Genomic DNA, 57,671 nt, shown 5'->3' with positions numbered 1-57,671 from the left:
CTGCTTCGAGATCGAGAAGAAGCTCCAGGAGCGCCTCGACATCCCGGTCTTCCACGACGACCAGCACGGCACCGCCGTCGTGACGCTGGCCGCCCTGAAGAACGCGGCCCGGCTCAGCGGGCGGACGCTCGGCGAGCTGCGCGCCGTGATCTCCGGCGCCGGTGCGGCGGGCGTCGCGATCGCGAAGTTCCTCCTTGAGGCGGGCCTCGGCGACGTCGCGGTCACGGACCGCAAGGGCATCGTCAGCCGGGACCGCGAGGACCTGACGCCGGTCAAGCGTGAGCTCGCCGAGATCACCAACAAGGCGGGCCTGTCCGGCTCCCTCGAGGACGCCCTCGCGGGTGCCGACGTCTACATCGGTGTCTCCGGCGGTACGGTCCCCGAGCCCGCGGTCGCCTCCATGGCGCCGGGTTCCTTCGTGTTCGCGATGGCCAACCCGAACCCCGAGGTGCACCCCGACATCGCGCACAAGTACGCGGCTGTCGTGGCGACCGGGCGTTCGGACTTCCCGAACCAGATCAACAACGTGCTCGCGTTCCCCGGCATCTTCGCCGGCGCGCTCCAGGTCCGGGCCTCCCAGATCACCGAGACGATGAAGATCGCGGCGGCCGAGGCGCTGGCCGCGGTGGTCGGTGACGAGCTGTCCGCCGAGTACGTGATCCCGTCGCCGTTCGACGAGCGGGTGGCGCCGGCGGTCACGGCGGCGGTTGCCGCTGCCGCTCGGGCCGAGGGCGTTGCCCGACGCTGACCGCTGTTTCTTGGTGAAGGCCCCGCCTCTGGCGGGGCCTTTTCCGTGCGCGTGGCGTTCGTGGCTACGGGACGTGTGTCACAGGTGGCGGAGGTTCCCCGGCCGGGGGACGGCGCCTATCGTCAAGGTCATGTTCGCCGCCTACGCAGCCCGAATCGACCGTGATCAGCCGCTGAACGGCCTGGAGTTGGGGGAGCGGCCCGCCCCCGAGAACCGGCCCGGCTGGACCACCGTGAACGTCAGGGCCGCCTCCCTCAACCACCACGATCTGTGGTCGCTGCGCGGGGTCGGCCTGGGGGAGGAGTCCCTGCCGATGATCCTCGGCTGCGACGCCGCCGGGATCGACAGCGAGGGCAACGAGGTCGTCCTGCACTCCGTCATCGGCCAGACCGGCTACGGGGTCGGGCCCCGCGAGAAGCGCTCGATCCTCACCGAGAAGTACCAGGGCACCTTCGCCGAGCAGGTCACCGTGCCCGAGTGGAACGTGCTGCGCAAGCCTCGCGAGTTGTCGTTCGAGGAGGCCGCGTGCCTGCCGACCGCGTGGCTCACCGCGTACCGGATGCTCTTCACCAATGCGGGCGTACGTCCCGGTGACTCGGTCCTCGTGCAGGGCGCGGGCGGCGGGGTCGCGACGGCCGCGATCGTGCTCGGCAAGGCGGCGGGGCTGCGGGTCTTCGCGACCAGCCGCGACGAGGCGAAGCGCAAGCGGGCCCTGGAGTTGGGGGCGGTCGAGGCCGTCGAGACGGGTGCGCGGCTGCCGGAGCGCGTCGACGCGGTGATCGAGACCGTGGGCGCCGCGACGTGGTCGCACTCCGTGAAGTCGCTGAAGCCGGGCGGGACGCTGGTGATCTCGGGCGCGACGAGCGGGCCGAACCCGCCGGCCGCGGAGCTGAACCGGATCTTCTTCCTGGAGCTCAAGGTCGTCGGCTCCACCATGGGGTCCAAGGACGAGCTGGAGGACCTGCTGTCCTTCTGCGCCGCGACGGGTGTGCGGCCGGTGATCGACGAGGTGCTGCCGCTGGACCGCGCCCGCGAGGGCTTCCAGAAGATGGCCGGCGGCGAGCTGTTCGGGAAGGTCGTGCTGAGCGTCTGACCTCGCGTCGGCGCTTTGGGCCGTGCCGTGGTCGGCGCCTGTCGTGATGGGTGCGCGGCACCGGGGTGCCGCCTTGCCCACCCTGCCGCCCAAGGCGGCAGATTGCCCAAGGCGGTGGCGGCCGACCGTCGCGGGTGGCTCCCGGGGGGGGGCTACGGCTTCGGTGTGCGGAGGGTTGCCGTGATGTGGGCCGCTGCCTCGGACAAGTGGTGGCGGGCGGCGCGGAGTTGGGGTTCCGTGACGCCGTGGTCGCGGGCCGTGTCGCGGATGTCGTCGCGGAAGCGGTCCAGGAGGCGGTCCAGGTCGCGGGCCGGGTCGCCGCTGGTGGAATCGTCCTCCGCCGCCCAGGACGGGACGTACTCGGCCGGGACCTCGTCGTTCGGCGGGCGGTACTGGGGCTCGGTCGGCGCCTTGGGCCCGGCGTCCTTGCTCCAGGACTTGCCGAACTCGCCGAATTCCTTGGCCAGTTCCGTGAGGCCCTCGCGCACCCCCGTCGGCCAGTCGCCGCGCGTGAAGTGGTCCTGCACCTGCTCCTGGACGCGCTTGGCCATGCGCTGGAAGTCCTCCGCCGCCTGCGCCCGCACCTGCTCCTGCGACTCCTTGGCCTGGCGGCGCGCCCGCTGGGCCTCCTCGCGGGCCCGGCGGCTCTCGTCCTTCGCGCGCCGCGCCTGCTCCTTCCACTCGTGCTTGGCGCGCCGCACCTCCTCCTTGGTGGCCTGCCAGGCCTCCTTGTCGGCGAAGTCGCCCGGTCCTGTGCGGGTCCGGGACGCGGCGGCACGCACCTCGCGGCGCAGATCGCCCGCCGCTCCCCGCACGTCGTCCCTGATCTCCGCCGCCAGCTCGGCCACGGACTCACGGATCTCCAGCTCGAGGTCGGCCAGCTCGCCGCTGCGGTCCGCCAGTTCGGCCCGCCCCGCTTCGGTGATCGCGTAGACCTTCCGGCCGCCCTCCGTGGTGTGCGTGACCAGGCCCTCGGACTCCAGCTTGGCGAGGCGCGGGTAGACCGTGCCGGCCGAGGGCGCGTACAGCCCTTGGAAGCGTTCCTCGAGCAAGCGGATCACTTCGTACCCGTGGCGCGGCGCCTCGTCGAGCAGCTTCAACAGGTAGAGGCGCAGGCGGCCGTGGGCGAAGACGGGGGGCATGTCAGAGCACCTTCTTGTCGGCGGGGGCGGCGGGGGCGGCGGGGTCGACAGGGGCGGAGGGGGCGGCGTCCCCCGGCTCGGGGGCGTCCGAGAGTTCCGGGGAGTGCGGGGCCTCCTCCGAAGGGGGCCTGCGCAGCAGGGCGATCGATCCGGAGACCGTCGTCGCCTTCAGTTTTCCGGTGCCCGCGCCGAGCCGGCCGGTGATCTTGTGCGCGCCCCAGGAACCCGCCACCCGCAGGTCCTCGAAGGCGTTGGAGACCGCTCCGCTCGCCGTGTTCGCCTCGACCTCCGTGTCCGCCGGGTGCGGGATACGGATGGCGATCTCGCCGGAGACGCTCGTCAGACTCACGTCCGTGGGCCCCGCGGGGTCCAGGTCCACGATCATCGACCCGCTCACCGTGTCCGCCTTCACGAAGGATCCCGAGCCGTCGACCACGGTCAGGTCCCCGGAGACCGAGTTGAACCGGAGGTCGCCGGTGACCGCCTGCGCTTCGACGCCACCGGACACGGTGCTGGTGCGCACCGGGCCCGTGACACCGACGAGTGTCGTGTCTCCGGTGACGCCCTTCACCTCCGTCGGCCCCTCCGTGCCCGAGACCACCGCGCCCGCGCCGACCACGCCGACCTCGACCCGGGTGTCCGCCGGTACCGCGAGCGAGACGACCGCGCTGCGGTTCCACCCCTTGCGGTCGAGCCACTTGAGGAAGCCCTTCCAGGGCAGATCGTCGTACGCGACGGTGAGGGTGCCGCCCGACTGCGTCACGCGCAGGGGCGGTCCTTCGATCTCCGAGACCTCCAGGCGGGCCGGGCCCTCGGCCGTCCCCACCACATTCACCGCACCACTCACGATGCGCACGTGCAGGGCCGACACCGGCTCGTCGAAAACGAGCTTCTGCGGCTCCGTGACGGACCACTCGGTCATGGTGCGACCTCCTCGACGGCCGGGAGTGAACGCGCCATATCGCGTCCTCTGTCAAACACGATATATCGCGGATGGGGAAAGTCAAGACTGTCGCGGAGGTCCGTGCCCCGACGCCCGGCGGGCCGTCCAATTGCTGCGGAATTGCACCGACTTGCCCTAGCGTGGGGCCATGTCGTCCCTCGAACCCGCCGGTGCGCTGCTGCTCTGCCGCGCCGAACCGTCCGTCGTCGGGCCCGCCGCCCAGCTGCTGCGCGAGCGGATGCTGCTCACCCGCGCCGGACGTGAGTGGAGCGTCCTCGTGCCCGAGGCGAAGCCGTGGCTGTCCATGGAGGACGGCGGCGGCGAACCCGTCGACCGGGTGCTCGGCGGCTGGGCGGGCGCGCTCGCCGTCGGCGCGCCCTGGCCGGTGCTCGCGCTGTGGTGGGACGCCGACCGCAGCGGGTTCACGCTGGCCTCCGGGTTCCGCCGCCCCGTCGGCTACGAATGGCTGGCGAACGGCACGCCGGTCGGCGAGGCGGAGGCGCTGCGCACCTTCGCGGCGCGCCTGGGGCTGGATCCCGTACTCGACCTACAGGCCCTCGAAGCCCTCGCGAAGCCCGACACCGGTGACGGCGCGGCCGACGCGCGCGCCCGCATGCTGGGCCTGCTCGCGGTGCTCACCGGCACCGGACTCGCCCTGCCCGCCGGGCTGACCCCCGGCGAACCGGCCGACCGGCTGCGCGAGGTCGCGCGGGTCCAGCCGGACGCGCAGCAGATCAGCTGGTCGGGCTGGCGCGACGCCGTGCACGCCGAGCTCGATGTCGTGGAGGCCACGGGCGTAGGCCCCTGGCTGCGCGGACCCAGGGCGCGGTTGATCGCCGCCGCCCAGCTGGCAGCCGGGCTGCCGCTCACCGTGTACGGCCTGCGGCGACGCAGCGGCGGCTGGACCACCGCCGGGGCGCTGCTCCTGCTGCACGGTGCGCTCGGATTCGCGTACGACAGGATGCGCGCGACCCGCGACTGACCGTCCTGCCGGGTCCGACCGTCCTGCCGGGCCGACCGCTCTGTCGGGGCCGACCGTCCAGCCGGGGTCGACCACGCCCCAGCCGGCGCCTACTCCTCGTCGTCGTCCTCGTCGTCGAGCCGCGCCAGCCACGTGGCGAGCCGCTCCACCGGGACCTCGAAGTCCGGGTTGAGGTCGACGAACGTCCGCAGCTGCTCGGCGAGCCACTCGAAGGTGACCTCCTCCTCGCCGCGCCGCTTCTCCAGCTCTTCGATGCCGCGGTCCGTGAAGTACATGGGGCTGTTTCTCCTGCGTGCGTGGCCCGCGGGCGCGCGGGCGTGGTGTGACTGCCCACCAAGCCTATGGGGACCGGCGACCATGAAGCCCGCCCGAGGGGTAGCTCCGGCTCATCCTGGGAAGGACCCTTGTCCCGCATGGCAGGTCGCGGGGAACGGGAAACGGGGGAGCGGTATGGGGCAGGAAGTGACCAGGGTCGCGCGGATCGCGCTGCCGGACGGGACACCGGTGTGGGCCCGGATATCCGGTGCGGCCGATGAACTGGGCGTACGCGAAGGGGAGTTGTCGTTCTCCGACACCGGAATCACCGACCGTGTGGAGGCGAGTGTCGAGAGTCTGCACGCGCTCGTGACGGGGGTCGCGCGCTCCCTCGCGCGGCCGCTGCGCGCCGTGCGCCCCGACGAGGTGAGCGTCGAGTTCGGCGTCGAGCTGACGGCCAAGGCGGGCAAGGTCGTCGGGCTGCTCGCGGACGGTGAGGCGAAGGCGGGCATCAAGGTCACGCTGACCTGGAACGAAGGGCCGCCCGACCTGGAGAACCCGCAGGACCCCGCCGCCCACGCGGCAGCCGGCACTCCACCCGCCCCCCGCGCCCCCACGGGCGCACCGCCCGGCGCCCCGGCGCACGGGGGAGCCGACCCGACCGTCGCCGGGGCCGGAGCATGACACCAGAACGCGACGGGGGCGCATCGGGCAAGCGGGATGCCGCCCTCCTTGCACTGCGTGAACTCGTCATGGCGGCCACCGTGCGCATTCATCGCACAGAGGCCGGGTATGCAGCCGACGAACCCGGAAGCTTCGTCGGGAGCGGCTTCTTCGTCGCCCCGAACTGGGTGTTGACCTGCGCACATGTGGCACGCGGCGGGGAAGGGGGCGAGCTGACGGTGGCCTACGAGAGCGGTCCTGGCCGCGGCACGTCCCACGTACCGGGGGAAGTCGTCGCCACGCTCCCCGAGGGTGTCGAACAGGCGGTGCCCGGCAAGTGGCCCGCCCCCGACCTCGCCCTCGTGCGGCTGCGCGAACCCGTCGACCATGAGTGCGTCTACGTAGCCGAGCGCCCCGCCTCCTACTACAGCGAGGGGGAGGTCTTCTACGCCGGTTGGACCGTGGTGGACGGACAGGTGTGCCGCCTCGACGGGCCGATCGCCGTCAAGGGCACCATCGGCGACTGGTCGTCCGGCGTGCAGCTGCGCCTCGGGGAGAACGACCTGCCGTACGGGATCTCGGGCGGCCCCGTCGTCGACCCGGTGCGCGGCGAGGTCATCGGCGTACTGAAGTCGCGGGCGGACCACGGGCGGGGCGGCACGTCCATCGGGATCGAGCAGCTGCGCACGCTGCCCGCGCCGGTGCCGGGGCAGGCGGTGCGGGCCGAGCACGACGACCTCTACCAGTCGGTCTGCCACGCCCACGACCGCTACCACCGGGACCGCCAGCGGCAGTCGCAGCCCGCCCGGAACACCTGGGCCGATGTGCAGAGCCGGCTCGGCGCGCGGCCGGGGCGGACGCTCACCGCGGGCGAGCGCGTCCAGTTGCTCGGCCGGCTCGCCGACCTGCCGCCCCCGGTCAGCACGCGCGGCCTGCTCGACATCATGGACTCGCTCCCGGAGTTCGAGGGGAGCGCCCCGCTGCCTTCGCCGCGCGGCTGGCGGGACGGGCTCGGGGCCCTGTACGAGGGCGCGCACGACGAGGGCGTACGCGGGCTCGTACTCGACTACGCGATGCGGGTCCTGTCGGCCGAGCGCCCCTTCGTCACACCCGGCACGGCGGGCGCAGAGGCGGCCCTGTGGGAGTGGGTGCGGCAGGCCGGGGAGGGGCGGCTCGACGGCGCGCGCAGACGCCGCATCGAGAAGCAGCGCATCGAGCGCCTGCGGCAGCGCAGACCACCGGGCGCGCCGCCCGAGCCCGCCCCGGACCGGTCGGCCCGGCCCGCCGCGCTGCTCGAACTCGTCGAGCGCGGCTGGGAACGGGACCACTGGGACTGGCAGGTGTACGTGACCCGGCCGGGCGGCGCGCGCGACTGTGTGCGGCAGGAGGAGCGCACCCCGACCGACGCCCTCCCGGAGCGGCTCGCCGCGCCCCTCGCGGAGGCCTTCCGGCAGTGCGACGAGCCGGGCTGGCCCGCGATCCTCCAGGTGGTGCTCCCGCACACCCGCCTCGACCTGCCGGTGGACGGCTGGCGGCTGCGGCCGGACGAGCCGCCGCTGGGCGTGCGCGGGCCCGTCGTGCTGCGCTGCGGCGACCGGGACCGGCTGCCGGGCGAGCCGGGGTTCGAGGACTTCGCCCCGGCCCCGCCCGGGTCGGACGCGGACCGCGCGGACCGCTGGCGCTGGCTGCACGCGCACGGAGCCAGGGCCGAGATCCTCGACTGCGACGACGGGGTGCCCAGGCCGGTGCCGGAGAGCTTCGAGTTGCGCAATCTGTCGCCCGGATCCGTACCGGTGATGTGTCGCTATGGAGAGCATCGGTACGAGGACGACACCGAGGCGCTGGCCCGGGTGCTGCTGGGCGGTTTCGGTGTCGCCCTGTGGCGTCGCGGCCCGGCCCGCTCGGCGGCGGTGTGCGGCGAGTTCCACCGCGGCGCCGCCGTGACGGTGGCCGATGCGCGCGGGGCGCGGCATCTCCCGGAGCGTGTCCACGAGTTGCGCAGAAAGCTCCTGGCCAGCCACACGGAGGCGTACTGGGCCGACGGCATCGCCCTGTACTACGACGATCCGGAACAGCCGCTTCCAGCGGGCGAACTTTTGGAGGCGCCGTGACGCCACCGCGTCGAACCGCCCCAGAGTCGCCCGGTCCGAAGATCGCCGGAAGGCCCAACCACCCTGCCGCGAATGGGCCCTTCAGGCCAGCTCTCCACGGAGCCCTTACCAGCACCACGAACCATCGATACCGTGAGGCACGTCCCTTCGGCTGCCCTGCTGGACGAGTGACGACGAGGACCGGACCATGACCGAATCCAGTGAGTGGCTCATCTACCGTGGCGCCGGCGAACCCCACGAGGGCCTCGACCGCCTGCCCCCGCCGCCGCCCTGGCGCGACTTCTCGGGGCGGTCCACCGGCGAATCGGCCGCGGGCGACAACGAAGAGGACCGCAGGCTCGGCGCGCACCGGCACCTGGCGGAGCTGCACAGGCCCGGTGCCGAAGAGCTCGAGATGATCAACGCGGCGCTGTATCTGCGCCGCCCCCTGCTCGTGACGGGCAGCCCCGGCGCGGGCAAGAGCACGCTCGCGCACTCGGTGGCGTACGAGCTGGGCCTGGGCAACGTACTGCGCTGGTCCATCGTCAGCCGGTCCACGCTCCAGGACGGGCTCTACCACTACGACGCGATCGCCCGCCTCCAGGACGTGCAGATCGCGGCGCAGGGCGGGTTCGGCTCGGCGGCCGGGTCGCCGGGGGCCGTCGAGGGCATCGGGAGCTATATCCGGCTCGGGCCGCTGGGCACCGCGCTGCTGCCGTCGCCCACCCCGCGCGTGCTGCTCATCGACGAGCTCGACAAGAGCGACATCGATCTTCCGAACGACCTGCTGAACGTGCTGGAGGAGGGCGAGTTCGCGATACCCGAACTGGAGCGGGTCGCCGACCGGTTACCGGACGGCGAGGCCGAGGTGCTCACCGCCGACGGCGTCAAGGTCCGCGTCCGCGACGGCCGGGTGCGCTGCAACGCCTTCCCGTTCGTGGTGCTCACCAGCAACGGGGAGCGCGACTTCCCCGCCCCGTTGATGCGCCGCTGCATCCACCTCGAACTCGGCAGGCCCGACCACAACCGGCTCGCCACCTTCGTACGCGCCCACCTCGGCGACGAGGCGGCACGCGCGGGCGACGATCTGATCAACCGCTTCCTGGAGCGCTCCCGCAGCGAACTCCTCGCGACCGACCAGCTGTTGAACGCGATCTACCTGACCGACGCGGCCGCCCCCACCAGCCGCGAATCCTTCGCAGACCTCCTGATCCAGCGACTCGACCGCCCGAGGTGAAGCGGTGACTCCCGACGCGACGGCGCGTCAGGGTCCCGGTTCGCCCTCGGAGCCCGGACACCAGGGCGGCGACCCGGTATCCGAACTCGTCGCCAGGCTGCGGCAGGTGGGGCTCGACCCCGACGCCGAAGGGCTGTGCGACGCGCTGTGGCTGGCCCGGTACGCCCGCCGCCCCGAGCGGCCCGCGGAGCAGACGGAAGCGGCGCCGGGCGGGCGGCCCGCCCGCGAGCTGCCGCGGCCCGCCCCGCTGCCGACCACATCGCCTGCCACGCCCCCGGAGAGCGAGCCCGAGGGCCCGACACCCCAGGCGTACGACGCGAGCGGTGACCGGCGGGTGGCCCTGTACCCCGTGCCGCGCGCCGGTGGTGGCCGGGCGCGCGGCGGCGGGCGCACCGCGCCGCTGCCGGTCGGCGTCCCGGCGGCGCCCGCGTTCCCCGCCCCGCTCGAACTCCAGCGCGCGCTGCGCCCGTTGCAGGGCTATCGCAGCGCCGCACCGCCGCTGCGCTCGGTGCTCGACGAGACGGCGACCGCGGAGCACACCGCGCGCGCGGGCGGCCTCGTGCTGCCGGTGTTCCGCGCGGTGACCCGTGCCGACGCGCGGCTGCACCTCGTGATGGACGCCTCCTCGTCGATGCGCGTGTGGGACCGGATGTTCGGCGAACTGGAGCGGGTCTTCGCCCAGTTGGGCGCCTTCTCGGACATCCAGGTCAGCTATCTGCACGAGGGCCCCGACGCGCAGGCCGCCGTCAGCCGCAGCCCCGAGCTGTACGCGGCGCCCCTGCACTCCACCGACCGGCTCAGCGACCCGTCGGGACGCCAGCTCGCCGTCCTCGTCAGCGACTGCGCAGGCCCGCTGTGGCGCAGCGGCCGGGCCCACCGTCTCCTGCACCAGCTGGCGCGGCAGGCCCCCGTCGCCGTGCTCCAGCCGCTGCCGCAGCGCATGTGGAACCGGACCCGACTGCCCGTCTCCTACGGTGAGTTGAGCCGCGGTGAGGGCATCGGCGGCGCCGCCGCGCTGCGCGTGCGAACGACGACGGGACCCTCGGCGGCGGCCCGCGCGGGTGCGCTCCCGGTGCCCGTCCTGCCGCCCGAACCGGTGGCCCTCGGCGCCTGGGCGCGGCTGCTGTCGGGGGCCGGCGCGGGCCCGGTCTCGGGCGCCGTCGGCTGGGTCAGGGCGGACCAGCCGCGGGCCTCTGCGGGGCGGCAGGCGCAGCGTCCCTCGGTGCTCGAACTGGTCAGCCGGTTCCGCGCCACCGCGTCGCCGGACGCGAGCCGGCTCGCCGGATTCCTGGCGGCGGCCCCGCTGTGCCTGCCGGTGATGCAGCTGGTGCAGCGGACCATGCTGCCCGGCTCGGGCCCGTCCGAACTGGCCGAGGTGCTGCTCAGCGGGCTGCTCACGCGCGCCAAGGGCGAGCAGGACGGCGACGGCGTCCAGTGGTACGAGTTCGCGCGGGGCGTCCAGGAGTCGCTGCTCGGTCCGCTCGGCAGGGACGAGGCCGTGCTGGTCCTCAAGCACTGCTCGGAGTACATCGAGGCCCGCTTCGGCAAGGGCGGCCCCAATTTTCCGGCGCTCGCGCTTGCGCAGCTCGGCGACGGCGGCGGGGCGGGGGCGGCCGATGCCGTCGGCACGGCGCGCCCCACCGGCACCGGCGCCGGCTACCGGCCGCCGGGCGCCGTCGAGGGCGAGAACGGGGACGGCGGGGCGGGCGGCGCGGACCTGGTCCCGCAGCCCTTCGCGGAGGTCGCCGCGCAGGTCCTGGAGCGCTTCATGCCGCTGCCCGAACAGTTCGCGCTGTACGGGAGCCCGGGGGAAACGGGGCCGCAGGAGACGCCGCCGACGCACCCCGCGGTCACCCGGGCCCGCGAGCTCGCCGCGCGCTTCGACCACGAGCGCATGGTCCAGGACCTCATCGACGCCGTGCAGCTGCTGCGCGGTGCAACCGAGCACGAGACGCCCACGGAGCGGGACTTCGAGCTGTGGGCCGAGTACGCGCTCTGTGTGCTGCGCCTGTGGGAGGTGCAGGGCGGCGCGGAGCTGCTGCGCGAGGCCGAGCAGGCCGCCGAGCGCGCCGCCGCCCACCCCCACGCGCTGCGCGAACGTGCCGTCCTCGCGCGCGTGCTCTCCACCGCCGCCACGGACCGCAGGCGCCGCGGCGACCGGCGCGGCGCGCTGGAACTGCTGCGCAGGGCCGACCGGGAGTACGCGGTGGCCTGCTCGGCGCCCGACCTGCGCGAGGGGCAGGCGCTGCGGCTCACCCTGGAGCGCGTCGGCGCCATGGAGGCGCAGTGGCGGCTCGGCGGGGACAGCGCGCTGTTGCAGGGGGCGGTGGGGATGCTGGAGGCGTTTGTCGACACGTGGCAGGGCCACCACCACCCGCCCGAACTCCCGCTCGCCCACGGGCGGGTCCTGCTGCGGCTCTCCGGTGTGACGTCCGACAGGGAACAGGCGCGCCGGTACGCGCGGCAGAGCGCCCAGTCGCTGCGCGAGGGCCTCGACGGCGACGCCGACGCCATCGCGCACCTGCCGCGGTTGCGCATCGTCCTCGACCTGGTGGACGCGCTCCTCGCGGCGGGCGGCGCGCTGGACGAGGCACAGGCGCGCGTCGACGAGGCGCTGCCGCTCGCAGCGGACCAGACTCTGCGGGCCGGACTGCTGCTGCGCGCCGGACGCATCCGTGTGGCGCGCTTCGAGGAATCGGGCGACCCGCGCGAACTCCAGGGCGCGGACGACAGCTTCGGGAGCGCCGCGCAGCGCATGCCGCGGGAGGCTCCCGCCCACGCCGACGTACTCGCCGAATGGGGCGAGGCACTGCTGCGCCGCGCCGCCCTGGAGACGGGATCCCGGGCCCAGCAGTCCGTCTCCCGCTCCATCCGCGTCCTGCGGGACTGCCGCAGCGAGACGGCGACGGGCAGCCCCAAGCTGGCCGGGCGGCTGCTGCTCCTCGGCCGCGCGCTGATGCTCCGCTACCGCGCGCGTGCCGACCGCGTCGACCTGCGCGAGGCCGAGCACCTGCTCGGCCTCGCGGCGGCCGAGGCCGACGACCCGCTCCTCGCGGCGCAGTGCTGGCTGGAGCTGGGGCAGGTGCAGTACGAGGCGTACCGCAGCCTCGGCCGTCCGGCCCGTCTCGGCGAGGCCGTGGAGGCGTTCCGGCTCGCGGCGGACTGCGCGCGGGAGGCCGAGGAGGAGGCGGCGACGGACCAACGGCGGCGGCATGCCGTGGAATTGGGTGCGCAGGCGCAGCACTGGCGGGGTATGTCCTACGAGGCGGCGGCCCGCCCGCGGGCCGCGCGCGAGTCCTACCGGGCGGCACGCGCGGGCTGGTCGAAGCTGCCGGAGGACAGCCTCGGAGCAGGCGCTCCGACGGCTCACGACACGGCGGAGCGGCTGGCCGCGCTGCAATGAGCCGATGGGCAATGAGCCGATGGGCAGTCAGCCGATGTGCGGTGAGCCGATGGCCAAGGAACGCGAGGGGGACGTTGTGAACGGACAGGACGAACCGATGGAGGCCGCGGAGGGGGCGCAGCGGGACGAGCCGCTGCCCGACCTGACGCAGCTCGCCCTGAAGGACCTGGCGGGCATTCAACACCCGGTGCTGCAAGAGGTGTTGGCCGAGCTGCGGGACCGCGCGACGCGTCCGGGCGAGACGCTCTGGGGGTGGAACAACTCCTTCACCTGAGGCACCGTGGGCCCGGGCTGTGTGGTTTCGGTCGCGTGGTCCACCGAATAGGACAGTTCGAAAGCACCGCGTTTGAGGCCGCGACCGCGACGGTATGCGGTTCCCTGCGAGTGCGGTCCTGAAACGGGCGTACGACATGGGGGTGCAGGTGTGTCCGTAGAGACCGCTCCGCGCCCGGCGCCCGAACCGCCTTTCCCTTTCCGGCAGTTCATCGTCAAGGTCCACGGCCGCTGCAACCTCGCCTGCCGGTACTGCTACCTCTACGAAGGACCGGACCACACCTGGCGCACCCGGCCCGCCGCCGCGTCCCGCGCCGTCCTGGACCGCACCGCGTCCCGCATCGCCGAGCACGCCCGCGCCCACGAACTGCCTGCGGTCTCCGTGGTGTTGCACGGCGGGGAGCCGCTGCTGGCCGGCGCCGCGACACTCGGCCGGTTCGCCGATCTGGTCCGCGACCGGGTGCCCACCGGATGCACGGTCCGCGCCACCGTCCAGACCAACGCCACGCTGCTGACCGGGCGCAGCCTCGCGACCCTGGCCCGGCACGACGTCAGCATCGGCATCAGCCTCGACGGGGGCACCGCCGAGCGCAACGCACTCCGCGTCGACCATGTGGGCCGCCCCTCCTGGCCCGCCGCCGCACGCGGGGCAAGGCTGGTCGCCGAGCGCTTCCCGCGGTCCTTCGCCGGGATCCTCGCGGTCGTGGACCCAGCGCAGGACCCCGTCGAGACGTACGAGTCCCTGCTCGCCCTCGGCCCGCCCGCCCTGGACCTGCTGCTGCCGCACGGCAACTGGACGAACCCGCCGCCGCACTGGGACAGCACGGGCACGGTCCACGGGGACTGGCTGTGCGCCGTCTTCGACCGCTGGTGGGAGGCCGGTCGCCGGGAGACCCGGATCCGCCTCTTCGAGGAGTGCATCGCGCTGCTCCTCGGCCTTCCGGCGGCCACGGAGTCGCTGGGACTCGCGCCCTTCGACGCCGTGGTCGTCGAGACGGACGGATCGATCGAGCAGGTGGACTCCCTGAAGTCCGCCTACGAGGGCGCTGCCGCGACAGGCCTCGGCGTCTTCGACAACGACTTCGACGAAGCCCTCGCGCATCCCGGGGTGGCCGCCCGGCAGGCGGCCGCGACGGAGCTGGCGGGGCAGTGCCGGGCCTGCCCCCTGCTGACCGTCTGCGGAGGCGGCAACTACGCGCATCGCTACCGGGCGGGCAGCGGATTCCGCAACCCCTCCGTGTACTGCGCCGACCTGCAGCGGTTCATCCGCCACGTGGCCGCACGGGTCGCGGAGCCGCCCGCCGCGGCCGTCCCGGTCTCTCCCGAAAGGAGCACCCCGTGATGCTCTCGGAGGTCCCGGACCCGGCCCTCGACGAACTCGGCCGCACCGAAGGCGGCCCGGACACGCTCGCGCTCCTCGTGCACGACCAGGACACCCGGCGCCTGCTGCTGCTCCGCGCCCTCCTCGACGCGGCGGACGCGGCGGACCCGAGGGTGTGCTCCACGGAGCAGAAGGCGCGGCTGAAGGACGACTGGGCGCTGCTCACCGAGGCGGAGGACGCGCCGCGGCCGGCCGGGCCACGGGACGCGCCCTCGGCCCGGGACCGGATCCGCTACCCGCTCACCGGGCCGTGGGCCCTGCGCTGCCTGCGCGGCCTGGACCGGGCCGCGGGCACCGCCGGGCCGGCCGAGGCGCGTCAACTGGCCCTCGACCTGGCCCACTTCAGCGCGCTGGCCGCCGTATCCGCCGCCCGCGCCGGCATCCCCTTCACGACGCGCCTGACCGCCCACGACGGCACCCTGAACCTCCCGTCCCTCGGCAGCCTGCACACCACCCCGGCCGACGACGTGCACGTCGAAGTCGTCGCCCGGCACGGCTGGATGAGGCTGAGCCGGCACGGCTGCGCCGACGTCGTCGTCTTCCTGGAGAACGGGTTCGGCGCGTGGTCGGGGTCGCGCGCGTGGACGCCCGCCCACGCGCTGCCCGGGCTGACCCCCGAGGTCGCACCCATGCCCCTGGACGACCTCGACCCGTACCGCACGGGACCCGAGCCCCGCCATCGCACCCAGAGCGGCCCGACGACGCTGGACGACGCGGAACGCAAGCGCTGGCTCATGGCCTGGTCGGGCACCGCCGCGGTGCTGCGCACGGGCGGCGAACACCGGCTGGCGGAGGCCCTGGCGCTGCTGCGCTGCCTGGTGCCCCTGGAGATGCCGCCGGGCGCGGAGGCGCGGGGCGGTTGCAGCGCCACCCGGCGCGAGGCGTTCGGCGCCCTGCTCACCAGCACCCCGCCCACGCCGGCCGCCTTCGCGGCGACGGTCGTCCACGAACTCCAGCACGCGAAGCTCTCCGCCCTGAGTGACGCCGTGGTGCTCCACCAGGGCGACGGCCGTTCCCGGTACTTCGCACCCTGGCGCCCCGACCCGCGACCGTACGACGGGCTCCTCCAGGGCGCCTACGCGCATCTGGCACTGGCCGACTTCTTCCAGCGCCGTGCGCTCGCCGTGGCCTCCCGCGCCGAGTCCGCCTGGACCCAGTACAGCCGCTACCGGGCCCAGGTGGGAGCCGTGCTCCCGGTGCTCGTCGGCTCGCCCGACCTGACCGCGCGCGGGCGCCGCTTCGTCGACCAGATGGTCGTCGCGTACGAACGCATGGACGCGCACCCCGCGCCACGTGGCCATACGGCGCGCGCGGAGGCGTACGTGAGTGCCGTCCGCACCCTGTGGACGCAGCGACAGTCCTCGACCACCCGTCCGAATGAGTGAAGATGTCGGCGGACCGGTGTTCCGCTGCGCGAAGATCCTGGAACCAAGGCGTAGTTGGCGGTGTGACACTTACCAGCGTCGCGCCGAGGTTCTACGATTTTTTTGCGACTAAGCGCAGGAGGCCGCTGCATGTCTGGAACTCGTAAGCCGGTCGGGACGACCGCGGGGGATGCCCGGAAACGGACGGTCACGATCAGCTTCGCCGGGTTCAACAGGGCCTGGGCGGCCTGGATCGGGGACCGCCTCGAGCGGCGCGGCCTGCGGGTGGTGTACCAGCGCTGGGAGTCCCCGGCCGAGACCCCGCTCGTCGATCTGCTGCGGGACCTGAGCCTGGCGGAGGGCCGGATCCTCATCATCGTCAGTGAGTGGTACTTCCAGCTCGGCCCTCGCACGCACGAGGAGTGGAACGCGGCGCTGCGCGAGGTCGTCGCACCCGACCCCTCCCGGTTCGCGGCCGTGTCCCTGACCACGTCACCGCTGCCGTCGGCCACCCCCGTGCTGGGGGCGGTCGGGCTGACCAACCTGGGCGCGGAGGAGGCCGAGCGGCGGCTCCTCGAGCGGCTCGACCTGCCGACCGACCCGCTGCCCGAGCCCGCCGCCGGCGCGCGGCGCGGCCCCCGTTTCCCGGCGACGATGCCCGAGGTGTGGGGCGGGGTGCCCCGCCGCAACACCCGCTTCACCGGCCGCGAGGCGCTCCTCAACGAGGCGTACCACAAGCTGACTTCGGCCGAATCGGGCGCGGGCGTGCTCACCTTCCACGGCATGTCCGGCGTCGGCAAGACACAGCTCGCGGCCGAGTACGTCTACCGCTTCGGCTCCGAGTACGACGTCGTCTGGTGGGTCAACGCCGAGAAGCGCGTCACCTACCGGCGCGGCCTCGCCGAACTCGCGCCCAAGCTCGGCCTGCAGACCGGCCAGGAGTACGGCGAGCGGCTGCGCGCGGTCCGCGACTCGCTGCGCAGGGGCGACCCGTACGCGCGCTGGCTGCTGATCCTCGACGGAGCGGACGAGCCCGACCAGATCTGGGACCTCGTGCCCACGGGACCGGGACAGGTGATCATCACCTCCCGCAACCCGGAGTGGAGCGAGCACAACAGCATGCTGCTTGACGTGCCGGTCTACCAGCGCGACGAGTCGGTGGCGTTCGTGCGGCGGCGGGCCCCGCGGCTGTCGGAGGCGGAGGCGGACCAGCTGGCGGAGGCACTGGAGGACCTGCCGCTGCTGCTCGACCAGACAGCGGGCTGGCTGAACGACTCGGACCTGTCGGTCGAGGAGTACATCGGCCTCCTCGACGGCGGCGTCGACCAGGACGTGGTCAAGGTGTCGGCGGACTTCCCCGTCGCGTTCCAGACCGCCTGGTCGATACTGCTGAACAAGCTCCGCGACACCGTCCCGGAGTCCGTCGACCTGCTGCGCCTGTGCACGTTCTTCGCGCCCGGTTTCATCCCCGTACGCCTGCTGCGGGAGATGCTCAGCGACGAGCTGCCCGAACAGGTCGCGGGCCTGCTGAACGACCCGCTGCTGTGGAACAAGGCGATCAACCAGCTGCGCCAGTACTCGGTGGTCCGCCTGGAGTCCCACGAGGCGGGGGCGGACGAGGCGACCTCCTCCGGGGAGTCCCTGTACCTGCACCGCATGGTCCACCAGATCGTGCATGCCGACATGCCCGAGGCGGACCGCCGCGAGTTCGTCGACGTCGTGCGGCGGGCGCTGGCCGCCGCCGACCCGCGCAGGCCCACCGACACCCGCCTGTGGCCCGGCTACGCGGAGATCGCGCCGCACCTGAAGTACGCCGACGTGCTGCAGAGCAAGGACTCGGGTGTCCAGACCCTGGTGCTCAACTGCCTTCGCTACATGTACTTCTCCGGCGAGTACACGGCCGGCATCAAGCTGGGCGAGCGCGCCATGAAGGCCTGGCGGGAGCTGCTCGGCGAGAACCATCCGCGTATCTGGGAGCTGTCCTTCCACTACGTCAACGTGCTGCGTGCCGCCGGTGAGTACGAGCGCACGGAGGTGCTCAACCGCGCCGCGGTCGAGCACCTGCGGGAGACGCGGGGACCGGACGACCTGGAGCACCTGCGGGCCGCCAGCGGCCTCGCCGCCGACCTGCGCGGCCTCGGACGCTACGACGAGGCGCTCGAACTGTGCCGCTGGATCCTGACCGCCTATCAGGGGCTCCTCGGCGAACAGGACTCGCGCACGCTGAACGCGCAGAACAACGTGGCCGTCACCCTGCGGCTGCTCGGCTCCTACGCCGAGGCCCTCGACATCGACCGACAGGTCATGGAGTCACGGCGGACCCTGCTGAAGGGTCGGCACCCCTGGACGCTCGACTCCCAGATCTCCTACTCCATCGACCTGCGGCTGAACGGCCGGTACGACGAGGCCGAGTCGAACCAGCTGCAGAGCCTGCGCGAGAACCGGCTCGTGATGGGGGAGAGCAACCCGCAGACCCTCAAGGCCGAGTACAACCTCGCGCTCTGCCACTACCGCAGGGGCGAGCGCGCGAAGGCGGGCCACGTCCTCGCGCGCGTACTGGAGCGCGGTGAGCGCGTGATGGGCGAGACCCACCCGTGGACCCTCGTCTTCGCCACCGCCCAGAGCTGCTTCGCCCGCGAGGACGGCGACATCGACGAGGCGCGCGAGCTCAGCGAGGCCATCGTCGCCCGCTACGAACTCACGCTCGCCGAGAGCCACCCCTTCGTCGCGGGGGCCCGCGCGAACCAGGCGCTCATCCTGCGCAACGTGGGGGAGCGGGAGCACGCGTACGACCTCATCGAGCGGTCCCTGGCCGACATGACCGCCGCGGTGGGCGAGAACCACCCCTGGACGCTGGGCTGCGCCGTCAACGCCTCGGCCCTGCGCAACCTCGTCGGTGACCCCGAGTCCGCCGCCCGGCTCAGCAACGACACGGTGACACGCGCCATCGAGACGCTGGGCCGCACCCACCCCCTCACCCTGTCCGCGCGCATCGCGCACGCGGCGGACCTCCGCGGACTGCGGGAGCGCAGGCAGGCGGAGAAGATCGAGCAGGAGGCCCTCTCGGACCTGGAGGCGACGCTCGGCAAGCAGCACGTGCACACCATCTCCGCCCGCGCCCGCAACCGTCCCCACTGGGACTTCGAACCGCAGACGACCTGAGCGCATACAAGCCGCACACAGGCCGAAGGCCCGGCCCCCGAAAGGGGACCGGGCCTTCGGCCTTGCTCGCTGTGCTTCGGGGCCCTACGCCTCGAACACCTCACGCACCAGCTGCTCCTGCTCGGCCTGGTGACGCTTGGCCGAGCCGACCGCCGGGGACGAGCCGTGCGGCCGCGAGATGCGGCGCAGACGCTCGGCACCCGGGATGTCGGCGCCGACGGCCAGGTCCAGGTGGTCGATCAGGTTGAGCGCGATGAACGGCCACGCACCCTGGTTCGCCGGCTCCTCCTGCGCCCAGAGGTACTTCTCGGCGTTCGGGAACTTGGCGATCTCCGCCTGCAGCTCGGCACCCGGCAGCGGGTACAGGCGCTCGACGCGGATGATCGCGGTCTCCGTGTCGCCGCGCTTCTGCCGCTCGGCCTCCAGGTCGTAGTACAGCTTGCCCGCCACGAAGACGACCTTCTTGACCGCGTTCGGGTCCACCGACTCGTCGCCGATGACCGGGCGGAAGCCGCCCGTCGTGAACTCCTCCACCTTCGACGCGGCGGCCTTGAGGCGCAGCATCGACTTCGGCGTGAAGACCACCAGCGGCTTGTGGTGCGGGTTGTGCACCTGCCACCGCAGGAGGTGGAAGTAGTTCGACGGCAGCGTGGGCATCGCGACCGTCATGTTGTTCTGCGCGCAGAGCTGGAGGAAGCGCTCCACACGCGCGGACGAGTGGTCCGGGCCCTGGCCCTCGTAGCCGTGGGGGAGGAGGAGCGTGACACCGCTCGTCTGGCCCCACTTCTGCTCGGCGGCCGAGATGTACTCGTCGACGACGGTCTGCGCGCCGTTGACGAAGTCACCGAACTGGGCCTCCCACATCACGAGGGACTCGGGGCGCGCCAGCGAGTAGCCGTACTCGAAGCCCATGACCGCGTACTCGGAGAGCAGCGAGTCGTAGACGTTGTAGCGGGCCTGGTCGGGCGACAGGTAGAGGAGCGGGGTGAAGTCCTCGCCCGTCTTGTTGTCGATGAGGACCGCGTGGCGCTGGCCGAAGGTGCCGCGGCGCGAGTCCTGGCCGGACAGGCGCACCGGGGTGCCTTCGAGGAGCAGCGAGCCGAGGGCGAGGGTCTCGCCCATGCCCCAGTCGATCGTCCCGTCCTCGATCATCGACGCGCGGCGCTGCAGCTGCGGCAGCAGCCGCGGGTGCACCGTGACGTGGTCCGGGATGTTGACCTGGGACTCGGCGATGCGCTTGACGACCTCCTGGGAGATCGCCGTCTGCACGGCCACGGGGAACTCGGCCTGCGGGTCCGGGACCTCGGCGGCGGCCGGGTGCGAGACGGCCTCGCGGACCTCCGTGAAGACCTTCTCCAGCTGGCCCTGGAAGTCCTGGAGCGCCTGCTCGGCCTCTTCCAGGGTGATGTCGCCGCGACCGATGAGGGACTCGGTGTAGAGCTTGCGCACCGAGCGCTTCTTGTCGATCAGGTCGTACATCAGCGGCTGCGTGAACGCCGGGTTGTCCGACTCGTTGTGACCGCGGCGGCGGTAGCAGATGAGGTCGATGACGACGTCCTTGTTGAACGCCTGGCGGAACTCGAAGGCCAGCCGGGCGACGCGGACGACGGCCTCGGGGTCGTCACCGTTCACGTGGAAGATCGGCGCCTCGATCATGCGGGCCACGTCCGTGGCGTACATGGAGGAGCGCGACGACTCGGGAGCCGCCGTGAAGCCGACCTGGTTGTTGATGACGATGTGGACCGTGCCGCCCGTGCGGTAGCCGCGCAGCTGCGACATGTTGAGCGTCTCGGCGACCACACCCTGGCCCGCGAAGGCCGCGTCACCGTGCAGGGCGACCGGCAGGACCGTGAAGTCCGTGCCGCCCTTGTTGATGATGTCCTGCTTGGCGCGGGTGATGCCCTCGATGACCGGGTCGACCGTCTCCAGGTGGGACGGGTTGGCGGCCAGCGAGACGTTGATCTGCTCGCCGTCCAGGCCGGTGAAGGTGCCCTGGGCGCCCAGGTGGTACTTCACGTCGCCGGAGCCGTGCATCGACTTCGGGTCGAGGTTGCCCTCGAACTCCCGGAAGATCTGCGCGTACGACTTGCCGACGATGTTCGCCAGCACGTTCAGCCGGCCGCGGTGGGCCATGCCGATGACGACCTCGTCGAGACGGTTCTCGGCGGCGGAGTCGATGACCGCGTCGAGCAGCGGGATGACGGACTCGCCGCCCTCCAGGGAGAACCGCTTCTGACCGACGTACTTGGTCTGGAGGAAGGTCTCGAAGGCCTCCGCCGAGTTCAGCCGGCGCAGGATGCGCAGCTGCTCCTCGCGCTCCGGCTTGGCGTGCGGCCGCTCGATGCGGTCCTGGAGCCAGCGGCGCTGCTTCGGGTCCTGGATGTGCATGAACTCGACGCCGGTGGTGCGGCAGTACGAGTCGCGCAGCACGCCGAGGACGTCGCGCAGCTTCATCATCGACTTGCCGGCGAAGCCGCCGACGGCGAACTCGCGCTCCAGGTCCCAGAGCGTCAGGCCGTGCTCGGTGATGTCCAGGTCGGGGTGCTTGCGCTGCTGGTACTCCAGCGGGTCGGTGTCGGCCATGACGTGGCCGCGGACCCGGTAGGAGTGGATCAGCTCGAAGACGCGGGCGGCCTTGGTGACGTCGTCGTCGTGCGAGGCGTCGATGTCCTTGAGCCAGCGGACCGGCTCGTAGGGGATCCGCAGGGCCTTGAAGATCTCGTCGTAGAACTCGTTCTCACCGAGGAGGAGGTTCGCGACGATGCGCAGGAACTCGCCGGAGGCGGCGCCCTGGATGACCCGGTGGTCGTAGGTCGACGTGAGCGTCATGACCTTCGAGATGCCGAGCTTGTTCAGCGTGTCCTGGGACGTGCCCTGGAACTCCGCCGGGTAGTCCATGGAGCCGACGCCCATGATGACCGACTGTCCGGGCATCAGGCGCGGGACCGAGTGGACGGTGCCGAGGCCGCCCGGGTTGGTCAGGGAGACCGTGACACCGGTGAAGTCGTCCATGCCGAGCTTGCCGTCGCGAGCACGGCGGACGATGTCCTCGTAGGCCTGCCAGAACTCGAAGAAGTTCAGCGTCTCGGCCTTCTTGATGCCCGCGACGACCAGCTGACGGTCGCCGTTCGGCTTCACCAGGTCGATGGCCAGACCGAAGTTCACGTGGTCGGGCTTGACCAGGGTGGGCTTGCCGTCCTTCTCCGCGAAGGAGTAGTTCATCGACGGCATGGCCTTGATGGCCTGCACCATCGCGTACCCGATGAGGTGCGTGAAGGAGATCTTCCCGCCGCGGGCGCGCTTGAGGTGGTTGTTGATGACGATGCGGTTGTCGAACAGCAGCTTCACCGGGACCGCGCGCACGGACGTCGCCGTGGGGACCTCGATGGACTTGTTCATGTTCTTCGCGACGGCGGCGGCGGGGCCGCGCAGCGTCACGAGCTCGGGGCCGGCAGGGGCCTCGGTCGTCACTTCTTCAGCCTTCTTCGGTACGGGGGTGGCGGCAGCGGCCGGCTTCGGCGCGGTGGGCGCGGCCGGAGCGGCGGGCTTCGCGGGAGCGGGCGCGGCGGCAGCCTGTGCGGGAGCTGCGGCTGCGGGCTTCGCGGGCGCGGCGGGAGCCTGCGCTGCGGGTGCGGCCGGGGCCGCGGGCTTCTCGGCCGGCTTCGGGGTCGTCGCGGCCCCCGCGGCCGCGGCACCTGGCTTGTAGTCGGCGAAGAAGTCCCACCAGGCTCGGTCAACCGAATTCGGGTCCTGGAGGTACTGCTGATAGATCTCGTCGACGAGCCACTCGTTGGGTCCGAACGCGGCCGCAGGGTTCTTACCCTGCCCGGCTTGGTCGGTCTCGGTGGAGATGCTCGAGTTACTGGGGGACTGTGGCGACACGGCGGTAACCGCCCTCTTCCGCTTCTCACAAGGTGATGGACAGCGGGAATAAAGGCTACGCCTCCATTGACGGGACGTGCAGACCGGGCCGGTCATCCGTCACGTAAGTCACATCGGAAGTTGCGTTTCGGGCCGGGAAATGGCGGGAAACAAGCGGGGTTTCGGTACGTTCGCATGCGCGCCCGGCGTGTTCTTGTCTGCCCGGCGCGCTCTTGACCCCTGCGTGACCGAAACCCTACGTCAACTTTGCGTTCCGGTCTCTCCCGGAAGGGTGACCTTGATCCGGCAGCCCCGCTCGGATTCGGCCACCCGGATCTGTCCGCCGTGCAGTTCCACGGCCCAGCGGGCGATGGCGAGGCCGAGGCCCGTGCCGCCGTCGCCCTTGTCGCCCGTGGCGGAGCCCTGGTTGAAGCGCTCGAAGACCTTGTGCCACTCGGACTGGGGGATGCCGGGGCCCTCGTCGAGGACTTCGAGGACGAGCGACTCGGGGTAGGGACCGCCCCGGGCGAGCACGGTGACGCGGCCGTGCTGCGGGGAGTGCTTCACCGCGTTGTCGATGAGGTTCGCGACGACCTGGTGGATGCGCTCCGGGTCGGCGTTCGCCGTCAGCTCGGGCGGCGAGACGTCGAGGTGCAGATGGACGTCCGTACGCGTATGGGTGCCGGAGCCGGAGGCGAGACCGGCGCGCTGGGAGACCGCCATGTTGGCCTCCTTCAGGACGCCCGACAGATACGGCCAGACCTCGAAGCGGCGCGCCTTCAGCTCCACGACGCCGTTGTCCAGGCGCGACAGGTCGAGCAGCGTGTCGACGAGGCGGCCGAGCCGCTCCGTCTGTTTGAGCGCCGTGCGCATCGTCTCGGGGTCGGCGGCCATCACGCCGTCCACGACGTTCTCCAGGACCGCGCGCAGGCCCGCGATGGGCGTGCGCAGCTCGTGCGACACATTGGCCACGAGCTCCTTGCGCTGCTGGTCCTGGGCCGCCAGCTCGTCGGCCATGCGGTTGATCGTGACCGCGAGGTCACCGATCTCGTCGCGCCGGCCCGCGCCGCGCACCCGGCGCGAGTAGTCGCCGTTGGAGATGAACCGGGCGACCGTGTTCATCTCGTCGAGCGGCGCCGTCAGCGAGTGCGCCACGAACTGCGTGATCAGCAGCGTGGCGATGATCGAGAACACCGTGATGAAGCGCAGCTCCGTCGCCGTGTACATCGCCACCATGAGCAGGCCCGTGGTGATGAAGACGGAGACGACGACGAGCGTGCCGAGCTTCGCCTTGACGGAGAAGGGGCGCAGACCGCCGGACGCCCACTGAGGGTTGAACGGCGGACGGTGCGGCCGCCCGCCCACTGCCCGGTTCCGGTCCCCGCCGCTCACGGGTTCGGCGTCTCCAGCGCGTAGCCCACGCCGTGCACGGTGCGGATGCGCTCCGCGCCGATCTTCCGGCGCAGCGCCTTGATGTGGCTGTCGACGGTGCGGGTGCCCGAGGCGTCCGCCCAGTCCCACACCTCGGCGAGCAGCTGCTCACGGGAGAGGACCGCGCGCGGCGTGTTCGCCAGGCACACGAGGAGGTCGAACTCGGTGGGAGTGAGGTGCACGTCCTCGCTCCTGACCCGCACGCGGCGCTGCGCGTGGTCGATCTCCAGCTCGCCGAGCCGCAGTATGCCGCTGCGGGGCGTCGTGGCGGCCAGCGCGGCCCGCTCGACGCGGCGCAGCAGCACGTGCACGCGCGCCGCGAGCTCCCGCATGGAGAACGGCTTGGTCATGTAGTCGTCGGCACCGACACCGAGGCCGACCAGCATGTCCGTCTCGTCGTCGCGCGCGGTCAGCATCATGACCGGCACCGGCCGCTGGGCCTGCACGCGCCGGCAGACCTCGAGGCCGTCGAATCCGGGCAGCATGATGTCGAGGATCAGCAGGTCGGGCTGCCAGGCCTCGGCCGTGTCGACCGCCGCCGGACCGTCCTGCGCGGTTTGCACGAGGAATCCCTCGGCGCGCAGCCGGGCGGCGATGGCGTCGACGATCGTCGGATCATCCTCGACGACCAGGACCCGTCGTTGGGCTCCCTGGGTCGTCGTGGTGGTGTTGTGGGAGGTGTGTGTCTGCTCCATCGCCCCGCCCCTGAATGCGCGCCGTCGTGACGCGCTTGACGCTTGAATGATCGGGTTTCGGACGTCAGCGTACGGGGAGTTACCGCCGGTCGGCTACGTGGGCCTCAGTGCGAGGTGCACCACGTCAGGGACGCCCCGGACAACCGGGATCTCTTCGGTGCGCACCGCCTGGAAACCGGCATTCCGCAAGGTTTCTTCGAAATTTGCTGACGGCTGTGCGGACCATACGGCGAGAACACCGCCCGGGTCGAGTCGGTCCTTGCAGGCGGCGAGGCCGGAGGGTCCGTAAAGGGTGTCGTTGTCCTCTGTGACGGTCCAGTCCGGACCGTTGTCGATGTCGAGGCAGAGCGCGTCGTAGGTCTCCGTGGCCGTGTGCAGATGCCGTACGAGGTCGGCCTCGACGATGGCCGTACGCGGGTCGGCGAGGGCCCCGGCGGACAGCTCGCGCAGCGGTCCTCGCCGGTGCCAGTCGATGATCGCGGGCTCCCGCTCGACGACCGTGATGCCGCCCCAGCGCGGGTCGGCGGCCGCGTGGGCGAGGGAGAAGCCGACGCCGAGCCCGCCGATGAGAACACGCGGCTTCTTCCGATCGCCGAGGGCGTCGCGCGCCGCATCCATGAGGAGCCGCTCGGAGCGGCCGTCGGAGGTGTCCATCAGGAACGTGCCGTTGGCGATGATCTGGAGCAGGTCGCCGTGACGGCGCAGGACCACCTCGCCGAAGGGCCCTTCGCGGCGATCGAGGACGACGGGTGGATCGGGGTGGTGCAGAGTCGTCATGGCCGCCATTGTGGCCGACGAGGTACGCGCCCCGCGGGCATTTCCTGTGTCCCACGTCTCACATGGCACTCGTCACAGAGGGTGACCCGAACCAGGTCACGCGGTGCCACAACTGCCGGACGCGCCCGCGTACTTCGCGTTCGTCAAGGGGGCCTCGATCCGCCAGCCCACCGACTCGTAGAGGTGTCGGCCCTCCGGGGTGCAGGCGAGGACCGCGTGGGTTGAGCCCTGGGTGTGGGCCGCCGACTGGAGTGTGCCCATGACCACGCGGCCGAGGCCCCTGCGGCGGTGGTGTTCCGAGGTCTCGATCTGGTCGACGACCGCGCTCGCGCCGGTCGGGGCGATCTGGCCGCGCGCGGCGAACGCGCCCGTGGTGTCGGTGAGCAGGACCCGGGTGACGCCGGCGCGGGTCCAGATGTGCCGGATGTAGCCGCTGGGGGCCGGGGGTGCGGCGGCCGGGGTGAGTTCCGTCGACATCAGGAAGTCGTCCGCCCCGTACGGCTCCCACTCCGGGCCGAGCCACGGCAGCACCCGCTCCGGGTCCGCGAAGACCTTCAGGTGGGTGCCGCGGCCGCGCGTGGACTCGGCGACCTTGCGCACGACCTCCTCGCGCACGGCGTCGTTCGTGGCGCCGACGACGTGCCGGCTCACGTGCTCCGGCAGACCCACGTGAATCGTGTAACCCCAGGGCTCGACGAGCGGGGGAGCGGTGCCGCGCGACACGATCCAGCCGTCGATCCAGTTCCGTACGAGTTCCTCGCCCGTCATGCCCGTACCCCTCTGACGTAAGACCCTCATTCGCTTAGGGGTCATTACATATGCAGTGCCACGGAGGCCGGAAGTCGTGATCGCTGACAGCGAACGGCCGGGACGGAACATCTGGGAGCTGCCGAGCATTGAGTCCTTGTAACTCAACTTGACTGCCAAAGGGGAGATCATGGCTTCGACGTCCACACCGCTCACCCTGCCCGTGCTGCCCCTCGACGACGAGGTCGTGCTGCCCGGAATGGTGGTGCCCCTGGACCTCAGCGACACCGACGTACGGGCCGCGGTGGAGGCCGCGCAGGCCGCCGCGCGTACTGGACCCAGCAAGCCGAAGGTGCTGCTTGTTCCACGGATCGATGGCACGTACGCGAACACCGGCGTGCTCGGCACCGTCGAGCAGGTCGGCCGCCTCGCCGACGGCGACCCCGGCGCGCTGATCCGCGGCGTCGGCCGCGTCCGCATCGGCGCCGGCACGACCGGGCCCGGCGCCGCCCTGTGGGTGGAGGGCCTGACCGTCGAGGAGGAGGTGCCGGACCCGCTGCCCGGCGCCGTCACCGAACTCGTCAAGGAGTACAAGGCGCTCGCCACGAACTGGCTGAAGAAGCGCGGCGCCTGGCAGGTCGTGGACCGCGTCCAGGCCATCGACGACGTGTCCGCGCTCGCCGACAACTCCGGCTACTCGCCGTTCCTCACCACCGCCCAGAAGGTCGAGCTGCTCGAGGCCGCCGACCCGGTCGAGCGGCTGAAGCTCGCCACAGGACACCTGCGCGACCACCTCGCCGAGCAGGACGTCGCCGAGTCCATCGCCAAGGACGTACAGGAAGGCGTCGACAAGCAGCAGCGCGAGTTCCTGCTGCGGCGCCAGCTCGACGCCGTGCGCAAGGAGCTGCGCGAGCTGAACGGCGAGAAGGACGAGGGTGAGGAGTCGGACGACTACCGCACCCGCGTCGAGGCCGCCGACCTGCCTGAGAAGGTCCGTGAGGCCGCCCTCAAGGAGGTCGAGAAGCTGGAGCGGGCGAGCGATCAGTCGCCCGAGGGGTCGTGGATCCGGACCTGGCTCGACACCGTCCTCGAACTGCCGTGGAACGAGCGGACCGAGGACGAGTACGACATCCAGGGCGCCCGCGCCGTCCTCGACGCCGAGCACGCGGGCCTGGACGACGTGAAGGAGCGGATCACCGAGTACCTGGCCGTGCGCAAGCGGCGCGCGGACCGCGGCCTCGGCGTGGTCGGCGGCCGGCGCGGGGGCGCCGTGCTCGCGCTCGTCGGCCCGCCCGGCGTAGGCAAGACCTCGCTCGGGGAGTCCGTCGCGCACTCGATGGGCCGTAAGTTCGTCCGCGTCGCGCTCGGCGGCGTACGGGACGAGGCGGAGATCCGCGGTCACCGGCGTACGTACGTGGGTGCCCTGCCGGGCCGCATCGTGCGCGCCATCAAGGAGGCCGGGTCGATGAACCCGGTGGTCCTCCTCGACGAGGTCGACAAGGTCGGCTCCGACTTCCGCGGCGACCCGGCCGCGGCCCTCCTCGAAGTCCTCGACCCGGCCCAGAACCACACCTTCCGCGACCACTACCTGGAGGTCGAACTCGACCTGAGTGACGTGGTGTTCCTGGCGACCGCGAACGTTCTCGAAGCGATTCCCGAGGCACTGCTCGACCGTATGGAGCTCGTGCGCCTCGACGGGTACACCGAGGACGAGAAGATCGTCATCGCCCGTGACCACCTGGTCCCGCGCCAGCTGGACCGCGCGGGTCTCGCGGCCGACGAGGTCACCATCGGCGACGACGCGCTGCGCAAGCTCGCCGGCGAGTACACGCGTGAGGCCGGCGTACGCAACCTGGAGCGGTCCGTGACGCGGGTGCTGCGCAAGGTCGCCGCGCAGCACGAACTGGGCGAGCGGGAGCTGCCGTTCACCGTCGGCGAGGGCGATCTGCGCTCGCTGATCGGGCGGCCGCACCACGTGCCCGAGTCGGCGCAGGACCCGGCCGAGCGGCGCACGTCCGTGCCGGGCGTGGCGACCGGGCTCGCGGTCACCGGGGCCGGTGGTGACGTGCTCTTCGTGGAGGCGTCGCTCGCCGACCCGGAGACGGGTGCGGCGGGTCTGACGCTCACCGGTCAGCTGGGTGACGTGATGAAGGAGTCGGCGCAGATCGCCCTGTCCTTCCTGCGCTCGCACGGCGCCGAACTGGAGCTGCCCGTCGCCGACCTGAAGGAGCGCGGCGCGCACATCCACTTCCCGGCGGGCGCCGTCCCGAAGGACGGGCCGAGCGCGGGCGTCACGATGACGACGGCGCTGGCGTCGCTGCTGAGCGGGCGGCTTGTCCGTACGGATGTGGCGATGACCGGCGAGGTCTCCCTGACCGGGCGCGTCCTGCCCATCGGCGGCGTCAAGCAGAAGCTGCTGGCCGCGCACCGGGCCGGGATCACGACCGTCATCATCCCGAAGCGGAACGAGGCGGACCTGGACGACGTCCCGGCGGAGGTGCTGGAGAAGCTGGAGGTGCACCCGGTGAACGATGTGCGGCAGGCCCTTGAACTAGCCCTGGCACCCGCCGAGGTGGAGGTGCCCGTCGCCGCGTGACCTGCGACGGGGGCGGGGTCTCGGGGCTCTGCCCCGGACCCCGCGCCTCAATCGCCGGCGGGGCTTGATTGCGTCAGCCAGCCCCTCAGTGTCGCCCGCACACCCGCCTGAAAGCGCGTCTGCGCGTTGAGCATCGTCATCAGGCGGGTGATGCGGCGGCGCACCGTGTGCACGTGGACGTCCAGGCGGCGGGCGATCGCCTCGTCCTTGAGGCCCGAGGCGAGGAGCGTCAGCAGCTCGCGGTCCTCGTCCGTGATCTCGTCGGGGGAGTCCGCGCCGATCGGCACCGCCCGCTCCCACACCGCGTCGAAGAGGGGGACGAGGGCGTGGCTCAGCAGGGAGTCGCTGACGACGAGTGCCGAGGCCGTCGGGTCCGCCGCGTCCGTCGGTGGCAGCAGGGTCACCCTGCGGTCCACCGTGAAGAGCTTCGTCGGCAGGTCCTTGCCCACCCGGATCTGAACGCCCTGCGTGGCAAGGTCGTTGAGGCCCCGGACGCGCCCGGGGAAGGTGAGGCCCTCCCGGTCCACCACCACCCGCACCCGCGCCCCGCGCCGCACGGGGGCCGCCACGTCGAGCGGTGCCGGCATGCCGTCCGGCCGGCTGGAGGCGTACGGCGGCCGGTCGAGCAGCGCCACTTCCGTGGTGGCGGAGGCCAGCATCGCCGCGACGCGCTCCGCGATGGCCCGGCCGCCGCGCACCGTCTCGATCCCCATCGCCCGCACGTCCGCCGGCGTGGCGGTCAGCAACCCGGCCGCCAGCCGGTCCACCGCCCCCGTAAGGTCCTCCAACTCGGCCGATCGGCGCAGCAGTTCCGCCTGGTGCCGGTGGATCAGGTTGCGCAGCGCCGTGGCGGGCGGCACCGCGAGCGGGAGGGCGGCGCCGCGCGGCGACGGCAGCGTGCAGCCGCGCTCCGCGAGGCGGTCGAGGGCGTCCGCGGCGCGGCGCGCGGGCAGCCCGGTCGCGCGGGCGAGTGCCGCCCGCGAGGCGAAGTCACCGCCTCCGAGCAGCGCTTCGTAGACCCTCAGTTCGCTCTCGCCGAGGCCGAGGGCCTGCCACTGCGCTTCGTCGTGCCCAGCCGATGTCACCAGGGGATTTTCGGTTGATCCGTGCAGGCCACACAAGTGGGCACGTACACAAGTCGGCACCTGGAACGGATTGTTCGCACCCCCGCTCCGGTACTTGCATGGCCGCATCCGATATCTGTTCACGCGTCAGTGACACCGGAGGGGCACCGTGCGGAGTGCAGCACGCAGGAGATCAGGCAGAACCGGCAGCGGATCAGGCAGACCCGGCAACGGAACGGGGCAGGGGAGCGGCGGTATATCCGTCGGCCAGGGCGTCGCGGCGCTGCTCGCCGTCGCCGGACTGCTGGTGACCGGGGTGCCGGCCGCCCAGGCGGCCACCGGTGCCGCGGCCGACGACACGTCCGTGGTGGCGGGGACCGACACGGACACCCCGGCCCTCGTGACCGACCTGAACGAGCAGGCCACGGCCACCGGCAGCGCCGCCGATGCCGCGCGCGGTCACCTCAAGGCGAAGAAGTCGCGCTACCACATCGCTGACACGTCGCCGAAGGATCTGACGGCCGTCAGCACGCAGAGCGCGGGCGGTCGGGAGACCGTTCGGCTCCAGCAGAAGTACCGGGGCGTCACGGTGCTCGGCGGTGAGTACGTCGTCCGGATGGAGAAGAAGGGCGGCGAGCGGACCGTCACCGGTACCTCCGGCAAGTACTTCACCGAGCTGAAGCTCGCCACGGTCGAACCGAAGGTCTCCGAGAAGACCGCCGTCCAGCGCGCGGTCGCCGCCGTCACCACGCAGCTCGGGGGCGGCCTGCTGACCGCCCCCGCAAAGGGGGACAAGGCGCTCACCGGCAAGGCCACCGGTGTCACGATTCTGCCGCAGGGCTCCGGCGTGCTCACCCGGCACATCACCGTCACCGGCGTCAGCCCGGCCGACGGCTCGCCGGTCAAGCAGGAGGTCTACGTCGACGCCCGCTCCGGCTTCCCGCTGCTCCAGTACAGCGGCATCAGGACGTTCGGCGCCACGGGCACGGCGACCGGCGCCATCGACGAGGCGCCCACGGACGGGGACGCGGCCACCACCGTCGCCGACCAGCTCGTCGTCAAGGGCACCGGCACCCGCTACAACGGCGAGAAGACCGAGGTGAACCTGTACAAGGACACCAAGGGCGTCTACCAGATGATCGACTACGGCAGGCGGGCCGCGGACTCCCCGTACGAGGGCCCCATGCTGTCGACCTACGACGCCCGCGGCCGCGAGGTCGCCTCCGCGTCCGGCACCTGGCCCACCGGCATCAAGACGTTCCAGTCGGCCACCCCCGAGCTCGGCGCGGACTACACGAACTCCGGTGCCATCGACGCCCACTGGGCGGCCGGCAAAGTCTACGACTACTACAAGAACCACTTCGGCCGGGCCGGTCTCGACGGCAAGGACGGGTACATCAACTCCCTGGTCGGCGTGGTGCAGAACGGCAAGCCGTACAACAACGCCTTCTGGGACGGCACCAAGATGGTGTACGGCCAGGGCGGCGGCGACTACCGCACCTTCTCCGCCGACACCGACGTCGTCGGCCACGAGATGACGCACGGCGTCGTCGAGCACACCGCGAACCTCGTCTACGCGGGCCAGTCCGGCGCCATGAACGAGGGCCTCGCCGACTACTTCGGCAACGCCATCGACCTGGAGGCCAACGGCCGGTCCATGGACGACCCGGACGCGGGCCTGCTCGGCGAGGACCTGTGCACCACGCTCAGCCCCCGCGAGTGCGCGCTGCGCGACCTCAACGACGGCAAGACCACGTCGAAGGACTTCATCGGCGTCACCTACCGCGGTGACAACGGCGGCGTGCACCTCAACTCGACGATCTTCTCCGGCGCCCTGTGGGACATCCGCCAGGACCTCGGCGGCGACCTCGCCGACAAGATCGTCTACCGCGCCCTGTCCGCGTACATGACGCCGCTCGACGGCTTCACCGAGGGCCGCGCCGCAGTCGTCGCCGCCGCGCAGGAACTGGGCGTCACCAAGGCCCAACTCGCCGTCGTGAACCGGTCGTTCGACGCCCACGGCATCGTCCCCGGCTGGGAGAAGGCGCTCGGCGTCGACACCGACACCATCCTGTCCAAGGTCAACATCTACAACACCGGCGTCGGCGCGGGCGGCGGCAAGTACGCCGTCTCGAACTCCAACGAGGACGGCAGCGAGCCGTACTCGGTGTGGCTGGGCAACACCTCCGGCAAGGGCACGCCCCAGCTGATGAGCGCCAACAACGGCGACTACAACGTCTACGCGGACACCGACGGCAAGACGGTGGTGTGGGCCGACTACAGCAGCAGCGGCATCAAGATCATGGCGCGCCCGGTCAAGGGCGGCCTCGCGAAGGTGGTCGACAGCATCGGCAGCGACGTCTCCGGGCTCGTCGTGGACGGCGACTACGTCGCATACACCGCGTTCAATCCGCAGTTCGGCGTCACGAATGTCCGGTACACCAACATGAAGACCGGGGAGACCGCTCTGGTCGACGGTGGCCGTCCGTACAACGTCTCGGGCCTGGCCTCCATCAAGGACGGCAAGATCGCCTACGCCAAGGTCGCCCCGGACGCGAACGGCAACTCCACGCTCGGCGTCGAGGTCCTCGACGCGGCGACCGGCGCCAAGACGCAGATGCCCCTCGCCGACAGCGCCAAGACGGTGGGCGTCGGCCAGACCGCGATCACCGACGACGGTGTCTTCTGGATCGAGGACAACGACGCCACCGACACGGGGCAGGCCGCGGTGCGCCGCGCGGACCTCGACGGCAAGAACCCGCTCACCCTCACCCCGGAGTCCGGCGACGGCTCGCTGTACGCCTACTCGCTGACGGCCTCGGACGACGCGGTCAGCGTCACCACGCTGCCGCCGGCCACGGACTGGGCCAACGACACGCTGCCGAAGCTGGTCCAGGTGGCCCCCGACGGCAAGGGCGGCACGCAGCGCGTCTCCTGCAACCGCGGCGACCAGGCCTACGCGGCCGCCGACGAGGGGCAGCGCGTCCTGTGGCTCGACGGCACCACCGGCTACACGAACCTCGTGAAGCGCGACAGGCCCGCCGGCAGGTGCTGACCGGGCCCATCTGAACGCGGCGGCGGCCGGACTCACCGGAGGGGGGAGCCCGGCCGCCGTCTGCTCGTCTGTTCTTGAGGACTCAGCTCTTGAGGGCTCAGCCGTTGGCGAGTGCCACGACGCGGTCGAGCGCGCCGTTGAACTTGTTGTGGTCGCCGACCGTCGGACCGGTCGACGTGTACTGCCACATGGTCTGGTAGCTCCAGCCGGCCGGCAGTGTGCCGGGGGCGGAGGCGTAGCGGGCGATCCACAGCGGGTTGTTGGCCGCGAAGCCGCTGTAGTTGCCCGTGCACTGGGTCCACCAGCTGGTCGCCGTGTAGATGACGGCGTCACGGCCCGTGCGGGCCTTGTACTGGTTCAGGAAGTCCCGGATCCAGGTCACCATGCCGCTCTGCGTCTTGCCGAAGCAGGCGGCGCCGTACGGGTTCCACTCGATGTCGAGCGCGCCCGGCAGCGTCTTGCCGTCCTTGGACCAGCCGCCTCCGTGGTCCACGAAGTAGTTGGCCTGGGTGGCACCGCTCGTGGTGTCAGGGGTCGCGAAGTGGTACGCGCCGCGGACCATGCCCACGTTGTACGAGCCGTTGTACTGCTGCGCGAAGTACGGGTTCGTGTAGTACGTGCCTTCGGTGGCCTTGGTGTAGGCCCAGCGCACGCCGCTGTTCCAGAGCGTCGACCAGGCCACGTTGCCCTGGTGGCTGGAGACGTCGACGCCCTCGGTCTGCGCGGCGGCGACGCCGTTGGTGGGCGGCGGGGAACCGACGCCGTCGTGCTCGGCGACCCCCATGCCCATATGGGCCTCGCCGCGGGCTGGGACGTCGGCGGCGTGCGCCGCGCCAGGCAGGGCAAGGAGAAGGGAGAGCGCCGCGAGCAGGGTGCCGGTGATTCCGAGGCGGGTGCTGCTGCGTCTGCGGCGGGTGGTGACAGGTCTGTGCACGGGCATGAGCGGCCTCCGAGTACGACATGGGTGACGTGCGGTGGCGCCGGTGCGCTTGATGGTGTGTGCATGCCACGGCTGGCAGCGGTGGAAACGCTACGCACGTAGACCCGTGGCGGGAAGAGGGGCCGGTGTGTGCCGTTGGTCTACTCCTGCGAAATACTGGTGGAACTGCGGTGATGACCGTGATGGGCGAAAACTTTCAGAGGTGCTGACGTGCGCGAAGACGGAAAAGGCGGGCGGCGGAGCGCGGAATCCGAACCGCGAACCGCCGCCGCGCCGACGGCTGTGGACGGCGAGTTCCTTGCCCTGGAACGCGAGTTGACCGTCTTCCTGCGCCGGGCCCGGGCCAACTCGGGCGAGATGGCCCGCGAGGTCCACCCCGACCTGGAACCGGCCGCGTACGGACTCCTTGTGCGCCTGGAGGAGTGCGGGGCGCAGCGGGCCACCGAGCTCGCCGGGTACATCGGCGTCGGCAAGGCGACGATGAGCCGCCAGCTGCGGGCCCTGGAGGAGCTCGGCTTCGTCGGCCGCGAGCCGGATCCCGCGGACGGGCGGGCGTGGCTGGTCTCGCTCACCGAGTCCGGGCGGGAGCACTTCGGGCGTGTGCGGGATGCTCGGCGCATGCGGTATGTGCGGCAGCTGGACGGGTGGGACCGACGGGAAGTCGCGGAGCTGGCGAGGTTGTTGCACCAGTTGAATGCCGGGGCCGAGTAGTTCGTCGCACCTCGACGGCGTTGCGGTTGCGGGGCTCTGCCCCGGACCCCGCGCCTCAATCTCCCCCGGCTAACGCTGGGAGGTGCCCCCTGCGGGGCTTGAAGGTAGCTCCACGTACGCCAACGTCGCATCGTCATGGGTCTTGCTGCGCCGCAGGTACCGGCGGGTCTCCGCGTCCGAGGTCTCCAGGGCCCGGACCCGCGACACCACCGCCTCCGTGCCCTCCTTGCGTACGAGGGTGAACAGGTCCGTCCAGTCGCCCTCGTGGAACTTCTCCACCCAGCGCGTCACGCCGTCCGTCATCGCCGCGAGCGCCCGCACCCCGGACCGGGGCAGCGTGCCGGTGACCGCGCGCCGCGCCACCGACGGGTCCGCGGCGGCCGTGAAGAAGCCGCCCTCCTTGTTGCGCACCGTGGCGTCGGCCACCTCGTTCGATACGAGGTTGGCGCGGGGGACCCGGTCGAGGCGCTCGTCGAGCAGCGGCGTGACCGCGCCGTCGGGGGCCTCGACGAGCAACGCCGAGTCGGAGAGCACCAGATGCTCCACCTGCTCCGCGTCCCAGCGGGCGAGTACGACGGTCGCCTGCGGAGTGCGCGGGTGAGAAAGGTCACAGGTGTCCCGATGGGCGTCGGCGGTCCGGGCGATCGCCGCGCCGAGCACGTCCGTCAGGCTCAGATCGCGCCGCGAAACGGACAGTTCGGCCAGTGCTCCGCCGAGGTGGGCGGCGAACCACGGGACGGAGTGCCGGCAGCCGACATCGGTCGCCGGGGGAGTGACCCCGTCGAGGACGACGAGCGCTCCACCGTGCCCGGCGGCCGGTGCGGCCATCGATACGAAGTCCTCGTTCGGCCGCTCGGCGGCGCCCGGCTCGGTGGTCAGTTCGATGCGCATGCGGTCAGTCTGCATGAGGCACCCTCACGGAGCGCTGGCACGCCGCGAGTTGGGGTCAGCCGTTCGTAGGGATTCTGTGCAGATCGCGCAGCGACCCGAAGGAGCCCCTGAGCGCCGGGTTTGCACGGAATGATCACTTCCGTCGGGGGTGTGGCGGGGCATCCTGCCAAAGGCCGCCGAAGACGTCCAACCCGCGCGCGGTTGACGGAGGGTGACCGCCACACGGGAACTTGCTCCCCAACTCCCGCTCGATGTTCACTCCTTCGGGTGGCGGGCGAGGTGATGGGCGCCCCCTGCTCACCGGCACTGGAAGGGTCAGGGGCCAGGCCAGGAGGGTCACGAGTGTTGACGCAGCGTCACCCGGACCCATGGGGTAGGACGAGTCAGGAATGCGAGCATCAGTGGGGAACACCTCCGGCGGTAATGGGGCCAGTGGGCTGGGTGTGTCGGGTGATGTCGCACCGGACCAGGCACCCGAGGTGAGCCGCACGGGTTCCGGTCGGGGCAAGCGTGCCCGGGTCCGCAGCCGCTTGATCGTGGCGGTGGCCGTGGTCGCCGCGGCCGTCGTCGGCGCCGGGGCGCCGGTGATCGTCGGCGCCTCCGACCGCGTGGGCGAATCGCAGACCCTCGTCGACGACGCCCAGCAGACACAGCGCTCGCTGGCCCTCTCGCACGCGCTCGCGGACGAGCGGGACGAGGTCACCCGCTTCATCGCCGGAGGCCGGTCCAAGGGACAGGGCCTGAGCGAGGAGCGCGGGGCCCGCGTCGACCGGCAGGTCGACGAGCTGCGCGTGGACGCGCCGGCCGCGCTGCGCCGCACCCTCGACGACGTCGCCGCCGTGCGCCGCTCCGCCCTCACCGGCAAGGGCTCCGCCCTGGAGGCGCACACCGCGTACTCGCGCTCCATCGGTGAACTGCACGCGCGCGCCGAGGATCTGGCCGAGCGCATACCCGTGCGCGCGGGTTCCGGGGCCTACGCCCTGGCGGACCTGGACCGCGCCGTCGAGCAGGCGTCCGCCGCGCGCGGCCTGCTGCTCGCCGCGCTCGCCGTGCCGCGCACCACGACCACGGAGATCGACCCGGCGACCGGCCTGCGCAAGGCGGTCACCGGCGGGTCCTCCGCCGACCGCGGCCAGCGCGACGCCCTGAGCGCCGCGGGCCAGCGGGCCAGGGTCCGCGAGCAGGCCGCGCTCGACGACTTCCACGACTCGGGGACGACCGCGGCGGTCAACGCGTACGACTCCACGGTCACGGGCCCGGACGCCACGCGCGCCGAGGCGTATCTGAAGAACCTCGCCGACGCCCCGACGCTGAGCGCGAGCGAGCTCCGCTACAACTCCAAGAACGTCGAGGCCGCCCTCACCGCCCGGATCGACCTCATGCGGGGCGCGGAGGCCGCGCTCGGGGACCAGCGGGTCAAGCGCCTGGAGCAGCTGCGCGACGACGACGTGACGGCGCTGGAGATCCGGATCGCGCTCGTCGGCGTCTGTCTGCTCGCCGCCGTCGGCGTGGCCATGGCGACGGCCCGCTCGTTGACCCGGCCGCTCGCCGCGCTGCGGATCGGCTCCGCGCGCGTCGCCGGCGACCCCGCCGCCGAGGACCCGGTCAAGTTCACCGGCCGCAACGACGAGTTCGCCCAGGTCGTCGACTCGATCAACGCCCTGCACGCGCACGCCGTCGGGCTGCACGGACGCATCGGCACCCTGGAGTCCGACCGCAAGCACCTCGTCGGCGAGCGTCAGCGGATGGCCGACGACCGGGACCGGCTGCGCGGCGAACTCGCCGACACCGCCCGGAAGCTGGACCGGGTCAAGCACTCGATCCACGGGACGTTCGTCAACCTGGCGCTGCGCACCCTCGGGCTCGTCGAGCGGCAACTGGGCATCATCGAGGGCCTGGAGGAGCGCGAGCAGGACCCGGACCGGCTCGCCACGCTCTACAAGCTCGACCACTCCGCCACCGTCATGCGGCGGCACAGCGAGAACCTCCTGGTCCTCGCGGGCACCGAGCGCGGACCGCAGCACGGCGGCTCCGTGGCGCTCGTCGACATGGTGCGCGCCGCCGTCTCCGAGATCGAGCGCTACGAGCGGGTGCGCATCGCCGCGCTGCCGCCGCACGCCCACCTCGCCGGATTCGCCGCCGACGACCTCAGCCACCTCATCGCCGAACTCCTGGAGAACGCCACGTCGTTCTCGCCGCCCGACGCCTCCGTCGAGGTCTCCGGCTGGCTCCTGGAGAGCGGCTCGGTCATGCTCTCCGTCCAGGACGAGGGCATAGGGATGACCGACGAGCGGATGCGCGAGCTGAACACGCGGCTCTCCTCCTTCACCGCGGAGGAGGCGCACGACCCCGAGGACGTCGACGGGTTCGGGCTCGGCCTGTACGTCGTCGCCCGGCTCGCCGTGCGGCACGGGGTGCGCGTACGGCTGCGCGAGCAGAAGCAGGGCGGGGTGGCGGCGGTCGCCGTGCTGCCCGCCTCGCTCTTCGCCGCCGCGCCCGCCGCCTCGGTGCCGCCCGCCGTCCTGGTGCCCGGCGCCGCGCCCGCGGTCCGCCTCGCGGGTTCCGAGGCGGAGGCCAACTCCAATGAGCTGTACGGGCGTACGGAGCCGGAGCACGCGCTTCCGGCGTACGGTGACCCGCTGATCGAGGCGGCCGAGCAGGCGGTGCGCGAGTCCACCGATTCGCTCGGCCCGGTCGATTCGTTCGACTCGGTCGAGCCGCCCGTGGAGATCCCCGCGGAGACCCCCGCGGAAACGACCATGGAGCTGAGCACGCCGGTTCCGCCGGAGCCGGCCCCCGAGCCCGAACCGGCTCCGGCCCCGGAGCCCGAGCCCGCCCCCGAACCCGTCGCCGAGGTGCCGCACCCGCGCGCGCCGCGCGACGAGCACGACCGGCCCGCCGGACACCCCGAACTGCTCGACCAGCAGCTCGCACCGGAGGCCGAACCGGAACCCGCTCCCGAGCCCGAACCGGCCGAGCGCGTCACCGCCAAGGGCCTGCCCAAGCGCACCCCGAAGGTGGCCGCTCCCGCCTCCGCCCCGAAGCCGCGCACCGGCTCCGTGGACGCGGAGGCGCTGCGCCGCAAGCTCGGCGGATTCCACCGCGGCGCCACCGCAGGACGTCGTGACGTGACGGCGGAGTTCGCCGAGAACCCTGGACGTAGAAGTGAAAATGAGGGGGACACAGCCGAGGAGGCAAGCAGTTGACTGCGCCCACCCCTGCACTCAACGGACTAAAGGGAATGAACGGTCTCAGTAGCGAGGCACGCAATCTCCACTGGCTGCTCACCGACCTGGTCGGGGAGGTGCCAGGGCTGCAGTCCGTCGCGGTCGTCTCGTCCGACGGACTGCTCCTGCTCTCCTCCGACCCGGGTCGGCACGACGCGGCCCCTGCGACGGACCCGAGCAAAGGCCCCAAAGGGTCGAGCGCCGACCTGGCGGCCATCGTGGCCGGGCTCGGTTCGCTGACCATCGGCGCCGCCAAGCTGATGGACGGCGGCGGCATCAAGCAGACGATGGTCGCGATGGACGAGGGAAGCCTCTTCGTCATGTCGATCAGCGACGGCTCCCTGCTCGGCGTGCACGCCTCCGCGGACTGCGACATGGGTGTCATCGCGTACCACATGGCGCTCTTCGTCGGCCGTGCCGGGCACGTCCTGACGCCCGAACTCCGCAGCGAACTGCGCCAGTCGATGGAGGACACCCGATGACCCCGGGCACTTCAGGCAGTGCACACAGTACGAACGGCACGAGCAGGACGTACGGCGCGAGCAGGCTTCCCGTGCGCGGTTCGGACCGCAGGCCCGCCCGCGTGCGCCCCTACTCGCTGACCGGCGGCCGCACCCGCTTCGGCCATGTGCTGCTCGTGGAGACGTTCATCTCCAGCACGGCGGCGATCGAGGGTCCCGAGGACCGCCCCGAGCTGGGCAAGGGCGGGCTCTCCGGCATCATGCCGGAGATGCGCGCCATCGTCGCGCTGTGCCGCCGCATGCGGACGGTCGCGGAGATCGCCGCGCTGCTCAAGATGCCGCTCGGCGTGGTGCGCGTGCTGCTCAGCGACCTCGCCGACCAGGGAAAGATCCGTGTATACGGAACAGGCCACGGCCCCGGACAGCCGGACCGGGCGCTCCTCGAAAGGGTGTTGAGTGGACTCCGCCGCCTCTGAACTGCTCGGCGAACTGCCCATAGAAGAAGAGCAGTTGCAGGCCTGGCAGACCGACAGGACCCGCGCCCCCGTCGCCACGAAGATCATCGTGGCGGGCGGCTTCGGCGTGGGCAAGACGACCCTGGTGTCGGCCGTGTCCGAGATCCAGCCCCTCGAGACCGAGGCGCTGATGACCCAGGCGAGCGAGGAGACCGACGACCTCACCGCGACGCCGGAGAAGACCACGACCACGGTCGCCATGGACTTCGGCCGCATCACGCTCGACGACGACCTGGTCCTGTACCTGTTCGGCACGCCGGGGCAGCAGCGGTTCTGGTTCATGTGGGACGACCTGGTGCGCGGCGCGATCGGCGCGGTCGTGCTCGCCGACACCCGCCGCCTGAAGGACTGCTTCCCGGCGCTCGACTACTTCGAGAGCTGCGGGCTCCCCTACGTCGTGGCGGTCAACCACTTCGACGGTACGGCGGAGTTCGCGCCCGACGACGTACGGGAGGCGCTCACCGTGCCGCCGCACGTACCGGTGCTGATCATGGACGCGCGGCGCCGGATCGCGGCGATCGAGACGCTCCTGGCGCTGGTCGGCCACGCCCTGGACGCGACCCCCGAGTAGTCGCGCGCCCGCCGTGCCCGCATAGTGGTCAAGCCCCGCCCCCCACACATTAGTTACGGCAGTTAAGGCAGTCTCATATGTCGCGGAAGATACTCGTCGTGGGAGCCGGCCAGTCCGGCCTCCAGCTCGCCCTCGGCCTGCAGACCCAGGGGTACGAGGTCACCCTGATGTCCAACCGCACCGCCGACGAGATCCGTTCCGGACGGGTCATGTCGACGCAGTGCATGTTCCACACGGCGCTCCAGCACGAGCGTGACCTCCAGCTCAACTTCTGGGAGTCGCAGGCCCCGCGGATCGAGGGCCTCGGCGTCTCGGTGGCCGCGCCCGGCTCGCACGACCCGGGTCCGACGCAGCGCGCCATCGACTGGGTGGGCCGGCTCGACGGCTTCGCGCAGTCCGTCGACCAGCGCGTGAAGATGGCCGGCTGGATGGAGACGTTCGCGCAGCGCGGCGGTCAGCTCGTCATCCACGGCGCGGCGGTCTCCGACCTCGACTACTTCTCGCGCACGTACGACCTGGTGCTGGTCTCGGCGGGCAAGGGCGAGCTGGTCTCGATGTTCGGCCGGGACGCGTCGCGGTCCCCGTACACCGAGCCGCAGCGGGCCCTCGCCGTCGCCTACGTGCACGGGATGGGCGTGCGCCCCGAGCACCCGGACTTCGACGCGGTGCGCTGCAACCTGGTGCCCGGCGTCGGCGAACTCTTCGTGATGCCCACGCTCACCACCTCCGGCCGTGCGGACATCCTCTTCTGGGAGGGCATCCCCGGCGGCCCGCTCGACGCCTTCAAGGGCATCAAGGACCCCTCCGAGCACCTGGCGCTCACGCTGGAGCTGATGGAGAAGTTCACGCCGTGGGAGTACGCGCGCGCCACGAAGGTCGAACTAACGGACGCGAACGGTACGTTGGCGGGCCGCTACGCCCCGACCGTCCGCAACCCCATCGGCCGCCTGCCCTCCGGCGGCGCGGTCCTCGGCGTCGCCGACGTGGTCGTGGCCAACGACCCGATCACCGGCCAGGGCTCCAACTCGGCCTCCAAGTGCGCCGCGTCGTACCTCGCCTCCATCGTCGAGCACGGTGACAAGCCGTTCGACGAGGACTGGATGCAGTCGGCGTTCGACCGGTACTGGGAGACGGCGCAGCACGTCACGAAGTGGACGAACACGATGCTGCAGGCTCCGCCGGAGCACGTGCTCAACCTGATCGGTGCGGCCGGTCAGCTCCAGCCGGCCGCCGACCGCTTCGCGAACGGCTTCAACGACCCGTCCGACTTCGAGAACTTCTTCTACGAGCCGGAGAAGACGGCGGCGTACCTGGGTTCGCTGACCGGCGCGTAACCGCTCCGCGGGGTGGGGGATCGGGGCGGCGCGGTTCGCCTGGGCGGCGGGCTTCTGCGGGACGTCGACGTGCCCGGGGCCAGGGGCCCGGCGGGACGTTGACGTGTCCGGCGGTGGGGGTGGCTGCCTTGCTGGGCGATGGGTGCCGCGACCCACGGTTTCGAACGCCTGGAACGCCCGGTTCCCTCGCCCATCTCCCACCCACCCGCCCCCTCCGGGGGCTCAGGCCCGAAGCGCCCCCGGGCCGGGGCATCCTGCCGTCCGCTCCGGCGTCGGTCCCTGGGACGAGGCTTCAGCCCCTGCTGGGCCCCTGAGGGCGAGCGGGTCATGAACGCCGAGTGACGCTCCGCGGGCTCGCCCGGTACGGCTGTCGATCGGCACGCCGTACCCCCACTCGGTCACGTGTGCCCGCCTCGCTTCGACCAACCACGGCGCCCTCCTTGCGGCAGCCGGCTCACCCGCACGAGGCGGACGTCTGCCGAGCCGACCGGCCACGCGAAACGGCTGACGCCGCGTACCTCTTGGCCCAGGGACGGCGTCAGGGCCGAGCCGGCTGACGTTGCTCGCTGGCGTAGCGCGCCGATTGCGCTGGGCGTTGAGCCCGGTGCGGTGCCGGGCACGTATCACCTGGCGCGGCGACCCCGGCAGGGTGCCGGTATCCGGTTCCGCGCAGCGTGGCCCCGGTGCAGCCGGCGGACCCCGGTGTCGCGTGGCGTGGCCCCGGTGCGGTCCACGGGCCCCGGTGTCGCGCGGCGTGGTGTGGTTGCGGCCTCGCCTCGGCGCAGCCCACTGGCCCCGGTGCCGCCCACCGACCCGAGGAGCCGCGAGACGCCTACCCGGCCCCCGGCGCCCCCGCCGCCCCGTATCCCGTGTCGGCTCCGGACTTCGCGCCCTCGGGCAGGGGCGGGGGCCGGTAACCGGGCATCGGCGGCGACCCCGGGTCCGGGCGGACCGCGCCGAGGAGGGGGTTCGCCGCGATGGGGGAGACCTTGACGCGGGCGCCGGGGCGCGGGGCCTGGACCACCATGCCGTCGCCCAGGTACATCGCCACGTGCGTGGCCTTGGGGAAGTAGATGACCAGGTCGCCGGGGCGCAGCTCCGACATGGGGACGCGCGGCAGCGAAGCCCACTGTTCCTGCGACGTCCGCGGGATCACCCGCCCCGCATGGGCCCACGCCTGCGACGTGAGGCCCGAGCAGTCGAAGGAGTCGGGCCCCTCCGCCCCCCAGACGTACGGTTTGCCGATCTGGCGGACGGCGTAGGAGAGCGCCTCGTCGCCCGCCCTCGACGGCGCCCGCCCCGTCGAACTCAGCGCCCCGGACGCCATGAACGCCTCTTGCGCCCGCGTCGTCCCCTGCGCCTCCAGGCGTGCCACATCCGCGAGTTGATCGGCGGTGAGGGAGGCGAGCAGCTGCTCGACCTCCTTCAACCGGTCCTGTACCGCGTCCCGCTCCTTCTTCTGCCGCTGCGCGAGACGCAGTTGCGCGTCCAACGCGCCCCTGGCCTTCGTCGCCAGCGCGTCGGCCTTCTTCTCCCGGCCCGTGAGCCGCTCGACGGTGGCCTGCCGCTCCCGCGCGGCCCGCCGCATCACATGGCCCTCGTCGAGCGCCCGCTGGGGATCGCGGGCGAGGAGGAGTCGCAGGTAGGGGGAGAACTCGCTGCGTCCCTGGTACTGCTCGCGCGCGAGCCGCCCGGCGTCGGTCCGGCTGCTGTGCAGCGACGACCGCGCGGCGGCCAGCTTCTTCGCGAGCTCGTCCGCCGATTTGCGACGCTCCTTGAGCGCCTCCTCCGTCGCGTTGTACGTCTCCGTGGCCGCCTCGGTGTCCTGGTACAGGCGCTGGAGATCCGAGAGGAGGTCGGCGACGGAGCGCGTCCCGCCGGGACCGGGGCGTGGCTCGGGGCCCGGCGCCGCGCTCGCGGGCAGCGGCGTGAGCAGCGCTCCCGTGACGGCCACCGTGCACACCCACCGCACCAGCCTGCCTGACACCTGATCACCTCCGGTGCGGGGCAACCCCTGTGCCCCACACCGTGAACATGAACAGAAGGGCGGGCCGCCCACCCGTCGGGCTGCTCGCTTCGGCGCAACACCGCCACCCGTCCGGTGCCCGCCCGGCGAGCCGCCTTTACGCCCGCGGTGACCGGTTCCTCGACCACGGCCACCTGACCGCCCGCTCGACCTTCCCGTCCGGCACGAACACGTAACGCCACTTCGCCACGAGCCGCACCCGCTTCCCGTCGGCCACGGCCTCCCGCACGTACACGAGGACGGTGTCCGGGCCCCCGCCGGCGTCCGGCACCGGCACCTTGTACACCTTGGGCGGATTCCCGGTGGCGGTCACGAACACGGGCAGCGCCCGCCCGTCGAGGGGCCCGCCGACAAAGGGAATCTCTTCGCTCTTCACACCACCAGTGTCACGCAGAGCAGCGCACACCCGTCCCGCAGCCAGACCCGCAGTACCGCTCACAGCAGCCGCCCCGCATCGCTCACCACCGGCAGTATCCGCCGCGCCAGTTCCCCCACGGGGCCCTCCGGCGACTCCAGTGCGAGCGCGTACCGCACCACGTCCGCGGTCTGCGGGTCCCGGCCCGCCGTCGCCGTCAGGACCGCCATGAACTGGTCGACGAGCCCGTCGCGCAGCTCGTCGAGCGGCGGCTGCTTGTCCTCGTCGAGCCAGATCAGGGAGGCCGCCTCCACCGCCGTGATCCACATGCGGACGGTCATCCGCAGCCGCCGGCCCGGTTCGGCCTGGCCGAGGTGGCTGAGGACGTGCTCGGCCGCGGCCCGCCGCACCCCGTCCACGATCGCCGTCGTACGGGAGGTCTCCACCACGCTGCCGCCCTGGAGCAGCGCGGCGAACCCCATGTCGTGCTGGTCGACGAAGCCCAGGTAGCGGTCGAGCGCGCGGGTCAGGCGCGCGGTGAGCGGGCCCTCCGGGGGCTCCGCGAAGCACTGCTCCAGATCCTCGGCCGCGGAGCGCAGCGCGGCCTCGTACAACTGCTGCTTGCCGCCCGGGAAGTAGCGGTAGACGAGCGGCCGGGACACCCCCGCGGCCTCCGCCACGTCGTCGAGCGAGACCTCCTCCGGGGCCCGGTGCGCGAACAGCGACAGCGCCGATTCCAGCAACTGCGCCCGCCGCACCTCGACGCTGAGCCGCTTATAGGCGGGCGTGCCGGTTGCCGAGGTCATGTTCTGAGCGTAACCGGCACGTCGAGCCCACGGATCAGGCCAGAAGTCCCGAAGAGCGCCACATCTGGCGGCCGACGCCGCGCAGCACGCCGATGTCGTCGAGGAAGTCGGTCAGGCGCTTGGCCCCGGACTGCATGACCTCGCGGCGGTGGCCGCTGGCCTTGACCTGGGCCATGGCCTCCTTCTTGTCCAGGCCCACGTTCTCGTACACCTGGGGGTTGATGAACGCCACGGAGAAGACGCGGGCGAACTCACCCGAGGTGAGGCGCGTGAACTCCTGCGACCAGCGCGGCGCCGTCACCATCTGGCGCCGCAACTCCTCGCGTGCGTACCGGACATGGCGCGCCTCCTCCACGACGTGGATGCGCGTCACGCCGCGGATCAGCGTCTGCACGCGCTCGTCGGGGAACGTCAGCCGCTGCATCCAGTCGAGGACCTCCTCGCCGAGCAGCGTCGCCGTGAACGAACCGGGTGTGGTGGAGATGGTCTTGAAGAGCCGGCCCAGGTTGTGGTGGACGGGCGCCACCGGGTACCAGGGCGTCTCGCCGCGCTGGATCAGCCGCGCGAACATCTTCGAGTGCCGGCACTCGTCCTCGATCTCGGTCAGCGCGTAGCGCACGTGCGCGCTCGTCGCCGCCTTGTCGTACACGTGCCGCACGAGCAGCTGCATCAGGATCAGCTCGAACCAGATGCCGAGCGAGGCCAGCGCCGCCGCCTCGTGCTGGGAGAGGGCGATCCGCTGCTCCTCGCCCATCCGCTTCCACAGCGGGGTGCCGTACAGGGAGACCAGCTCGGGCGGCCAGAACCACTTGCCCGCCTCGAAGGGAGCGTTCCAGTCCAGTTCCTTGTCCGGGTCGAAGGAGTGCTTGGCGGAAGAGTCGAGCAGCCGCTCGGCCACCTGCTCCCGGTCCTTGAGCAGACCGAGCGCGTCGCGCAGTCCCGCCAGCGCGTCGGCTTCCGTCATGGTTGTCATGGCTGTCCCACCTCGTCGTACGGGAGTTGATCGAGCGATCGCGGGTTACTGGCGGTCACGCCTGCCTCGGTTCTTATGAGACTGCGCGTCAGCAAGCCCGTCAATCCCTTGCGCAGGACTCCGCACGACTTGTTGACCCCGCGTCTACCACCGTGTGAGCCTGCCAACATGGCGACGCATGAGCTGTACACCAAGGCCCCGAACGGGTCCAACTGGCAAGTACCGTCCGCCAGTTCGGCTCGCCTCAGCTGGGAATACGACGACGGGCGCGACCGTCTCCTCTCGCTCTACCAAAAGGGCAAGGACAAGCAGTGGGACGGCGCCAAGCGCATCGACTGGGACCTGGAGGTCGACCCGTACGACCCGCTCGGCACCCCCGACGACGCGCTGGCCCTCTACAACACGCCCTACTGGGCGAAGATGAGCGACAAGGACAAGGCCGAGCTGCGCAAGCACTCCGCCTCCTGGCAGTTCAGCCAGTTCCTGCACGGCGAGCAGGGCGCGATGGTGTGCGCCGCGCGGATCGTCGAGTCCGTGCCCGACCTCGACGCCAAGTTCTACTCCGCGACGCAGACCATGGACGAGGCGCGGCACGCGGAGATCTACGGCCGCTTCCTGCACGAGAAGCTCGGCATGCTCTACCCGATCAACGACAACCTCCAGTCGCTGCTCGGCGACACCCTGCGCGACTCCCGCTGGGACATGCCGTACCTGGGCATGCAGGTCCTGATCGAGGGCCTGGCGCTCGCCGCGTTCGGCCTGCTCCGCGACACCACGGACAAGCCGCTGCCCAAGCAGATCCTCGCGTACGTGATGCAGGACGAGGCCCGGCACGTCGCCTTCGGGCGGATGGCGCTGCGCGACTACTACAAGCAGCTCACGGATGCCGAACTGCGTGAGCGCGAGGAGTTCGTCATCGAGGGTTGCTACCTGATGCGCGACCGGCTGCGCGGCATCGAGGTCCTGGAGAACTTCGGCATCCCCAAGGTCGACGCGGAGAAGTACACGGAGCAGTCCGAATTCCTGGCCATGTTCCGCCAGTTGCTGTTCTCGCGGATCGTCCCGTGCGTCAAGGACATCGGCCTGTGGGGCAAGCGCCTGCAACAGGCCTACGTCGACATGGGTGTCTTCGACATGGGCAACTCCAACCTCGACCAGCTCATGGCCCAGGACGAGGAGATCGCCGAACAACTCGACGCGCAACGCTTCGCCGCGGAGGAGCAGGAGCGGGTGGCGGAGGTGGAGGAGGCGGTCGAGGCAGGCAAGTCAGTCTGACCCCAGCACGGCCTCCATCACCGACTTGGCGATGGGTGCCGCGCTGCCACCGCCACTGATGTCGTCGCGGTTCGCGGAGGCGTCCTCGACGACCACCGCGACCGCCACCTTCGGCGTGGCCGCGTCCTTCTCCTTGGCGTAGGAGATGAACCACGCATACGGCGTGCCCTCGTTGTTCTCGCCGTGCTGCGCCGTCCCCGTCTTGCCCCCGACCGTCGCACCGGAGATCCGCGCCCCCGTACCCGTCCCCTCGGAGACGACGTCCTCCATCATCTGCTGCAACTGCGTCGCCGTGTACGGAGACATGACCTGCTTGTAGGTGTCGCTACCGGTCTCCGAGACCGTGTCGCCGTCGTCCGTCGTGGTCTTGTCGACGAGGTGCGGCCGCATCAGCGCGCCCCCGTTGGCGACGGCCGAGGACACCATCGCCATCTGCAACGGAGTGGCAGCGGTGTCGTACTGGCCGATCGAGGAGAGCGCCAGCTGCGAGTCGTTCATGTCGGTGTCGAAGTTCGACTTGGCGGCGGCCATCGGGACCTTGATCCCGCTGTCGTTGAAGCCGAAGTTCTCGGACATCTTCACCATGTCCGAGAGCCCGGTCTTGACCCCCAGGTTGGCGAACACGGTGTTGCAGGAGACCCGCAGCGCGTACTCGAGCGTCGCGTCCGTGCAGGCGTCCGAGGAGGACTCGTTCGTCAGCTGCGTCGTCGTGCCCGGCAGGGTGTACGGGGACGGGGTGTCGGTCGACGCGTTGATGCCGCTCACCACGTTGTTCTCCAGGATCGCGGCCGCCGTGACCACCTTGAACGTGGAGCCCGGCGGATACGTCTGGCGCAGCGCCCGGTTGAGCATCGGCTGCTCATCGGACTTGTTCAGCTCGGCCCACGCCTCGGTCGAGGAGGAGTCGGTGCCGGCGATCCGCCCGGGGTCGTACGACGGGGTGGAGACCAGCGCAAGGATCTTCCCGGTCGACGGGTCGATCGCCGCCACCGCGCCCTTCTTGCCGCCCAGCCCGGAGTAAGCGGCCTCCTGCGCACGGGCGTTGATGGTCGTCTTCACGTTGCCGCCGGGCTCCTGGGCGCGCGAGATCTCGTTCCAGAACGGGAAGGGGGACAGCATCGGGTCGGTGCCGGAGAGGATGTCGTCCTCGGCGCTCTCCACGAACGTCGTCCCGTACGTCTGCGAGGCGTATCCGGTGACGGGCGCGTACAGCGGCCCGTTCTTGTACGTGCGCTCGTAGCGCAGCGACTCCCCGGTGTCCTTGGAGCCGGTGACCGACTTTCCCTGGACGAGGATGTCGCCGCGCGGCTGCCCGTAACGCTCGATCGTGGAGCGGCGGTTGGCCGAGTTGTCGTCGAGCTTGTCGGCCTGGAAGAACTGGATGCGGGCCGCGTTGATGAGCAGCGCGATCAGCAGGATCAGGCAGAAGACCGAGGCCCGGCGGATGTACTTGGTCACTTGACGCCCTCCACGGGTTCCGGGGCGGTCCCGGGGGACTCGGGCAGCAGCTGGCTCCGGGCCCGGTCGCTGACCCGGATGATGATCGCGACGATGATCCAGTTGGTGACGAGGGACGAACCGCCCTGCGCGAGGAACGGCATCGCCATGCCGGTGAGCGGGATGAGTCCCATCACGCCGCCCGCGATGACGAAGACCTGCAGCGCGACGATCGACGCGAGTCCGATGGAGAGCAGCCGGCCGAACGGATCGCGCAGCGCGAGCCCCGCCCGGTAGCCGCGCTCCACGAGCAGCGCGTACAGCAGGAAGATCGCGGTGAGCCCGGCGAGCCCCAGCTCCTCGCCGGCCGTCGCCAGGATGAAGTCCGACTTGGCGGCGAAGCCGATCAGGTTCGAGTGCCCGAGGCCGAGCCCGGTGCCGAGCATCCCGCCCGCCGCGAACGCGAACAGCGACTGCGCGAGCTGGCTGGCGCCCTGACCGGCGTCGATGGAGGCGAAGGGGTGCAGCCAGTCCTCGACGCGGCTGTGCACATGCGGCTCGAAGGAGGCGACGATGACCGCGCCCACGGCCGCGAGCACGAGCCCGATGACGATCCAGCCGCCGCGCCCCGACGCCACGTACAGCATGATCACGAACAGTCCGAAGAACAGCAGCGAGGTCCCGAGGTCCGTCTCCAGGACAAGGACCCCGACGGTCATCAGCCAGATCACCAGGATCGGCGCGAACACCCGCATCGTCGGCAGCTGGAACCGCCAGATCCGTTTGCCGGTGTACGCGAGGGCGTGCCGGTTGGCCGCGAGATAGCTGGCGAAGAAGATCGCGAGCAGGATCTTGGCGAACTCGCCCGGCTGGATGGAGAAGCTGCCGATCTGGATCCAGATCCGGGCGCCGTTGATCGGCGGGAAGAAGATCGGCAGGATCATCAGCACCAGGGCCGTGACCACGCTGATGTACGCGTATCTCTGGAGCACCCGGTGGTCGCGCAGGAACAGCACGGTGAGGATGAACAGGGCCACGCCCAGCGTCGACCAGATCAGCTGGGTGGGCGCCGCCTGGTCGCCCGGGGTCTCCAGGTCGAGCCGCCAGATCAGCACCAGGCCGAGCCCGTTGAGCAGCACGGCGATCGGCAGCACCAGCGGATCGGCGTACGGGGCGCGGAAGCGGACCACGAGGTGCGCGACGAGGGCGAGCGCCCCGAGCCCGGCGCCGTAGCCGAGCGCACCGCCCGGCACCCTGCTGTCCTTGGCGAGCCCGACGTCGATGTATCCGTAGACGCTGAGCAGCACGGCGACGACCAGCAGGGCCAGTTCGGTGCCCCGGCGCCGGGGGACGCGCACAGCGGGTACTGCGGAAGAGGCATTGGTTCCCGACGTACCCGATGTACCCGATGTTCCCGATGCGCCCGATGATCCGGTCATACCGGGAACGTAGCAAGCAAGTACCTGATATCAGGTCATGTCAGCACCAGCGCGGCACGGCGCCGATGTTCTGGATGTACTTCGCGGAACCCCACGCCCAGGTGCCGTCGGTGAGCAGGTACCAGTACGAGTTCCCGCCGACGCTGTCGCCCGAGGTCTTGCAGAAGATCGGGACGATCGCGCGGTACGGCTCGGAGCGGACGACCTTGGCGCCGCGGGCCGGGGCGTCGCGCAGCAGCAGCCCGGACTTGGCGATGACGCGGCCCTTGTAGACCGGCGGCGAGTCGCCGGCGCCGGAGCCGGCGGTCTGGGCGACGGCGGGGACGGCCGCGGTCGTGACGAGGGTGGCGACGGCGGCGATGCCCATACCGAGGCGGGTGGTGAGGGACATGCGAGTCCTCCTGAGGCGGGGGTGAGGATCGAGAGAGGGCGCCTTGAATACCCGGTTTCACCCTAAAAGCGGCACGCAGGGCGCGCAAAAGGTCACTCTCCGCCATCGCCCCTATGGCGCCCCGGACTCGGCCCCCTCGTACGGCAGCGTCAGCGTCGCCACCGCGCCACCGTCCGGCGCGTTCCCGAACTCCAGGCGCGCGCCCAGGACTTCGGCCTGACCGAGCGCGATGGTCAGGCCGAGCCCGTGTCCGCGGGCGCCGCCCTCGGTGCGGAAGCGCTGCGGCCCGTGCTCCACGAGGTAGCCGGGGTAGCCCGCGCCGTGGTCGCGCACCGTGATCACCGGTCCGTCCACGGTCAGGGTGACCGGTGCGGCGCCGTGCCGGTGCGCGTTCGCCACGAGATTGCCGAGGACCCGCTCCAGGCGCCGACGGTCCGTCAGCACGCAGACGTCCCGCACGAGTTCGACCTCGGTGGGCGTGCCGGACGCCCGCACCACCCGCTCCGCCACCGGGCCGAGCCGGTTCTCGTCCAGGTCGAGGCGCTCGCTGCGCGCGTCGAGCCGCGAGATCTCCAGCAGGTCCTCGGTGAGCGTGCGCAGCGCGGCGACCCGGTCCCGCACCAGCTCCGTGGGCCGCCCCGGCGGCAGCAGCTCTGCGGCGGCGTGCAGCCCGGTCAGCGGCGTGCGCAGCTCGTGCGCGACATCGGCCGTGAACCGCTGCTCGGTCAGGATCCTGGCCTGCAACGAACCGGCCATGCTGTCGAGCGCGCCCGCGACATCGGCCACCTCGTCGTGGCGCCGCCCCGGATCCTTCGTCCTGCGGTCGTCGACGCGCGCGTCCATGTCGCCCGCGCTGATCCTGCGCGCCACCCGCGCCGTCGCGTGCAGGCGCCGCGTCACGCGGGTCACCGCGAACGCGCCGACCAGCAGCGTCGCCCCGATCGCCAGCACGGACGAGGTGAGGATCGCCCCGTCGAGCCCGTCGATGGTGCGCCGGCCCTGCGCGAAGCCGAGCCGCACCGCGAGCGCCCGCCCGTCGCCCCGGCCGGTGGCCGCGGGGCCGGCCGCCCACATCGTCGGCCGCTCCGGGTGCTCCGCGATCATCGTGCCGCGCTCCCCGCGCGCGGCGAGGGCGCGCAACTCGGCGGGCAGGCCCGGCGGATCGATGCCCGCGCCCGGCGCGAGCCTGCCCCCGGCCTCGTACCGCTTGGTGGTGGACTCCAGGAGGGTGAGCGCGCGTTCGCGGGCCTGCCCCGTCGTCTGATCGGTGACCGAGACGTGCACGAGGACTCCGAGCAGCGCGGCGAGCGCACAGCACATCACGGTGATGAACGCGGTCGCCTTCCACGTCAGGGACGCGGTCCAGGCGGGCAGCCGGGGCATGCGCGGACTCACGAGCGGCTCGGCGACGGCACGTCAGGAGTGCGCTTGGCCCCGGTGCGCAGGATCTCGTCGCGGGTCGGCAGCATCGCCTTCTGGTGGGTGTCGTACGACCAGGACGTGCGGTACTCGTACCCGGACAGGTCGGCGGCGGCGCGCACCACGATGTTCCGGCCCGCCAGGTGCACGTTGATGACGGCGTCCTTGTCGTCCATGATCTGGGTCAGCTTGCCGTCGCGGTACGTGTACGCCTGCAGATACGCCTGGCGGTGCGGGGCGCGGACGGCGACGAGCAGATCGTCCGGGCCGTCGCCGGTCAGATCCCGGTAGTACCCGCCGAGCACGGGACAGTCCTTGGACGGGCAGTCCGCGACGTCGTCGGCGATGTCCTTGTAGTCGTCGGGCGCGGCGGCGACGCGGGCCCGCACGATCGTCACCGGGTCGACCGCGCGCAGCTTCCCGCCGGGCACCTTCACGCCCTTGACCACGGCCGTCTCCCCGGCGCCGTAGTCGTCGGCGGCGCGGGTCGCGGGCGGCAGCGTGGGCCACAGCCGCTCGGGCCCGACGGCCGTCGGGGTCGGCCCCGCGCTCTCCAGGCCACCCTGATCCCCGCATCCGGCACACACGCCCAGCAGTACGGCGGCGGACACGGCGAGGACGGGTCGGCCGAGGCGCCCAGGGCCTGTCGTCACTGCACTCCTGCCTGCCGGGTCGAACGGGTCGCGTTGGACATCATGCCGGGCCTGCGGGCTTCTTGCCCTGCGGCGGGCTTGCTGCTCCCATGGTCGTGGGGTGATGGGGCATGAGCGGACTGCGCGTCATACCGACCTGGCGGAACGGCCAGGAGTGGCTCTACGTGTGCGGGGACGACGGCACGAACGTCGCCTGGTACGACCGGGACGCGGGCCGGGTGACCCTGCTCAGCGAGACCCGGAGGGCGGATGTGCTCGACGTGCTCCGCCCGTTCATCGCCGGCCAGGTCGCCGTAGGACCGCCCCCGGTGCCGACCCCCGCCGAACTGGCCGGGCTCACCCTCCACCCCGACGACGACCTCGCGCCGAACCGGCCGGGCGAGGCCCTCGTCATCTCCCTGGACCGCGCCCCGGCCCCGCAGCGCCGGCTGCGCGCCGACCCGCGGCGCAGGGCGCTCGCCGCGCAGGCACGGGTGGGCGAGGTACTCGACGGCCTCGAGGCGGCCGGTTGGCGTGTGCTGCACTCGGTGCCGCTGCCCGGCGGCTCCCACATCCACCACCTGCTGATCGGCCCCGGCGGCCTGTTCGCGCTGCACGTGCTGCCCGTGCGCAGGCAACGGGTGCGGATCGGCGACCCCTGGGTGACGGCGGGCCGCGCGGAACGCCAGCCACTGCTGCGCCGGGTCCGGGCCGACGCCTCCCGGGCCTCCTTCGCCCTCACCGCGGAGGTCCGCGCGGGCCTGGTCCTGGTGGAACCGGCGACCGTCGAGGTGACGACACCGCCCCGCGACGTCCGCCTCTTCACGGACACCGACCTCACCCCCCTCACCCACACAGCCGCCCTCCTCAAACCGGCGGACGTGGAGGCGCTGCACATGATGGCGCGGGACAGGGCGACGTGGACGCGGGTGTGACCCACTTCAGGCATTTTCAGCCCCGCTCTTGGACGTGAGCCCGCGGGGTCCGGGGCGGAGCCCCGCGACCGCGACGCCATCCGCGTCACGGAAGCTCCCCGGCCCGGCCGACCTCGAACAACCCCGCGAGCAGATCCCCGTCCCGCCCCAGCCGCGCGGCAACGTCCGCCGCAACAAAAACCAGGTCCCCCGCAGAGCCGCACCCCTCGACCTCCCCCCACGTCACCGGCGCCGAAACCGTCGGAGACACCCGCGCCCGCACCGTATAAGGCGCAGCCGTCGTCTTCGCCGCCGAATTCTGACTGTGGTCGACGAACACCTTCCCGCGCCGCAGCCCCCGCGCCATCCGATGCACCACGAGCCGCGGCATCGCCGCCTCCGCCTCCTGGGCGAGCCCCTTCGCGTACGCACTGACCCGCTCCGACGCCGTGGGCACCAGCGGCACCAGCAGGTGCAGCCCCTTGGACCCGGACGTCTTCGCGTACGCCTCGAGCCCGTCCCGCGCCAACCGCTCCCGCAGCCACACACCCACCTCGCAGCACTGCACGATGTCGGCCGGCGCCCCGGGGTCCAGGTCGAACACGAGCCGGTCCGCCCGCCCCGGCGCCTCCGCCCGCCACTGCGGCACGTGGAACTCGGTGACCAGGTTCGCCGCCCACATCAACGTAGGCAGGTCCTGTACGAGGATCTGCCGCGAGCCCCCGTCCGAGCGCGGCACCTCGGCCGTCTTCACCCAGGAGGGTGTCCCCGGCGGCACGTTCTTGGCGAAGAACCGCTGGCCGTCCGGCCCGTCGGGGAAGCGCAGGAAGGAGACCGGGCGGTCCCGCAGATGCGGGAGCAGGGCCTCCGCGGCCGTCGCGTAGTAGTGCAGCAGCTCGCCCTTGGTGAACCCGGATCCCGGATACAGCACCTTGTCCAGGTTGCTGAGCGTGAGCCGCCGCCCCTCCACTTCTGTGATGGGCGCCATACGGTAATACTCTGGCAACCCAGCCCGTTATGTCGTCTCTGTCGCTCATGACGTGTATCGCGGCGCGAACCGGGAGGTCCACCGTGCGCTCCATATGGAACGGCGCCATCTCCTTCGGCCTGGTCAGCATCCCGATCAAGCTGGTCAACGCCACCGAGAACCACTCGATCTCCTTCCGCCAGATCCACCTGGAGGACGGCGGCCGCATCCGCTATCACAAGGTGTGCGAGCTGGAGGACAAGGAGATCCCGAACGACGAGATCGGCAAGGGCTACGAGGACGCGGACGGCTCGATCATCCCGATCACCGAGGACGACCTCGCCCAGCTCCCGATCCCCACGGCCAAGACCATCGAGATCGTCTCCTTCGTGCCGGCCGAGCGGATCGACCCGCTCCAGATGGGCACGGCGTACTACCTCCAGGCCAACGGCGTCCCGGCCGCCAAGCCGTACACGCTCCTGCGCGAGGCGCTCAAGCGCAGCAACAAGGTGGCCATCGCCAAGTTCGCGCTGCGCGGCAGGGAGCGGCTCGGGATGCTGCGGGTCGTCGACGACGTCATCGCGATGCACGGACTGCTCTGGCCGGACGAGATCCGCGCCCCCGAGGACGTCGCCCCCGAATCCCACGTCACGGTCCGCGACGCCGAACTCGATCTGGCGGACGCCCTGATGGACACGCTCGGCGAGGTCGACATGGACTCCCTCCACGACGACTACCGGGACGCCGTGGAGGAGATGATCGAGTCGAAGGCCTCCGGCACCGAACCGGCCGAGACCCCCAAGAAGTCGGACGGTGGCGGCGGCAAGGTCATCGACCTCATGTCGGCGCTGGAGAGTAGCGTCCGGGCGGCCAAGAAGGCGCGGGACGAGGGCGAGGAGGGCGAGGACGTGGCCGAGGTGACGGAGCTGTCCTCCCGGTCCCGTACGAAGAAGTCCACCGCCAAGAAGAGCGCGGCCACGAAGAAGACGGCGGCCAAGAAGTCCACCGCGAAGAAGTCCGCCCCGGCGAAGAAGACGGCCGTCGCCAAGAAGACCACCGCCAAGAAGTCGACCTCGTCGAAGAAGACGACCTCGGCAAAGAAGAAGCCGACGCCTCGCAAGAAGACGTCGGCTTGAGCGTGTAAGCCCCGCTCTTGGACGAGAGGCCGCGGGGCCCGGGGCAGAGCCCCGAGACCGCAATCCCGTCGCCGGGCACCAAGGCGGCTAGCGCCCCCTGGCAAGCTTCGCGGCGTCCCGCTTGAACGCCCACTCCATCTTCGGTTCCATCACGAACCGGAACATCCGCTGCACCGGTGGCGTGCACAGCACGGTGATCAGGCTGCCCGCGAGCAGCGTCACCACGACCTCGCCCCACGGGGTGTGCATCCAGGCGTTGTCGTACCAGTCCCAGAAGCGGGAGCCCTTGGCGACGAAGCCGTGCAGCAGGTAGCCGTACAGCGTGCCCGCGCCGAGCGCCGTGAACCAGAGCTTGCGGCCCGGCACCCACGCGAAGAAGCACGCGGTGAGGATCACCGAGCAGCCGAACATGGCCAGGGTCATGACGATTCCGGTCCAGCCGGGCGCGCCCAACTCCTGGGCGCTGTCCCGGTGGTACGTCCACGCCGCGGTCATCCGCGGCGCCGCCCAGTACGCGAACAGCAGCGCGGCCGCGAAGACCGGCACCGCGATGATCCGCGCCTCCTTGCGGCGCACCAGCTGGAAGTGCTCAGGCTTCAAGCACAGGCCGAGGACGAAGAACGGCAGGAACTGCAGCAGGCGCTGCATGTCCAGGTCGTCGCCGATGCTGGGGGAGACGGAGGCGAGCGCCGCGATGGCGAGCGCCACCGGCAGCGGCCAGCGGATCGTCTTCCAGATCGGCGTGCTCAGGCGCCACACGAACAGCGAGACCAGGAACCAGGTGAGGTACCAGGGGTCGAGGAGGCTGAAGTCGTATCCGGGATCGTCACCGGCGTACCGCTTGAAGAGCGTGTAGACGACCTCGAACACCACGTACGGCACCGCCACCCCCGTGATCAGCCGCTTGAGCCGAGCGGGGCTCGCGTCGAACGACCGCGAGAAGTAGCCGGAGATCACGATGAACGCCGGCATGTGGAACGTGTACACGATGATGTAGAGGGCGGAGGCCGCCCGGCTCCCGTCGCGCAGCGGCTCCCAGGAGTGGCCCATCGCGACCAGGACGATCGCCAGGTACTTGGCGTTGTCGTAGAACGCGTCACGGGCCTTGCCGGACTTCGGTGTCGCGGTGGTGGCCGGTGTGGCCGCCTGTCTCCTGGACGGAGTGCTCGCGGGTGCGACGGTGTCCTGCTGATCGGGCAGCGGGGCCCGATGAGCCGCGAGCTGTACCGGTTCGCTCACGATCCCTCCCGTTGGGAACCCCGGCTACCGGATACGCATCTTCCTGGATTCGTGAGGTTCAAGTGGCTGCGAGACATCGACCGAACCGTAGTCATGCGGTGGGGCACGAGTAAACCTGGATCGAGTCCGCGTGGCGGCTCTCACAGTCCTGATCAGGAATGACCATCACTCAAACGGGTTCGCTACCGGTCTCCGTAGCGAGAAGTCGACAACGGCCGAAAGTGCTCGTCAGCCGAGCCCGGCTTCCGCGACCCGCCGCAACAGCCCGTGCAGCGTCTCGCATTCGTCCTCGTCCAGCGGTGCGAGCAGCTCGCTCGTCACCCGCAGTCCCGCCTCGTCCGTGCCGCGCAGAAAGTCCCGCCCGTCGTCCGTGAGCACGACGATCCGCGTGCGCCGGTCGCCGGGGGACGGCCGCCGCTCGACGAACGAGGCCTTCTCCAGGTCGTCGACCAGACCCACGATCGCGCTCGGGTCGTAGCCGAGCTGCGCGCTCAACTCCCTTTGGGGCGCGCCCTCGCCGGTGGCCAGGAAGCGCAGCACCGCGTAGTGGCGCAGGCGGAGCCCCGACTCCTGGAGCGAGGCGTTGAACAGCTGCCCCGAGCGCAGGCCGAGCCGGTACAGCAGATAGCCCGTGTCGGCGTGCAGCCCGCGCATCCATGGCTCGTGCGCGTCGATCGGGGCGGGGGTCATGGGGTCTCCCTGGGGTGGGCCGGGCCTGCGGTGTGCCGCGACAGTCTCTCGTACATACGGGTCGGCGACAACTATTGACGTCACCAATTATTGCTCTTAGCTTCCTTCTTGCCCCACGTATCGCCGTACCGCTGGCAGGAAGGGATCCACACGTGTCCATCGATCTCACCGGGAAGGCGGCCGTCGTCACCGGCGGCGGCCGTGGCCTCGGCCTCTCCTACGCCCATGCCCTCGCCGCCCACGGCGCCTCGGTCGTCGTCAACGACGTCGACGAGGCCGTCGCCGAAGCGGCCGTGAAGTCCATCAGGGAGGCGGGCGGAACGGCCGTCGCCGAGGTGGTCCCGGTCGGCACGGCGGAGG

46 protein-coding genes (2 of these 46 cut by a window edge) are annotated in these 57,671 nt (G+C 71.6%); 23 read left to right on the top strand and 23 right to left on the bottom strand.

Translation table 11 applies throughout. The features are described 5' to 3' along the window. Positions 1-748: the 3' portion of an NAD(P)-dependent malic enzyme gene (locus ACOKM3_RS16135; protein ID WP_426901086.1), read on the top strand. The gene continues 467 nt to the left of window position 1, outside the view; 748 of the gene's 1,215 nt are visible here — the last part of the coding sequence; the start codon falls outside the window, past its left edge; the stop codon is at positions 746-748. A gap of 130 nt (positions 749-878) precedes the next feature. Next, positions 879-1,841 (top strand): zinc-binding dehydrogenase, encoded by a 963-nt coding sequence (locus ACOKM3_RS16130; protein ID WP_426901084.1) that lies wholly within the window; start codon positions 879-881, stop codon positions 1,839-1,841. 152 nt (positions 1,842-1,993) lie between these two features. Here the strand turns inward: ACOKM3_RS16130 and ACOKM3_RS16125 are convergent, their stop codons facing one another. Together ACOKM3_RS16125 and ACOKM3_RS16120 are read right to left on the bottom strand one after the other, a co-directional pair. Continuing rightward, on the bottom strand, positions 1,994-2,983 hold the full coding sequence (locus ACOKM3_RS16125) for a PadR family transcriptional regulator (RefSeq protein ID WP_426901082.1): 990 nt from the start codon (positions 2,981-2,983) through the stop codon (positions 1,994-1,996). A 1-nt stretch (position 2,984) separates the two neighbouring features. After that, complete coding sequence (locus ACOKM3_RS16120) at positions 2,985-3,905, bottom strand: DUF4097 family beta strand repeat-containing protein (RefSeq protein WP_426901080.1); 921 nt, start codon at positions 3,903-3,905, stop codon at positions 2,985-2,987. 169 nt (positions 3,906-4,074) lie between these two features. Between ACOKM3_RS16120 and ACOKM3_RS16115 the strand changes: the two genes are divergently transcribed. After that, positions 4,075-4,908 carry a hypothetical protein gene (locus tag ACOKM3_RS16115; protein WP_426901078.1) on the top strand — a complete coding sequence of 278 codons (834 nt, stop codon included), beginning with the start codon at positions 4,075-4,077 and terminating at the stop codon, positions 4,906-4,908. Positions 4,909-4,997: 89 nt separating this feature from the next. Here ACOKM3_RS16115 and ACOKM3_RS16110 read toward each other — a convergent pair whose 3' ends face one another. Further along, positions 4,998-5,183 carry a DUF6104 family protein gene (locus ACOKM3_RS16110; RefSeq protein WP_037674049.1) on the bottom strand — a complete coding sequence of 62 codons (186 nt, stop codon included), beginning with the start codon at positions 5,181-5,183 and terminating at the stop codon, positions 4,998-5,000. A gap of 175 nt (positions 5,184-5,358) precedes the next feature. On the opposite strand from ACOKM3_RS16110, the gene ACOKM3_RS16105 reads away from it, so the two are divergent. The 8 genes from ACOKM3_RS16105 (at position 5,359) to fxsT (ending at position 18,736) form a co-directional block, all read left to right on the top strand. After that, on the top strand, positions 5,359-5,847 hold the full coding sequence (locus ACOKM3_RS16105; RefSeq protein WP_426901076.1) for a CU044_2847 family protein: 489 nt from the start codon (positions 5,359-5,361) through the stop codon (positions 5,845-5,847). Further along, a complete protein-coding gene (locus ACOKM3_RS16100; protein WP_426901074.1) occupies positions 5,844-7,937 on the top strand; it encodes a VMAP-C domain-containing protein in 2,094 nt (697 codons plus the stop codon). The genes ACOKM3_RS16105 and ACOKM3_RS16100 overlap by 4 nt, the downstream gene beginning before the upstream one ends. Positions 7,938-8,124: 187 nt before the next feature. Next, entirely contained in the window at positions 8,125-9,153 is a 1,029-nt protein-coding gene (locus ACOKM3_RS16095; protein ID WP_426901072.1) for an AAA family ATPase, read from the top strand. A 4-nt stretch (positions 9,154-9,157) separates the two neighbouring features. Then, a complete protein-coding gene (locus tag ACOKM3_RS16090; RefSeq protein ID WP_426901070.1) occupies positions 9,158-12,556 on the top strand; it encodes an SAV_2336 N-terminal domain-related protein in 3,399 nt (1,132 codons plus the stop codon). 4 nt (positions 12,557-12,560) lie between these two features. After that, entirely contained in the window at positions 12,561-12,830 is a 270-nt protein-coding gene (fxsA, locus tag ACOKM3_RS16085) for an FxSxx-COOH cyclophane-containing RiPP peptide (RefSeq protein WP_426901068.1), read from the top strand. A 150-nt stretch (positions 12,831-12,980) separates the two neighbouring features. Further along, entirely contained in the window at positions 12,981-14,171 is a 1,191-nt protein-coding gene (locus ACOKM3_RS16080) for an FxsB family cyclophane-forming radical SAM/SPASM peptide maturase (RefSeq protein WP_426901066.1), read from the top strand. Next, on the top strand, positions 14,171-15,595 hold the full coding sequence (locus ACOKM3_RS16075) for an aKG-HExxH-type peptide beta-hydroxylase (RefSeq protein WP_426906808.1): 1,425 nt from the start codon (positions 14,171-14,173) through the stop codon (positions 15,593-15,595). The genes ACOKM3_RS16080 and ACOKM3_RS16075 overlap by 1 nt, the downstream gene beginning before the upstream one ends. Positions 15,596-15,724: 129 nt before the next feature. Continuing rightward, a complete protein-coding gene (gene fxsT, locus ACOKM3_RS16070) occupies positions 15,725-18,736 on the top strand; it encodes an FxSxx-COOH system tetratricopeptide repeat protein (protein ID WP_426901064.1) in 3,012 nt (1,003 codons plus the stop codon). 84 nt (positions 18,737-18,820) lie between these two features. Here the strand turns inward: fxsT and ACOKM3_RS16065 are convergent, their stop codons facing one another. From ACOKM3_RS16065 to ACOKM3_RS16045, 5 genes are all read right to left on the bottom strand, one after another. Further along, complete coding sequence (locus tag ACOKM3_RS16065) at positions 18,821-22,618, bottom strand: multifunctional oxoglutarate decarboxylase/oxoglutarate dehydrogenase thiamine pyrophosphate-binding subunit/dihydrolipoyllysine-residue succinyltransferase subunit (protein ID WP_426901062.1); 3,798 nt, start codon at positions 22,616-22,618, stop codon at positions 18,821-18,823. A gap of 240 nt (positions 22,619-22,858) precedes the next feature. Beyond that, positions 22,859-23,962 carry a HAMP domain-containing sensor histidine kinase gene (locus tag ACOKM3_RS16060; protein WP_426906807.1) on the bottom strand — a complete coding sequence of 368 codons (1,104 nt, stop codon included), beginning with the start codon at positions 23,960-23,962 and terminating at the stop codon, positions 22,859-22,861. Between the two features lie 23 nt (positions 23,963-23,985). After that, positions 23,986-24,723, bottom strand: a complete 738-nt coding sequence (locus ACOKM3_RS16055; RefSeq protein ID WP_266714016.1) for a response regulator transcription factor — start codon at positions 24,721-24,723, stop codon at positions 23,986-23,988. 93 nt (positions 24,724-24,816) lie between these two features. Next, positions 24,817-25,500, bottom strand: a complete 684-nt coding sequence (locus tag ACOKM3_RS16050; protein WP_426901060.1) for a spermidine synthase family protein — start codon at positions 25,498-25,500, stop codon at positions 24,817-24,819. Positions 25,501-25,596: 96 nt separating this feature from the next. After that, positions 25,597-26,268: a GNAT family N-acetyltransferase gene (locus ACOKM3_RS16045; protein WP_426901059.1), complete on the bottom strand. Its 672-nt coding sequence runs from the start codon at positions 26,266-26,268 to the stop codon at positions 25,597-25,599. A gap of 169 nt (positions 26,269-26,437) precedes the next feature. Between ACOKM3_RS16045 and lon the strand changes: the two genes are divergently transcribed. Continuing rightward, positions 26,438-28,843: an endopeptidase La gene (gene lon, locus ACOKM3_RS16040; protein WP_426901057.1), complete on the top strand. Its 2,406-nt coding sequence runs from the start codon at positions 26,438-26,440 to the stop codon at positions 28,841-28,843. 47 nt (positions 28,844-28,890) lie between these two features. Here lon and ACOKM3_RS16035 read toward each other — a convergent pair whose 3' ends face one another. After that, the gene (locus ACOKM3_RS16035; protein WP_426901055.1) at positions 28,891-29,928 is read right to left on the bottom strand and encodes a LuxR C-terminal-related transcriptional regulator; all 1,038 of its coding nucleotides are present in this window, start codon (positions 29,926-29,928) and stop codon (positions 28,891-28,893) included. 148 nt (positions 29,929-30,076) lie between these two features. Here ACOKM3_RS16035 and ACOKM3_RS16030 point away from each other — a divergent pair, with 148 nt between their 5' ends. Beyond that, positions 30,077-32,962 (top strand): M4 family metallopeptidase, encoded by a 2,886-nt coding sequence (locus ACOKM3_RS16030; protein ID WP_426901053.1) that lies wholly within the window; start codon positions 30,077-30,079, stop codon positions 32,960-32,962. A 97-nt stretch (positions 32,963-33,059) separates the two neighbouring features. Here ACOKM3_RS16030 and ACOKM3_RS16025 read toward each other — a convergent pair whose 3' ends face one another. Further along, positions 33,060-33,902, bottom strand: coding sequence for a lysozyme (locus tag ACOKM3_RS16025; RefSeq protein ID WP_426901051.1), 843 nt, complete (start codon positions 33,900-33,902; stop codon positions 33,060-33,062). Between the two features lie 210 nt (positions 33,903-34,112). Here ACOKM3_RS16025 and ACOKM3_RS16020 point away from each other — a divergent pair, with 210 nt between their 5' ends. Then, entirely contained in the window at positions 34,113-34,613 is a 501-nt protein-coding gene (locus ACOKM3_RS16020) for a MarR family winged helix-turn-helix transcriptional regulator (RefSeq protein ID WP_426901049.1), read from the top strand. 69 nt (positions 34,614-34,682) lie between these two features. Here ACOKM3_RS16020 and ACOKM3_RS16015 read toward each other — a convergent pair whose 3' ends face one another. Next, positions 34,683-35,504, bottom strand: a complete 822-nt coding sequence (locus ACOKM3_RS16015) for a protein phosphatase 2C domain-containing protein (RefSeq protein ID WP_426901047.1) — start codon at positions 35,502-35,504, stop codon at positions 34,683-34,685. Positions 35,505-35,893: 389 nt separating this feature from the next. Here ACOKM3_RS16015 and ACOKM3_RS16010 point away from each other — a divergent pair, with 389 nt between their 5' ends. From ACOKM3_RS16010 to ACOKM3_RS15990, 5 genes are all read left to right on the top strand, one after another. After that, positions 35,894-38,710, top strand: a complete 2,817-nt coding sequence (locus ACOKM3_RS16010) for a sensor histidine kinase (protein WP_426901045.1) — start codon at positions 35,894-35,896, stop codon at positions 38,708-38,710. Between the two features lie 35 nt (positions 38,711-38,745). Beyond that, positions 38,746-39,213, top strand: a complete 468-nt coding sequence (locus ACOKM3_RS16005) for a roadblock/LC7 domain-containing protein (RefSeq protein WP_426901043.1) — start codon at positions 38,746-38,748, stop codon at positions 39,211-39,213. Beyond that, entirely contained in the window at positions 39,210-39,668 is a 459-nt protein-coding gene (locus tag ACOKM3_RS16000) for a DUF742 domain-containing protein (protein WP_426901041.1), read from the top strand. The genes ACOKM3_RS16005 and ACOKM3_RS16000 overlap by 4 nt, the downstream gene beginning before the upstream one ends. Then, complete coding sequence (locus ACOKM3_RS15995) at positions 39,649-40,278, top strand: GTP-binding protein (protein WP_426901039.1); 630 nt, start codon at positions 39,649-39,651, stop codon at positions 40,276-40,278. Before ACOKM3_RS16000 ends, ACOKM3_RS15995 begins: the two co-directional genes overlap by 20 nt. 77 nt (positions 40,279-40,355) lie before the next feature. Continuing rightward, the gene (locus ACOKM3_RS15990; protein WP_426901037.1) at positions 40,356-41,612 is read left to right on the top strand and encodes a styrene monooxygenase/indole monooxygenase family protein; all 1,257 of its coding nucleotides are present in this window, start codon (positions 40,356-40,358) and stop codon (positions 41,610-41,612) included. Between the two features lie 832 nt (positions 41,613-42,444). Here the strand turns inward: ACOKM3_RS15990 and ACOKM3_RS15985 are convergent. From ACOKM3_RS15985 to ACOKM3_RS15970, 4 genes are all read right to left on the bottom strand, one after another. Next, a complete protein-coding gene (locus ACOKM3_RS15985; protein ID WP_426901036.1) occupies positions 42,445-43,599 on the bottom strand; it encodes a C40 family peptidase in 1,155 nt (384 codons plus the stop codon). Between the two features lie 136 nt (positions 43,600-43,735). Beyond that, positions 43,736-44,014 (bottom strand): hypothetical protein, encoded by a 279-nt coding sequence (locus tag ACOKM3_RS15980; RefSeq protein ID WP_426901034.1) that lies wholly within the window; start codon positions 44,012-44,014, stop codon positions 43,736-43,738. 59 nt (positions 44,015-44,073) lie between these two features. After that, a complete protein-coding gene (locus ACOKM3_RS15975; RefSeq protein WP_426901032.1) occupies positions 44,074-44,799 on the bottom strand; it encodes a TetR/AcrR family transcriptional regulator in 726 nt (241 codons plus the stop codon). Between the two features lie 34 nt (positions 44,800-44,833). Continuing rightward, positions 44,834-45,772, bottom strand: coding sequence for an AurF N-oxygenase family protein (locus ACOKM3_RS15970; RefSeq protein WP_426901030.1), 939 nt, complete (start codon positions 45,770-45,772; stop codon positions 44,834-44,836). Between the two features lie 168 nt (positions 45,773-45,940). Between ACOKM3_RS15970 and ACOKM3_RS15965 the strand changes: the two genes are divergently transcribed. Next, complete coding sequence (locus ACOKM3_RS15965; RefSeq protein WP_426901028.1) at positions 45,941-47,047, top strand: ferritin-like domain-containing protein; 1,107 nt, start codon at positions 45,941-45,943, stop codon at positions 47,045-47,047. Here the strand turns inward: ACOKM3_RS15965 and ACOKM3_RS15960 are convergent. The 5 genes from ACOKM3_RS15960 to ACOKM3_RS15940 form a co-directional block, all read right to left on the bottom strand. Next, positions 47,039-48,505 carry a penicillin-binding transpeptidase domain-containing protein gene (locus tag ACOKM3_RS15960; protein ID WP_426901026.1) on the bottom strand — a complete coding sequence of 489 codons (1,467 nt, stop codon included), beginning with the start codon at positions 48,503-48,505 and terminating at the stop codon, positions 47,039-47,041. The two genes, ACOKM3_RS15965 and ACOKM3_RS15960, sit on opposite strands and share 9 nt — an antisense overlap. Next, positions 48,502-49,842: an FtsW/RodA/SpoVE family cell cycle protein gene (locus ACOKM3_RS15955; protein ID WP_426901024.1), complete on the bottom strand. Its 1,341-nt coding sequence runs from the start codon at positions 49,840-49,842 to the stop codon at positions 48,502-48,504. Before ACOKM3_RS15955 ends, ACOKM3_RS15960 begins: the two co-directional genes overlap by 4 nt. A gap of 121 nt (positions 49,843-49,963) precedes the next feature. Beyond that, complete coding sequence (locus ACOKM3_RS15950; protein ID WP_426901022.1) at positions 49,964-50,314, bottom strand: SH3 domain-containing protein; 351 nt, start codon at positions 50,312-50,314, stop codon at positions 49,964-49,966. A gap of 111 nt (positions 50,315-50,425) precedes the next feature. Next, positions 50,426-51,697 carry an ATP-binding protein gene (locus ACOKM3_RS15945; protein ID WP_426901020.1) on the bottom strand — a complete coding sequence of 424 codons (1,272 nt, stop codon included), beginning with the start codon at positions 51,695-51,697 and terminating at the stop codon, positions 50,426-50,428. 8 nt (positions 51,698-51,705) lie between these two features. Then, on the bottom strand, positions 51,706-52,386 hold the full coding sequence (locus ACOKM3_RS15940) for a hypothetical protein (RefSeq protein WP_426901018.1): 681 nt from the start codon (positions 52,384-52,386) through the stop codon (positions 51,706-51,708). Between the two features lie 110 nt (positions 52,387-52,496). On the opposite strand from ACOKM3_RS15940, the gene ACOKM3_RS15935 reads away from it, so the two are divergent. Next, complete coding sequence (locus ACOKM3_RS15935) at positions 52,497-53,300, top strand: NERD domain-containing protein (RefSeq protein ID WP_426901016.1); 804 nt, start codon at positions 52,497-52,499, stop codon at positions 53,298-53,300. Positions 53,301-53,385: 85 nt separating this feature from the next. On the opposite strand, the gene ligD is transcribed toward ACOKM3_RS15935, so the two are convergent. Next, on the bottom strand, positions 53,386-54,267 hold the full coding sequence (gene ligD, locus ACOKM3_RS15930; protein WP_426901014.1) for a non-homologous end-joining DNA ligase: 882 nt from the start codon (positions 54,265-54,267) through the stop codon (positions 53,386-53,388). A gap of 83 nt (positions 54,268-54,350) precedes the next feature. On the opposite strand from ligD, the gene ku reads away from it, so the two are divergent. Continuing rightward, entirely contained in the window at positions 54,351-55,382 is a 1,032-nt protein-coding gene (gene ku, locus ACOKM3_RS15925) for a non-homologous end joining protein Ku (protein ID WP_426901012.1), read from the top strand. A gap of 87 nt (positions 55,383-55,469) precedes the next feature. Here ku and ACOKM3_RS15920 read toward each other — a convergent pair whose 3' ends face one another. Both ACOKM3_RS15920 and ACOKM3_RS15915 read right to left on the bottom strand, forming a co-directional pair. Continuing rightward, positions 55,470-56,621: an acyltransferase family protein gene (locus tag ACOKM3_RS15920; RefSeq protein ID WP_426901010.1), complete on the bottom strand. Its 1,152-nt coding sequence runs from the start codon at positions 56,619-56,621 to the stop codon at positions 55,470-55,472. A gap of 228 nt (positions 56,622-56,849) precedes the next feature. Continuing rightward, the gene (locus ACOKM3_RS15915) at positions 56,850-57,311 is read right to left on the bottom strand and encodes a MarR family winged helix-turn-helix transcriptional regulator (protein WP_426901008.1); all 462 of its coding nucleotides are present in this window, start codon (positions 57,309-57,311) and stop codon (positions 56,850-56,852) included. A 152-nt stretch (positions 57,312-57,463) separates the two neighbouring features. Here ACOKM3_RS15915 and ACOKM3_RS15910 point away from each other — a divergent pair, with 152 nt between their 5' ends. Beyond that, positions 57,464-57,671 carry the 5' portion of an SDR family NAD(P)-dependent oxidoreductase gene (locus tag ACOKM3_RS15910; protein ID WP_426901006.1) on the top strand. It continues 716 nt past the right edge of the window, so 208 of the gene's 924 nt are visible here — the first part of the coding sequence; the start codon lies at positions 57,464-57,466; the stop codon falls past the right edge of the window.

It is taken from the genome of Streptomyces nidicola (genome assembly GCF_050106155.1).
In the GTDB taxonomy this organism is placed as follows: domain Bacteria; phylum Actinomycetota; class Actinomycetes; order Streptomycetales; family Streptomycetaceae; genus Streptomyces.
This window is presented reverse-complemented; position numbering and strand designations above follow the sequence as displayed.

Coding starts and splice junctions, on each gene's coding strand:
- fxsT (WP_426901064.1), top strand. CDS start 15,725: ATGTCTGGAACTCGTAAGCCGGTCGGGACGACCGCGGGGGATGCCCGG.
- ACOKM3_RS16120 (WP_426901080.1), bottom strand. CDS start 3,905: ATGACCGAGTGGTCCGTCACGGAGCCGCAGAAGCTCGTTTTCGACGAG.
- ACOKM3_RS15990 (WP_426901037.1), top strand. CDS start 40,356: ATGTCGCGGAAGATACTCGTCGTGGGAGCCGGCCAGTCCGGCCTCCAG.
- ACOKM3_RS15915 (WP_426901008.1), bottom strand. CDS start 57,311: ATGACCCCCGCCCCGATCGACGCGCACGAGCCATGGATGCGCGGGCTG.
- ACOKM3_RS16010 (WP_426901045.1), top strand. CDS start 35,894: ATGCGAGCATCAGTGGGGAACACCTCCGGCGGTAATGGGGCCAGTGGG.
- ACOKM3_RS16115 (WP_426901078.1), top strand. CDS start 4,075: ATGTCGTCCCTCGAACCCGCCGGTGCGCTGCTGCTCTGCCGCGCCGAA.
- ACOKM3_RS16005 (WP_426901043.1), top strand. CDS start 38,746: ATGAACGGTCTCAGTAGCGAGGCACGCAATCTCCACTGGCTGCTCACC.
- ACOKM3_RS16015 (WP_426901047.1), bottom strand. CDS start 35,504: ATGCGCATCGAACTGACCACCGAGCCGGGCGCCGCCGAGCGGCCGAAC.
- ACOKM3_RS15970 (WP_426901030.1), bottom strand. CDS start 45,772: ATGACAACCATGACGGAAGCCGACGCGCTGGCGGGACTGCGCGACGCG.
- ACOKM3_RS16055 (WP_266714016.1), bottom strand. CDS start 24,723: ATGGAGCAGACACACACCTCCCACAACACCACCACGACGACCCAGGGA.
- ligD (WP_426901014.1), bottom strand. CDS start 54,267: ATGGCGCCCATCACAGAAGTGGAGGGGCGGCGGCTCACGCTCAGCAAC.
- ACOKM3_RS15965 (WP_426901028.1), top strand. CDS start 45,941: ATGGCGACGCATGAGCTGTACACCAAGGCCCCGAACGGGTCCAACTGG.
- ACOKM3_RS16130 (WP_426901084.1), top strand. CDS start 879: ATGTTCGCCGCCTACGCAGCCCGAATCGACCGTGATCAGCCGCTGAAC.
- ACOKM3_RS15950 (WP_426901022.1), bottom strand. CDS start 50,314: ATGTCCCTCACCACCCGCCTCGGTATGGGCATCGCCGCCGTCGCCACC.
- ACOKM3_RS15945 (WP_426901020.1), bottom strand. CDS start 51,697: ATGCCCCGGCTGCCCGCCTGGACCGCGTCCCTGACGTGGAAGGCGACC.
- ACOKM3_RS16095 (WP_426901072.1), top strand. CDS start 8,125: ATGACCGAATCCAGTGAGTGGCTCATCTACCGTGGCGCCGGCGAACCC.
- lon (WP_426901057.1), top strand. CDS start 26,438: ATGGCTTCGACGTCCACACCGCTCACCCTGCCCGTGCTGCCCCTCGAC.
- ACOKM3_RS16075 (WP_426906808.1), top strand. CDS start 14,171: ATGCTCTCGGAGGTCCCGGACCCGGCCCTCGACGAACTCGGCCGCACC.
- ACOKM3_RS16025 (WP_426901051.1), bottom strand. CDS start 33,902: ATGCCCGTGCACAGACCTGTCACCACCCGCCGCAGACGCAGCAGCACC.
- ACOKM3_RS16110 (WP_037674049.1), bottom strand. CDS start 5,183: ATGTACTTCACGGACCGCGGCATCGAAGAGCTGGAGAAGCGGCGCGGC.
- ACOKM3_RS16000 (WP_426901041.1), top strand. CDS start 39,210: ATGACCCCGGGCACTTCAGGCAGTGCACACAGTACGAACGGCACGAGC.
- ACOKM3_RS16050 (WP_426901060.1), bottom strand. CDS start 25,500: ATGACGACTCTGCACCACCCCGATCCACCCGTCGTCCTCGATCGCCGC.
- ACOKM3_RS15975 (WP_426901032.1), bottom strand. CDS start 44,799: ATGACCTCGGCAACCGGCACGCCCGCCTATAAGCGGCTCAGCGTCGAG.
- ACOKM3_RS16045 (WP_426901059.1), bottom strand. CDS start 26,268: ATGACGGGCGAGGAACTCGTACGGAACTGGATCGACGGCTGGATCGTG.
- ACOKM3_RS16105 (WP_426901076.1), top strand. CDS start 5,359: ATGGGGCAGGAAGTGACCAGGGTCGCGCGGATCGCGCTGCCGGACGGG.
- fxsA (WP_426901068.1), top strand. CDS start 12,561: ATGGGCAATGAGCCGATGGGCAGTCAGCCGATGTGCGGTGAGCCGATG.
- ACOKM3_RS16125 (WP_426901082.1), bottom strand. CDS start 2,983: ATGCCCCCCGTCTTCGCCCACGGCCGCCTGCGCCTCTACCTGTTGAAG.
- ACOKM3_RS16100 (WP_426901074.1), top strand. CDS start 5,844: ATGACACCAGAACGCGACGGGGGCGCATCGGGCAAGCGGGATGCCGCC.
- ACOKM3_RS15935 (WP_426901016.1), top strand. CDS start 52,497: ATGAGCGGACTGCGCGTCATACCGACCTGGCGGAACGGCCAGGAGTGG.